General features: G+C 45.2%; 59 protein-coding genes and 1 tRNA gene (2 of these 60 only partly in view). 29 read left to right on the top strand and 31 right to left on the bottom strand.

The window, feature by feature from the left end; genetic code table 11:
- Nucleotides 1-248: the 3' portion of a hypothetical protein gene (locus NIES593_RS06490; RefSeq protein ID WP_073598800.1), read on the top strand. The gene continues 448 nt to the left of window position 1, outside the view; the window shows 248 of its 696 coding nt (coding positions 449-696); the start codon falls outside the window, past its left edge; its stop codon occupies nt 246-248.
- Nucleotides 249-490: 242 nt separating this feature from the next.
- Here the strand turns inward: NIES593_RS06490 and lipA are convergent, their stop codons facing one another.
- Nucleotides 491-1420, bottom strand: a complete 930-nt coding sequence (gene lipA, locus NIES593_RS06495) for a lipoyl synthase (protein WP_073598801.1) — start codon at nt 1418-1420, stop codon at nt 491-493.
- Nucleotides 1421-1766: 346 nt separating this feature from the next.
- Here lipA and NIES593_RS06500 point away from each other — a divergent pair, with 346 nt between their 5' ends.
- Nucleotides 1767-2327 carry a response regulator gene (locus tag NIES593_RS06500; RefSeq protein WP_073598802.1) on the top strand — a complete coding sequence of 187 codons (561 nt, stop codon included), beginning with the start codon at nt 1767-1769 and terminating at the stop codon, nt 2325-2327.
- 65 nt (nt 2328-2392) lie between these two features.
- On the opposite strand, the gene NIES593_RS06505 is transcribed toward NIES593_RS06500, so the two are convergent.
- On the bottom strand, nt 2393-2908 hold the full coding sequence (locus NIES593_RS06505) for a MogA/MoaB family molybdenum cofactor biosynthesis protein (protein WP_073598803.1): 516 nt from the start codon (nt 2906-2908) through the stop codon (nt 2393-2395).
- Between the two features lie 54 nt (nt 2909-2962).
- Complete coding sequence (psb28, locus tag NIES593_RS06510; RefSeq protein ID WP_073598804.1) at nt 2963-3298, bottom strand: photosystem II reaction center protein Psb28; 336 nt, start codon at nt 3296-3298, stop codon at nt 2963-2965.
- Between the two features lie 98 nt (nt 3299-3396).
- Between psb28 and NIES593_RS06515 the strand changes: the two genes are divergently transcribed.
- The 7 genes from NIES593_RS06515 (at nt 3397) to NIES593_RS06545 (ending at nt 9251) form a co-directional block, all read left to right on the top strand.
- Nucleotides 3397-3696 carry a DUF7734 family protein gene (locus NIES593_RS06515; protein ID WP_073598805.1) on the top strand — a complete coding sequence of 100 codons (300 nt, stop codon included), beginning with the start codon at nt 3397-3399 and terminating at the stop codon, nt 3694-3696.
- 205 nt (nt 3697-3901) lie between these two features.
- Nucleotides 3902-5371, top strand: a complete 1470-nt coding sequence (gene glmM / locus NIES593_RS06520; protein ID WP_073598806.1) for a phosphoglucosamine mutase — start codon at nt 3902-3904, stop codon at nt 5369-5371.
- 140 nt (nt 5372-5511) lie between these two features.
- A complete protein-coding gene (locus NIES593_RS23965; protein ID WP_175561053.1) occupies nt 5512-5682 on the top strand; it encodes a hypothetical protein in 171 nt (56 codons plus the stop codon).
- Between the two features lie 149 nt (nt 5683-5831).
- A complete protein-coding gene (locus NIES593_RS06530; RefSeq protein ID WP_073598808.1) occupies nt 5832-6119 on the top strand; it encodes a hypothetical protein in 288 nt (95 codons plus the stop codon).
- Nucleotides 6116-6550 carry a heavy metal-responsive transcriptional regulator gene (locus NIES593_RS06535; protein WP_073598809.1) on the top strand — a complete coding sequence of 145 codons (435 nt, stop codon included), beginning with the start codon at nt 6116-6118 and terminating at the stop codon, nt 6548-6550. The genes NIES593_RS06530 and NIES593_RS06535 overlap by 4 nt, the downstream gene beginning before the upstream one ends.
- Entirely contained in the window at nt 6547-7698 is a 1152-nt protein-coding gene (locus tag NIES593_RS06540) for a WD40 repeat domain-containing protein (RefSeq protein ID WP_073598810.1), read from the top strand. Before NIES593_RS06535 ends, NIES593_RS06540 begins: the two co-directional genes overlap by 4 nt.
- On the top strand, nt 7695-9251 hold the full coding sequence (locus tag NIES593_RS06545) for a bifunctional ADP-dependent NAD(P)H-hydrate dehydratase/NAD(P)H-hydrate epimerase (protein WP_073598811.1): 1557 nt from the start codon (nt 7695-7697) through the stop codon (nt 9249-9251). Before NIES593_RS06540 ends, NIES593_RS06545 begins: the two co-directional genes overlap by 4 nt.
- Nucleotides 9252-9403: 152 nt before the next feature.
- Here NIES593_RS06545 and NIES593_RS06550 read toward each other — a convergent pair whose 3' ends face one another.
- The 9 genes from NIES593_RS06550 to NIES593_RS06590 all read right to left on the bottom strand — a co-directional run bounded on the left by NIES593_RS06550 (nt 9404) and on the right by NIES593_RS06590 (nt 19310).
- Nucleotides 9404-10666, bottom strand: coding sequence for a hypothetical protein (locus tag NIES593_RS06550; protein ID WP_073598812.1), 1263 nt, complete (start codon nt 10664-10666; stop codon nt 9404-9406).
- Between the two features lie 89 nt (nt 10667-10755).
- Complete coding sequence (locus NIES593_RS06555) at nt 10756-12435, bottom strand: hypothetical protein (protein WP_217651837.1); 1680 nt, start codon at nt 12433-12435, stop codon at nt 10756-10758.
- 95 nt (nt 12436-12530) lie between these two features.
- Complete coding sequence (locus NIES593_RS06560; protein WP_073598814.1) at nt 12531-12722, bottom strand: hypothetical protein; 192 nt, start codon at nt 12720-12722, stop codon at nt 12531-12533.
- A gap of 53 nt (nt 12723-12775) precedes the next feature.
- The gene (locus NIES593_RS06565; RefSeq protein WP_073598815.1) at nt 12776-14356 is read right to left on the bottom strand and encodes an NAD(P)-binding protein; all 1581 of its coding nucleotides are present in this window, start codon (nt 14354-14356) and stop codon (nt 12776-12778) included.
- A gap of 15 nt (nt 14357-14371) precedes the next feature.
- The gene (locus NIES593_RS06570; protein WP_073598816.1) at nt 14372-15121 is read right to left on the bottom strand and encodes a class I SAM-dependent methyltransferase; all 750 of its coding nucleotides are present in this window, start codon (nt 15119-15121) and stop codon (nt 14372-14374) included.
- A gap of 38 nt (nt 15122-15159) precedes the next feature.
- Nucleotides 15160-16419 (bottom strand): DegT/DnrJ/EryC1/StrS family aminotransferase, encoded by a 1260-nt coding sequence (locus tag NIES593_RS06575; RefSeq protein WP_073598817.1) that lies wholly within the window; start codon nt 16417-16419, stop codon nt 15160-15162.
- 29 nt (nt 16420-16448) lie between these two features.
- Nucleotides 16449-17402, bottom strand: coding sequence for a lysylphosphatidylglycerol synthase transmembrane domain-containing protein (locus tag NIES593_RS06580; protein WP_073598818.1), 954 nt, complete (start codon nt 17400-17402; stop codon nt 16449-16451).
- Nucleotides 17399-18082, bottom strand: coding sequence for a class I SAM-dependent methyltransferase (locus tag NIES593_RS06585; protein WP_073598819.1), 684 nt, complete (start codon nt 18080-18082; stop codon nt 17399-17401). Before NIES593_RS06585 ends, NIES593_RS06580 begins: the two co-directional genes overlap by 4 nt.
- A 37-nt stretch (nt 18083-18119) precedes the next feature.
- Nucleotides 18120-19310 (bottom strand): glycosyltransferase family 2 protein, encoded by a 1191-nt coding sequence (locus NIES593_RS06590; protein WP_073598820.1) that lies wholly within the window; start codon nt 19308-19310, stop codon nt 18120-18122.
- A gap of 296 nt (nt 19311-19606) precedes the next feature.
- On the opposite strand from NIES593_RS06590, the gene NIES593_RS06595 reads away from it, so the two are divergent.
- Nucleotides 19607-20863: an MFS transporter gene (locus NIES593_RS06595; protein ID WP_073598821.1), complete on the top strand. Its 1257-nt coding sequence runs from the start codon at nt 19607-19609 to the stop codon at nt 20861-20863.
- Between the two features lie 12 nt (nt 20864-20875).
- Here the strand turns inward: NIES593_RS06595 and NIES593_RS06600 are convergent, their stop codons facing one another.
- The 4 genes from NIES593_RS06600 to btpA form a co-directional block, all read right to left on the bottom strand.
- Complete coding sequence (locus tag NIES593_RS06600) at nt 20876-21829, bottom strand: NAD-dependent epimerase/dehydratase family protein (RefSeq protein ID WP_073598822.1); 954 nt, start codon at nt 21827-21829, stop codon at nt 20876-20878.
- A gap of 351 nt (nt 21830-22180) precedes the next feature.
- Nucleotides 22181-23260: a uroporphyrinogen decarboxylase gene (hemE, locus tag NIES593_RS06605; RefSeq protein ID WP_073598823.1), complete on the bottom strand. Its 1080-nt coding sequence runs from the start codon at nt 23258-23260 to the stop codon at nt 22181-22183.
- Between the two features lie 167 nt (nt 23261-23427).
- Nucleotides 23428-24417, bottom strand: coding sequence for a vitamin K epoxide reductase family protein (locus tag NIES593_RS06610; protein ID WP_073598824.1), 990 nt, complete (start codon nt 24415-24417; stop codon nt 23428-23430).
- Between the two features lie 56 nt (nt 24418-24473).
- Complete coding sequence (btpA, locus tag NIES593_RS06615; protein ID WP_073598825.1) at nt 24474-25322, bottom strand: photosystem I biogenesis protein BtpA; 849 nt, start codon at nt 25320-25322, stop codon at nt 24474-24476.
- 193 nt (nt 25323-25515) lie between these two features.
- Between btpA and rimO the strand changes: the two genes are divergently transcribed.
- The 7 genes from rimO (at nt 25516) to NIES593_RS06645 (ending at nt 34443) form a co-directional block, all read left to right on the top strand.
- A complete protein-coding gene (gene rimO, locus NIES593_RS06620; RefSeq protein ID WP_073598878.1) occupies nt 25516-26856 on the top strand; it encodes a 30S ribosomal protein S12 methylthiotransferase RimO in 1341 nt (446 codons plus the stop codon).
- Nucleotides 26857-26951: 95 nt separating this feature from the next.
- Nucleotides 26952-28370: a DEAD/DEAH box helicase gene (locus NIES593_RS06625; RefSeq protein WP_073598826.1), complete on the top strand. Its 1419-nt coding sequence runs from the start codon at nt 26952-26954 to the stop codon at nt 28368-28370.
- Nucleotides 28371-28571: 201 nt separating this feature from the next.
- Nucleotides 28572-29534 carry a hydroxymethylbilane synthase gene (gene hemC / locus NIES593_RS06630; RefSeq protein ID WP_073598827.1) on the top strand — a complete coding sequence of 321 codons (963 nt, stop codon included), beginning with the start codon at nt 28572-28574 and terminating at the stop codon, nt 29532-29534.
- A 396-nt stretch (nt 29535-29930) separates the two neighbouring features.
- On the top strand, nt 29931-30548 hold the full coding sequence (locus tag NIES593_RS06635) for a Uma2 family endonuclease (RefSeq protein WP_073598828.1): 618 nt from the start codon (nt 29931-29933) through the stop codon (nt 30546-30548).
- A gap of 34 nt (nt 30549-30582) precedes the next feature.
- Nucleotides 30583-30756 carry a hypothetical protein gene (locus NIES593_RS23970; protein ID WP_175561054.1) on the top strand — a complete coding sequence of 58 codons (174 nt, stop codon included), beginning with the start codon at nt 30583-30585 and terminating at the stop codon, nt 30754-30756.
- Nucleotides 30757-30812: 56 nt separating this feature from the next.
- Entirely contained in the window at nt 30813-32882 is a 2070-nt protein-coding gene (locus NIES593_RS06640) for an AAA family ATPase (protein ID WP_073598829.1), read from the top strand.
- A 175-nt stretch (nt 32883-33057) separates the two neighbouring features.
- Entirely contained in the window at nt 33058-34443 is a 1386-nt protein-coding gene (locus tag NIES593_RS06645; protein WP_073598830.1) for a glycerol acyltransferase, read from the top strand.
- Between the two features lie 4 nt (nt 34444-34447).
- On the opposite strand, the gene NIES593_RS25115 is transcribed toward NIES593_RS06645, so the two are convergent.
- A complete protein-coding gene (locus NIES593_RS25115) occupies nt 34448-34576 on the bottom strand; it encodes a hypothetical protein (protein WP_281250704.1) in 129 nt (42 codons plus the stop codon).
- A gap of 152 nt (nt 34577-34728) precedes the next feature.
- Between NIES593_RS25115 and NIES593_RS24515 the strand changes: the two genes are divergently transcribed.
- Together NIES593_RS24515 and NIES593_RS24520 are read left to right on the top strand one after the other, a co-directional pair.
- Nucleotides 34729-35187, top strand: a complete 459-nt coding sequence (locus NIES593_RS24515) for a class I SAM-dependent methyltransferase (RefSeq protein WP_245817334.1) — start codon at nt 34729-34731, stop codon at nt 35185-35187.
- A 115-nt stretch (nt 35188-35302) separates the two neighbouring features.
- The gene (locus NIES593_RS24520) at nt 35303-35512 is read left to right on the top strand and encodes a hypothetical protein (RefSeq protein WP_217651838.1); all 210 of its coding nucleotides are present in this window, start codon (nt 35303-35305) and stop codon (nt 35510-35512) included.
- 30 nt (nt 35513-35542) lie between these two features.
- Here NIES593_RS24520 and NIES593_RS06655 read toward each other — a convergent pair whose 3' ends face one another.
- Both NIES593_RS06655 and csaB read right to left on the bottom strand, forming a co-directional pair.
- The gene (locus NIES593_RS06655) at nt 35543-36712 is read right to left on the bottom strand and encodes a hypothetical protein (protein ID WP_139253641.1); all 1170 of its coding nucleotides are present in this window, start codon (nt 36710-36712) and stop codon (nt 35543-35545) included.
- A gap of 488 nt (nt 36713-37200) precedes the next feature.
- On the bottom strand, nt 37201-38235 hold the full coding sequence (gene csaB / locus NIES593_RS06660; protein WP_073598832.1) for a polysaccharide pyruvyl transferase CsaB: 1035 nt from the start codon (nt 38233-38235) through the stop codon (nt 37201-37203).
- A 396-nt stretch (nt 38236-38631) separates the two neighbouring features.
- Here csaB and NIES593_RS06670 point away from each other — a divergent pair, with 396 nt between their 5' ends.
- Both NIES593_RS06670 and NIES593_RS06675 read left to right on the top strand, forming a co-directional pair.
- Nucleotides 38632-39972 carry a 16S rRNA (cytosine(967)-C(5))-methyltransferase gene (locus tag NIES593_RS06670; RefSeq protein ID WP_073598834.1) on the top strand — a complete coding sequence of 447 codons (1341 nt, stop codon included), beginning with the start codon at nt 38632-38634 and terminating at the stop codon, nt 39970-39972.
- Between the two features lie 55 nt (nt 39973-40027).
- A complete protein-coding gene (locus NIES593_RS06675) occupies nt 40028-40453 on the top strand; it encodes a tellurite resistance TerB family protein (protein ID WP_175561055.1) in 426 nt (141 codons plus the stop codon).
- Between the two features lie 321 nt (nt 40454-40774).
- On the opposite strand, the gene dps is transcribed toward NIES593_RS06675, so the two are convergent.
- Complete coding sequence (gene dps / locus NIES593_RS06680) at nt 40775-41320, bottom strand: DNA starvation/stationary phase protection protein Dps (protein ID WP_073598836.1); 546 nt, start codon at nt 41318-41320, stop codon at nt 40775-40777.
- Between the two features lie 53 nt (nt 41321-41373).
- Nucleotides 41374-42147, bottom strand: a complete 774-nt coding sequence (locus NIES593_RS06685) for a ZIP family metal transporter (RefSeq protein WP_073598837.1) — start codon at nt 42145-42147, stop codon at nt 41374-41376.
- A 258-nt stretch (nt 42148-42405) separates the two neighbouring features.
- On the opposite strand from NIES593_RS06685, the gene NIES593_RS06690 reads away from it, so the two are divergent.
- Nucleotides 42406-43602, top strand: a complete 1197-nt coding sequence (locus NIES593_RS06690; RefSeq protein WP_073598838.1) for a glycosyltransferase — start codon at nt 42406-42408, stop codon at nt 43600-43602.
- On the opposite strand, the gene NIES593_RS06695 is transcribed toward NIES593_RS06690, so the two are convergent.
- Complete coding sequence (locus tag NIES593_RS06695) at nt 43599-43781, bottom strand: hypothetical protein (RefSeq protein WP_073598839.1); 183 nt, start codon at nt 43779-43781, stop codon at nt 43599-43601. The genes NIES593_RS06690 and NIES593_RS06695 overlap by 4 nt on opposite strands.
- A gap of 237 nt (nt 43782-44018) precedes the next feature.
- On the opposite strand from NIES593_RS06695, the gene NIES593_RS06700 reads away from it, so the two are divergent.
- The 6 genes from NIES593_RS06700 (at nt 44019) to plsY (ending at nt 48563) form a co-directional block, all read left to right on the top strand.
- Nucleotides 44019-44666, top strand: coding sequence for a DUF6391 domain-containing protein (locus NIES593_RS06700; protein WP_073598840.1), 648 nt, complete (start codon nt 44019-44021; stop codon nt 44664-44666).
- A 145-nt stretch (nt 44667-44811) separates the two neighbouring features.
- A complete protein-coding gene (locus NIES593_RS06705) occupies nt 44812-45045 on the top strand; it encodes a photosystem I reaction center subunit IV (protein ID WP_015145772.1) in 234 nt (77 codons plus the stop codon).
- A gap of 124 nt (nt 45046-45169) precedes the next feature.
- Nucleotides 45170-46018 carry a DNA-formamidopyrimidine glycosylase gene (locus tag NIES593_RS06710; protein WP_073598879.1) on the top strand — a complete coding sequence of 283 codons (849 nt, stop codon included), beginning with the start codon at nt 45170-45172 and terminating at the stop codon, nt 46016-46018.
- A gap of 103 nt (nt 46019-46121) precedes the next feature.
- Entirely contained in the window at nt 46122-46520 is a 399-nt protein-coding gene (locus tag NIES593_RS06715; protein ID WP_073598841.1) for a DUF3119 family protein, read from the top strand.
- 52 nt (nt 46521-46572) lie between these two features.
- Nucleotides 46573-47769, top strand: a complete 1197-nt coding sequence (locus tag NIES593_RS06720; RefSeq protein ID WP_073598842.1) for a DUF3086 domain-containing protein — start codon at nt 46573-46575, stop codon at nt 47767-47769.
- Nucleotides 47770-47912: 143 nt separating this feature from the next.
- Nucleotides 47913-48563, top strand: coding sequence for a glycerol-3-phosphate 1-O-acyltransferase PlsY (gene plsY, locus NIES593_RS06725; protein WP_073598843.1), 651 nt, complete (start codon nt 47913-47915; stop codon nt 48561-48563).
- A gap of 12 nt (nt 48564-48575) precedes the next feature.
- Here plsY and NIES593_RS06730 read toward each other — a convergent pair whose 3' ends face one another.
- From NIES593_RS06730 to NIES593_RS06765, 9 genes are all read right to left on the bottom strand, one after another.
- Nucleotides 48576-50471 carry an alpha/beta hydrolase gene (locus tag NIES593_RS06730; RefSeq protein ID WP_083602360.1) on the bottom strand — a complete coding sequence of 632 codons (1896 nt, stop codon included), beginning with the start codon at nt 50469-50471 and terminating at the stop codon, nt 48576-48578.
- A gap of 147 nt (nt 50472-50618) precedes the next feature.
- A complete protein-coding gene (locus NIES593_RS06735) occupies nt 50619-50798 on the bottom strand; it encodes a hypothetical protein (protein ID WP_073598881.1) in 180 nt (59 codons plus the stop codon).
- 130 nt (nt 50799-50928) lie between these two features.
- Entirely contained in the window at nt 50929-51945 is a 1017-nt protein-coding gene (gene dusB / locus NIES593_RS06740) for a tRNA dihydrouridine synthase DusB (protein WP_073598844.1), read from the bottom strand.
- Nucleotides 51884-52153 (bottom strand): hypothetical protein, encoded by a 270-nt coding sequence (locus tag NIES593_RS23445; RefSeq protein ID WP_139253642.1) that lies wholly within the window; start codon nt 52151-52153, stop codon nt 51884-51886. The genes dusB and NIES593_RS23445 overlap by 62 nt, the downstream gene beginning before the upstream one ends.
- 130 nt (nt 52154-52283) lie before the next feature.
- The gene (ahr, locus tag NIES593_RS06745) at nt 52284-53285 is read right to left on the bottom strand and encodes an NADPH-dependent aldehyde reductase Ahr (protein ID WP_073598845.1); all 1002 of its coding nucleotides are present in this window, start codon (nt 53283-53285) and stop codon (nt 52284-52286) included.
- 139 nt (nt 53286-53424) lie between these two features.
- Nucleotides 53425-54210 (bottom strand): response regulator transcription factor, encoded by a 786-nt coding sequence (locus NIES593_RS06750; protein WP_073598846.1) that lies wholly within the window; start codon nt 54208-54210, stop codon nt 53425-53427.
- Nucleotides 54211-54342: 132 nt separating this feature from the next.
- Nucleotides 54343-55605, bottom strand: coding sequence for a glutamate-5-semialdehyde dehydrogenase (locus tag NIES593_RS06755; RefSeq protein WP_073598847.1), 1263 nt, complete (start codon nt 55603-55605; stop codon nt 54343-54345).
- Between the two features lie 10 nt (nt 55606-55615).
- Complete coding sequence (locus tag NIES593_RS06760; protein ID WP_073598848.1) at nt 55616-56017, bottom strand: hypothetical protein; 402 nt, start codon at nt 56015-56017, stop codon at nt 55616-55618.
- Between the two features lie 166 nt (nt 56018-56183).
- Nucleotides 56184-56255, bottom strand: a tRNA-Gly gene (locus tag NIES593_RS06765).
- Between the two features lie 121 nt (nt 56256-56376).
- Here NIES593_RS06765 and NIES593_RS06770 point away from each other — a divergent pair.
- Nucleotides 56377-56974, top strand: partial view of a Crp/Fnr family transcriptional regulator gene (locus tag NIES593_RS06770; RefSeq protein WP_073598849.1) — the 5' portion only. It continues 122 nt past the right edge of the window; the window shows 598 of its 720 coding nt (coding positions 1-598); the start codon lies at nt 56377-56379; its stop codon lies beyond the right edge, outside the window.

Here is a 56974-nt window from a genome sequence, read left to right on the forward strand (position 1 = left end):
CGGGAATAGGAATGCGTTCTCGCGCCTTCATCATCTCTGGCATCATTCACTCGCTGGGGATTGTCAGCTTATCCTATGTTGTGGGATGGCAGTTTCTGGTTACGGGGTTAATTATGGCAGCCAATCTATTTGTCTTGGCAGAAACTCAATGGGATATGCGCCTTCCCATTGAGAGTTATGGATTGTTAACAGAAAAGCAAAAACAATTCAATCGCGAACAGCAAAAGTTAAGACAAGCAACTTGTTAGAAAGAAAAAGTAAAAAGGAGAAAGGAAAAATTTTTATTTCCTTTTTGCCTTTTCTGAGATCTTGCACCATTCTCAACAACTGCTGTTGTCATGAATTTCCTGGGCGATCGAAAAAGTCTTCTAAAGAAGACCCGATAAGAATTTCAGTCGATTTTAATCCAGTTGGCATTAACGCCTAGAACTTGAGTTCTAGGCGTTAATGCCAAAGGTGCAAGATCTGAGTTTTCCTTTTTACCTTGCGACTAATCCTCCTCTCCAGCATGATAGGAGCTGCGAACCAAGGGACCGGAACGTACGTGAGAAAACCCCAGGGAGCGGGCAATTTCTCCGAGTCGGTCAAATTCTTCCGGTCGCCAATATTTTTGCACGGGTAAGTGTTCTAGGGAAGGACGCATGTATTGACCGAGGGTAAGGCGATCGCACTTTACCGCCCGTAAATCTTCCATCGTTTGGATAATTTCTGTTTCTGTCTCGCCGTGTCCCAGCATCAAACCGGACTTGGTAGGAATGCTCGGATCGAGTTCTTTCACCCAACGCAATACGTCAAGAGATCTTTCGTACTTTGCCCCCCGCCGTACGGGACCTTGCAGCCGCCGTACCGTTTCGATATTGTGGTTGTAACAAGCAGGTTTAGCTGCGACTACGGTTGCCACTCGTTCTTTTTGTGCTTTTTCTTTCCCCATACCGCCCCAAAAATCGGGAGTCAAGACTTCGATTTGAGTATCTCGATTCATTTGACGAATGGCAGTCATCGTCTTAACAAACCAACTTGCTCCACCATCGGGCAAATCGTCTCTCGCCACCGAAGTCAGCACCACATAGCTCAACCCCAGCAAATGGACGGATTCCGCTACCTTTTGCGGTTCGTCGGGGTCTAATTGCATCGGCGCATGTCCCTTATCCACTTGACAAAATGCACAGGCACGGGTACAGGTCGAACCCATCAATAAGAATGTCGCCGTTTTCTTGGAATAACATTCGCCTCGATTGGGACAGCGACCTTCTTCGCAGATAGTATGAATTTGTCGCTGCTTGATAATCCTTTGGACGGTCGAAAGTTCGCTGGCTTTGCCAAGAGAACGCTTCAACCAAGGCGGAAGTGCGGCTATTTCTTCGCGCCACTGAGAATGAGCCGATGGAGTTGGATGAGAGCGATCGATTTCTGTCGGCATCTATCTTGAAAAATACTGACAACTGTCACGGTATCTCAAATGTTACAACATTTCAGCTCGCGACTTGATTAGTCCCTTTTTCGTTCCTGCTGTTGATGAAAACCAAACTTCAGTATGAAAAATCCGAGTTTGATAAGCATCCCCCTACGGATGTAAATTTTGACAGATGAAATGTGTAGCTTTAAATTTATACTGTTAGTTTTAAGCGATTGGTAGGGAACATTAGTATGTGTAGAGCGAGCGGTATTTGGTCTATAGTCTTTTGTACGCACTAAACTAATGACAGATGACTAACGGCTCACTCGTCAGTGCAGTCAATCACCTCTTTGTATAAGGAGAGTTAATCGTGTCCACTCACAAAGTTCTCGTGATTGATGACAGTAAAGTCATCAGAATGCGTGTCAGAGATATGTTGCCTCCCAACACCTTTGAGGTCATAGAAGCCAAAGATGGATTAGAAGGTTATAATCTCATTCGCTCCGAAAACCCTAACTTGATCGTGTTAGATTTTCTCCTACCCAAAATGAGCGGCTGGGAAGTCTATCAAGAACTTCAGAAAGAATATCAACTAAAGACTATTCCCTTAGTCGTTATGTCGGGTCGCAAAGAAGAGGTGATGGAGAAAATTCCAGAACCTTTCGACTATTTTGCTTTTGTTGAAAAACCTTTCGATCAAAAACAATTAGTAGATGCTATCAGAGAAGCGATGGCAAAAGCGAAGAAGCATCCCAGACCCGTAGAGTTTGCTTCTACTAATAACGTTGGTACGGCAGCTTCTAGCTCATCGGATACGGCTGCTGAAATTCAGACACTCAATGCCAAAATCGCTCAGATGCAGGATGAAATTAATAGCTTGAAAAAACAGTTATCTCAACTTATCGTGTTTATTAAACAGAGAATTAAATAGGAAAGCGGGGAAACTTGCTAGCTTTTATTTTTCTTCAAATATCTCTTTTCTAGTTATTCGCTCGCTTATTGTTGCGATCGCAACAGTCGAACTAGATGCACCAGTTCCGGCAAAATGAGTTTTTCTAGGGCAAGTTTCACAGCATCAAAAGAACCGGGGAGAGAAAAGATGAGTTTCTGACGATAAATGCCAGCAGTTGCTCTTGAGGCGATCGCTCTCGAACCAATTTCTTGATAGCTTAAATAGCGAAAGATCTCGCCAAATCCCGGTAGCGTTTTTTCTAATAACTTTGAGAGGACATCGTAGGTCGTATCTCTAGGTGCAATTCCTGTCCCGCCGCTGAAAACGATCGCGTCAAGATCGGGAATCTCAGATAATTGCCTTAACTGTGTCTCGATTTGCGTCGGTTCGTCCTTAATAATGGCGTATGCACCAACCCCAACCCGATGACCCGCTTGTTGCAACAATTGCTTGATGAGTTGACCGCTGCGATCGGTTTCGGGCGTGCGAGTATCGCTAACTGTAATCACCGCACAATTGATAGAAATTAGATCGCGGTCGGGGTGAGGAACTGAAGTCATAGAGATTTTTCTTGCGATCGACGATCGCCGCTTGACGATCGCAATCGCTTTGAATTACGCTTTGGTAAACTGTAACCCCTTTTCCTGGGCATATCGCTCCATAAAGCGCATAAAGCGATCCCATTCTTGAGGAGAATTCATAACCACAACTGCTTCTACAGCTTCTGGTTTGCCATTAATAAACTTGCCTTTGACTTCCCGCGTAACGATTTCTCCTTCTTCATCGATTAAATACATTCCAGTAATTTCTTCTTGAGTGTCGTTGCTGAAAATGTTAGGCGAATCAAAATAAAACTTCGCCATCCCATTTTGCCCGTTGCGAGCGCGACTTAAACGAACTTCTGGAATCACTTCTTCCGTAACTCCTCTAGCAAATTGAATTTCAGCCATCTTTTGTTATCCTCATATTTAACTGGTAATTTTTTCATCATCGCACAATCAATAAGCGATCGGCTTAGAAAAATCAGAGGCAAATTCAGGGAAAACCAGTGGAAAAATCTATTGGGCAACGCTTAGAACAGTACACTATCAAGCGCCCTCAAGAAATTTTGTTAGTCGAGATTGAAATCGGGGGCGAACCCGACCAAATTGTTATCTTCAAAGGATTTTCTAGTTCTCTGATGCATCCGACGGCTTTCGATCCCGACGTGCCAATCCTTTCAGAAGACGCAAAAATTATCAAGATCGATCGCCTTGCCAGTCCCTACAATCCTGCCAAACCTCGCTACATCCAGCAAGGATTGACTCTCGAACAGATGGAGGCTCTTTTAGCCGAAGTCGGTTCTTAGAGAATTCAAATATAAATAAATTTAATCATTTACCTGAATCTCCAGGCGACTAGCTGCCGTCAAGATTAGCTAATCGTAGAATTTACTGTTTTAGCGATAGAGTAATATTTTAAAACTCAATTATTGTGTTATTGAAACTTAATCTATTGGCTTTTAAGTTTTATATCCTTCTATTGTGAGTGTGTCGTGTGAGGAAGCTCGAACTATGGTAACATCTCTATCCCGTAACGGAAATAGCCGTTTTAATCCGCTACAGCCACAACTATCCGTCTTGGCTCAGTCTTCTGCTCGCTTTCCCGAACTTCCCAAGTCTCCCCTATTTGGGACTGACGGCATCCGAGGGAAAGCAGGAGAGTTACTAACCGCGCCTTTTGCCTTACAATTGGGGTTTTGGGCAGGTCAAGTGTTGCGGGAAGTCGCTTCCGAACTCGGACCCGTCATTATCGGGCAAGATTCCAGAAACTCCAGCGACATGCTCTCTATGGCACTAGCAGCCGGATTGACCTCTGCCGGACTGGAAGTGTGGCAATTGGGATTATGTCCCACGCCTTGCGTTGCCTACCTGACGCGAATGAGCGAGGCGATCGGAGGAATTATGATTTCTGCCAGTCACAACCCGCCAGAAGATAACGGCATCAAGTTTTTTAGCAGCGAGGGAACCAAGCTATCGGATTCGCTAGCGCAGAGAATTGAGGAAGGATTGAGAAGCAATCTAGCTCCTACAACGACCGTCGAAGCTTCGACTTCCTGGGGGAAATCCTATCAGCACAAGGCTTTAGTGAAAAATTACGGTCAGTTTTTGCAGGAGTCGCTCCCAGCAGGTATCGATTTTCAGGGAATGCGAATCGTTCTGGATTTGGCTTGGGGAGCCTCCGTCAAAGTCGCACCCTCAGTATTTCGTGCTTTGGGGGCAGAAGTGATTAGCTTGCACGATCGCCCCGACGGGGATCGCATTAACGTTAGCTGCGGTTCCACCCATCTCAATTTATTGCAAACAGCAGTGAAAGAATCTGGCGCCGACATGGGATTTGCCTTCGATGGCGATGCCGATCGCGCCATGGCAGTCGATGCCAAAGGTCGAGCGATCGATGGCGATTATATTCTTTATTTTTGGGGTCAGATGCTCAAAAATCAGAATTTATTGCCCGATAATTCGATCGTCACGACGGTTATGGCAAATCTCGGCTTCGAGCGAGCTTGGCAAGCGATTGGCGGTCAAATGATTCGCACCGCAGTGGGCGATCGCTACGTTCAGGAAAAAATGTGGCAAACGGGAGCTATGCTGGGCGGCGAACAGTCGGGACATATTATCTGCCATCACCACAGCGTTTCTGGCGATGGCGTACAAACCGCCCTGCATCTAGCCGCTTTAGTGCGTCAATTGGGAATTTCCTTAGCCGAATTAGTCGATCGCAGCTTTCAACCCTACCCTCAGATTTTACGGAATATCCGCGTCGAAGACCGCGAACGCCGCGATCGCTGGCAAGAATGCGACCCCCTACAAGCGGCGATCGCTCGCGCCGAAAGCGAAATGGGCGATCGAGGACGAGTTTTGGTTCGGGCATCGGGTACGGAACCCTTAATCCGAGTTATGGTAGAGTCGGCTTGCGCCCAATCGGCTCAATATTGGTCCGAGCAATTGGTTAAAGCCGTCGAGCGATATTTAGTTGCCTGAAATTCGGCGATCGGTTATCAGTTATTAGTTATTTGGTCGGTTTCTTACCCAACATTGGTAACTTTTCACGGTTGAAGCTTATCCTCTTACAATAGAAAGTAAAGAAATGTAACTACCGAGATCGGGAAATGCAGAAAACGATGACAGAACCTCAACCAACCCAAACGCCCAAACTAGAGGAACCCAAGTTTGGATTCAACGACTACGCAGAACGGTTAAACGGTCGTGCAGCCATGATTGGCTTCGTTTTGACTCTTCTAATCGAGTACATTACAGGACAAGGTTTACTTGCCTGGTTGGGTTTGAAATAGTAAATAACACGTATTGCCCCTATGTCTTGCAGGAGGCTAGGGGAAAATACTTAATGATTATTGAACTTTACATTTGGTGCCTTTTTGAGGCAGGTAAGATAAGCTGAAGTTAGAGTCGCGAATATCCTTAGAGAATCTAGAGCCAAGTGATGAACGCTTTATTGCCTCGATTTTTAAAAGTCGCTTACCGCAAGGAACCGATTGCTAGCTTCATTTCGATCGTGGGAGCGGTGGATGCGGCGATCGGCGGTTTTGGCTCGCGCTGGAGCTTACTATCTTTTGGGCTAATGATGGTATTCTTGGCTGCCTTGCTGCGGTGGTGGCAAATGCAAAAAGCGCAAGCGGCGATAGCAGAAAACACTCCCAGACATTATTTGCCGCCTAGCTCGTCTCGAACCCCATTACCCATGTTGACTAACGAAAGACATCGGCGATGAATCCGACTGCTGCGATCGACCAATGGCTAAAAATTGGTGAAGTGGCGACCGAAAGCGGTTTGCCAGTCAAAACAATTCGTTATTACGAAGAACTCGGCTTGTTGACTCCTTCGGTAAAAAGAACGAAATCCGGCTATCGCCTCTTTGACAGATCGGTGTTCAATCGACTTGCATTCATCAAGCGATCGCAGTCTTTAGGTCTCACTCTCAACGACATCCGCAAAATTCTCTCGGTTCGCGATGCCGGAGAACTTCCCTGCGGAGTTGCCAAAGAAATGCTGTTGCACAAGCTAGAGCTAATCCAACAACAAATAAAAGCCCTAGAAATTTTGCAATCTGAGTTACGAGGAATACTATTGGGTTGGCAAGATATGCCATCTCGTGAGAAAATCGCCCAAACAATCTGTCCCAATATTCAATCAGAAATATGAAGTTTAGGGGCGAAGCTCGGAAAAATCGAATTAACTGGACGCTAATCCTAACAATCCTCGCAATTTTCCCAGGAGGGCAGGAACTAACCGCACAAGAGCCAAACCCTTCCGCTCCCTCCGAACCCGTGCCGGGAACCGAAAGAGTATTTTCAGCCAATCCCTGGAGAAAAGCGCTGAAAGTTCATACCCTCTCAGGTCACCTGACAGGCATCACTTCTCTCTCATTTACGAGAGACGGCCGAACGCTAATCAGCGGCGGTAGCGAAAATGATGGTTCCCTGCGCTTTTGGTCGGTTAGTTCGGGCGAAGAAGTCGCCGAGTTTCGCGCTCAACGAACCAACGTGCAGACGATGGCAATTACTCCCAATGGGGAAACGTTAGTGACTAGCGGACCGGATACTATCATTAACCTCTGGGATTTGGCAAGGGGAAAAGAATACAGAGAAAATAGAACATCCTTCTTAGAACACAGCACCCAAGTTCTATCCGTAGCCATTAGTCCCGACGGGAATATTTTGGTTAGCGGCGCTTTAGATGGGATTCGCGTCTGGACTCTCAAGCCGCGCCGCCCTCTTTATCGGTTAAGCTGGATAGGCAACCCCGTCTATGCTATTGCTTTCAACCCTAACGGGTATATCGTCGCCAGCGGCGATGGAGATGGCAGAGTTCAACTTTGGGACGTGAGAGAGGGAACTTTTATCTCTGAATTCTTCCCTCACCAAGAAGCTATTACCGCACTGAGGTTTACTCCCGATGGCAAGCTCCTCATCACAGCTAGCGACGATCGCACTATAAAAATTTGGGATCTGGAAACGGGAACGCTAGTCCATACACTGATCGGACATACCGGTCGAGTCCGCGCGATCGCTCTCAATCCCGACGGACGAACCCTAGCGACTGGTAGCAACGACGGCATTCGCATTTGGGATATCCTAACCGGAGATTTAGTAGGAAGATACTACGGTCACAGAGATTGGGTAACTGCCTTGGCTTTTAGTCCCAACGGACGCTATTTGGCTAGCGGAGGACTCGATTCGCTAGTTAATATTTGGGATAGTGCCTTAGCCAAGCAACCCAAAAAATCTGAGGAAGCAGAGGGAACTGAAAAACCAGAGAGATTAGAAGATTCAGAAGAATCGGAACGATGAATCCGCAACAACAACTCGAACAAGTCGTCGTCACCGCCGAACAAATGCGTCAAATCGAGGCGCGTATATTTGCGGCAGGAATGCCCGTAGCGGCGCTGATGGAAAAAGCGGCAGGACTGACGGCTTCTCGCATTCGACAACTCTACCCGCTTTCTCAAGTCTCGCGGGTAGGGATTTTAATTGGTCCCGGTCACAATGGGGGAGATGCCTTAGTTATTGCCCGCGAATTACATCTGGCAGGCTATCAGGTGTCTCTATATCGTCCTTTTGCCAAGCTAAAGGATTTGACGGCACAGCACGCTGAATATGCCGAGAATTTGGGAATTCCTTCCCATAAGGATCTTCAGTCTTTACAAAACTGCGAGTTGATTATTGATGGATTATTCGGCTTTGGACTGGAGCGATCGCTTTCTGGCGAAATCGCCGAGGCGATCGATCGCCTTAATGAATGGTCGCAACCTGTCGTCAGTATCGACATTCCCTCTGGGCTGCATACGGATACGGGAGAAGTTTTAGGCACCGCCGTTCGCGCCACTTATACCTTGTGTTTGGGGCTATGGAAACGGGGCTTTTTCCAGGATGCAGCGCTCGAATACATTGGCAAGGCAGAACGGATCGATTTTGGCGTTCCGCCACAAGAGGCATGGGCGATTCTCTCGCAAAGCGAACCGATACGACAGATAAATCTATCCAGTGCCAAGCAGTATTTGCCCGTCCCGCGTCCCCCAGTGACGCATAAATACAAGCAAGGACATTTATTGGTAATTTGCGGCTCTCGTCGCTATGCTGGGGGCGCAATTCTTACCGGACTGGGAGCGAGGGCGAGTGGAGTAGGAATGCTCTCGATCGCCGTGCCAGAATCGCTCAAACCCTTGTTGGTAACTCACCTAAGCGACGCTCTCATTATCGACTGTCCCGAAACGGAGACGGGCGCGATCGCCCAGTTGCCCCCGATTGCTTCAGATTTCAGCAAGTATCAAGTCATCGCTTGCGGACCCGGTTTAACTCAGCAAGCGCAATCGATCGTCCAAGCGGTTTTAAAAGCCGAATGTCCGCTCGTGTTAGATGCAGATGGATTAAATAATTTGGCGCAGTTGGGTACGATGGCAAGTTTATCGCTACGAAAAGCTCCAACCGTTCTTACTCCTCATTTGGGAGAATTTAAACGGTTATTTCCCGATATCGATCGCCCGGATCGCGATCGCATTCAAGCAGTACAAAAAGCGGCAGCGCAAAGCGGTGCAATTATCTTATTAAAAGGAGCCAGAACCGCGATCGCTCATCCTCAAGGTTCCGTTTGGTTAGTTCCCACAAGTACGCCTGCCCTGGCGCGAGGAGGCAGCGGAGATGTCTTGACAGGTTTAATTGGGGGCTTATTAGCGCAATCGGCTACTTCCGATGGATTGTTAGAAGCCCTCGTCGCTACGGCGGCTTGGTGGCACGCGCAGGCGGGAATTTTGGCGGCTCAAGAGCGTACTGAGTTAGGAGTCGATGCTTTTACCTTGTCGCAGTATCTCTTGCCATTTCTGAGTAATGCGATCGATAAAACCTAATTATCTTATACCTGAATCCTTACAAAAGTTTTTGTAATTTTCTAAGCGAATAATATCATTTTTCAATTGATTGGGAAGTTAGATAATCTGCCAATAATTTTTCTCCCTTAAAACAAGGCATGCCGAGGAGAGGACTAGCACCACAGGGCACATCAACAGGCACTAATTGTAAGCGCTACAGATGCAGCTCGCTCTTTCGACTCCGGTTTTCTCCAAAGTTGTAATCCAACATAGCTAATAATTAGTAAGAAAAGAGCAATATAATCAACATCAATTACAGTTTTAAACACCTCAAAGAGCATTTTGAATGAGAGAAGTTCGCTGTAAGGCAGTATGTATTTTTCGTCGTATACCGAGCCATGATAGCCTTTTCCTAACAGAGGATAGAGTAAGGTTCCCGACGATTGATACAGCGAAATCATCCAAGGAAGAAGAAAGACGAATGTGAATACTATGACTGCTAAAAACTCCAATATTACTTTTTGTTTATTTTCCGTTCTAGCGATATAAAAAAAGTAACTAGAAGACACGAAAATAACAGCGGCTGGAATTAAATTAGTTTTTGCAGCACAGAGCGCTGCGGTTATCGCAGCTATAATTACAGCATTGGCTATATATTTATTAGCTTTTAATTTCTCCCAATTGAGAGTACAAAAAAGGCTCAAAAATAGAGCCAGTCCAGTAACGTTACTGGTAGAATTTCTATACGCTGGAATTATCAACAGCCATGGGATCAAGATTAAAATTGTTATTCTTTTCGAGAGATTTTTTTCTTGAATCAACCCCAGGATAAGTCCGAAAACCGCGATCGAGGCAATTCCCGGATCGATAATACGAAGATTTTGTTCTGAAAGAACGCTCAGAACAAAAGTATGTAAAAATGATTGTCCTCCTAGAGAAGATACCAGCCTTCGTTCGCTGAAAGGATCTGCTCCCATCGATCCGATTTGCAACATCTTTTCGGGAAAGACAAAATAGGCGTGATAGTCGTCATGTCCGTGAAATGAAGCATTAGAAACCCAACCTGCATATTGAACGAAAATCAGCACGATTGCTAAAATAGAACCAACTAAAACAAATTTATCTTTCTGGCAATCGCGAAGATGCTGAAATAGACTATTTAAAATTAAGTTTCTATTCTGGTAAGAATCGATTGCCCAAACAATTACGCCTAAGCTAAAGAAAATCATAATTGTTGTCGGCGAAATTGTCCGAGTAAGATTGAGTACTCCTCCAAAAATAATACTAAAAGCAATTCCCCAAGCCGCTTTTTGACCCCAGCCAACTCGGTTTTTTGAAAAAAGAAAACGTGCGATCGCTCCTCCCCAACCGATGCAAGACAACAGAATAAAAATTCCCCAGAAAAAGGCAAATAAGTATGAGTTTACTGCTTTGTTAGGATCGATAATGCTCATGATTATTTAACCCCTATATTACTAAAAAATTATAATAATTTCAGCAACCAAGTTTATAATAATTGTTAACCTAGATGGTAAGAAAAAACTTATTTTTTACTTTGGATCTTTAAAAGGTCGAGAATAAAAATATCACCATCATCGTATATTTTTTTTCTAGTGTTGCTCAGTTTGATAAGATTATCTTGAAAATCTAAAGCATGCTTTGCAGTTGTTCGGAACCAGACATGTACGTTTGGCTTGAGCAACTCGATCGCTTTCTTGCGTGGAAAACCTGCTTCTTTCGCATAAGAATAAACAACATATTTTATAGATTTTGAAATTAGATAGTCAGCTAAAACTTCACTTCCTTGAAAGAAAGGCATTCCTGGCGGAGGACTAGCTCCGCCAGGCCAGTCAACTACAAAAATTTGATTCCGCTTAAAATTTAGGAGAAAAGGTTTTTCTAGTCTGGTTAAAATAGTTGCTGACTCTGGAATAGATTGCTGCATTTTGATATATTGTTCGATTTCTTGAGCGGAAACTAACGGTCTATTACTTAATCCCACTCTGATATTACCTATTAATAAGTTTGCATACCTCTGCCAGTTAACATGACCAATTGCACCGCTACCCCCAATGAGCATACCGATGGTCACCATGGCAATAAGCAAAAGACTGGAAGCTGAAACCTTGTTTTTATTTGTATCTTCTGGGTTAGCACAAGCATTGACTAGCAATATAAATATTGCCGCATAAAGAAAAGGAAATGGATAGCGATAGAAGCTACTAGATGAACCTCCAGCAGATAAAGTTACCGCGATCGCTCCTAACCCAACGCTAATTATTAACGAAGGAATTAAGCCCCGTTTATTAACAGCCTGCGGTAGGAATAAAAAGCACAACAAGCCAAGTACTATAAAAACAAAAAAATAAATCCAAAATATTAATTTAATAATAATTTGAATTGAGCTTAAAAATGTTAGTTCGCTTGAAGGCGATAGATAAGTACCGTATACAGATCCATGATAGCCTTTGCCTAAAAGTGGATATAATAAAGTTCCTGATGATTGGTACATCGATATCATCCAAGGCAAAAGAAATACAAACACTAATAGGAACGAGATAATAAATTCATAAATTGCAGTTTTGCATTGTCTTCCAGAACCAAGAATATAAAATAAATAACTAGAAAAAAATAAAAGAACACAGGTCGGAAGTAGACTAGCTTTTAACGAGCAAATTGCTGCTGCAATAATTGCTATAATCAAAGCCTTAGAAAAAAAAATATTTAATTTTAAGTTATCGTCATCAAGCAAAACAAAAAAACTCAAAAAAAGAGCAACAGGAGTTACAGTAATTGAAATATTCGGCTTGGGATAAGGAAGAATCAGAAAGACGATAAGTAGAAAAATAGAGAGATACTTAGATATATGTTTTTTTCTGAGATAACCTATCAGAATTCCTAGGGATATCACTAAAGCAATTCCCGGATCGATAAGATTCAAATTTTGGGTTTCAAGCACAGTAAGAACGAGAGTTTGTAAGAATGATTGTCCTCCTAACGCAACCATTCTTCTTTCGTTAAAAGGATCGGCTCCGATAGATCCTATCTGGATCATCTTCTGAGGAAAGACTAAATAGCCTTGGTAATCATCGCTGCGTTCAAATATATGAGTACGAACCCAGCCAGTACACTCTATTAAAATCAGTAAAAAAACGATAAAAACGCCAAGAATAAATAGCTTATCCTGGAAACAGTTGCGTCCCCGATCTAACAAATTTCTCAACGATCGCCTATTTTGGTAAAAATCGACTATACAATTCAGAAAACCAATTCCTAAGTAAATTAAAATTGTTGTTCGCGAAATAGTCCACGTAAGATTCAAAACTCCGCCAACACAAACAGTAAAAGCCATCCCCAGGCAGATCTTTGTCCCCAGTCAACTCGGTCTTTAGGAAAAAGAATGCGATTGATTAATCCTCCCCACCCGATGAAAGATAAAAGAATAAAAATTCCCCAGCCAAAGGCAAATAAGTATGAAGTTATTGCTAGAGCACGATTGAGAATACTCATTGTTATTTCAACTTAAATACAATTGTCAAAAAGTCTTCGTTCCTCTTTTCCTTTTAGCTATTAGATGCAATTCTGTGAGCATTCGCCATTACAGTTAGTGTAATCGTTGTTGCTGGAATGGAAGGAAAAACTGTAGCATCTACAATATGAACGTTTTGAAACCCTAATGGTCGTCCCAGAATATCGCTCTCAAAGTCCGAGGGATTCAATCTCATTGGAAAAACTCCACCGCTATGGAAACTTCTTCCGGCTTTAGCAATACGTAACAATTGTGGTATTGGGATTCCCTTCAGATATTTTTGCTGACTCAATAGCTTAGCGATAACTCCTCTGATAACTTTCCTAGTCAGATTATTTTGATTAACACTGAGAATTAATTTGCTCGTAGATTCGCTGCTATTTTTTTCTAATCGTACTGAAATAGTTGGTGAAAGATCCGAATGGAGATATCCCTGTATAACCATTAACCTACCGAGTAGTTCTTCGGTTGGAATCTTAAAAAGTGGATAGAGAGGACCCACTATTTTCTGAATGAATGATAAATATAGATCGTTATATGTATAAATCCCTAAATGAATAGTATGCTCGCTTAGACTTTTATCGAATAATTCAATGAAAACTTGTGCTAGAGTATGGAGTTTTTCATTGACTACACCCTTGATATTTCTATAGCGAAGAAATGGCAGGAGAAAATATTGACTATCCTTAATCGACAAAACGCGATCGTAAGCTTGCAAAGATTCAAGCATTATTTTAGTCGTGGACAAAACTCCACAGGCTAAATACACTTTTTCGGCTTCAAAATTCAACGATTCGTCAGTTATTCTAGAGCGAGCAACGATTCTTGCGCTCCCGTTTGACTCAACTATCTTTTCAACAACAACATCTTTAATGTAATTAAAGTTTTTAGCTTGTTTGAGTTGTTCTAGGGTCGATGAAGTATTGTAAATTAAACCATAAGGACAGCCATACATGCACAACCCGCAATAGACGCATCCGAAGTCATTGGCATTGGGTTGGGTACGAATGGCTAGGCGAGAATAGCCAAATTTAAACCCTTGCGCTTCGAGTCTATTTTGATTTAGTTTCAAATCTTCAATCAATGCTACAGCCTGTTTGCTCGGACATAATTTTTGGTAGTTACTACCGTACAAGGGAAAGAGCGATTCTAGGTCGTCTTTGATTGCCGAGAAAGGCATGAATGAGAGCACGGATTCGTAGTGTGGAGCTAAGTCAGCGATCGCAATCGGCCATTGGGCAATATCCGACTGTAAAAAGGGGAGGACTCCCGCTCCCCACACATTGCTTAAACCTGCTTTGGCTAATGAGGGATTGCTCTCTACTCCCGCTTGAACGATGGGAATGTATTTGTCGGTTTCGCGATAGGGAAAATCGGAACCATAAATAAGCTTGAGAGGAACGCCCTTGCTTTCAATCGCCATCCCTTTGCGGATAAAATTTAGGCGAGCCGCATCCCACTCTTGGGGTTGATTTCTACTTAATTGCTCGACAACTTCTCTTCGCTGCGGTTCTAGCTCTAAACCAGCGTCAATAATTGTCACATCCAAACCTTTTTGGACTAGCGCATAGGCACAAGCTACTCCGGCAGGACCAGAGCCAATGATATATCTCATATCTTTCCTACGTACTTATCTTTTTTGCCACTGACAAATGACAACACAAGAAAATAATTTTCCTTGGAACTTTTCTATTAGAGATTCAAGCCACAAAAGAAATGGTGAATAGATAGGCTTCCAACTCAGAGGGATCCGCAATATTAAGGAGCTTAGGACGAAGAGATAAGCTACGTTGCCTTTGTATTGTTCCTTAACAAAGGAAAATTTTGATGAAAACTCTTTTTTTAATTGGTCTAAATCAATGGCTTCCTCATTGTCTGCAAAATATTTGCGATCGCGCTTGTACCAAAAATTTCTAATTGCGTCGGGGAAAGATCCTTTATGGGGTTCCAAGAAACATAAATAACCGCCAGGTTTTAAGATGCGATAAATTTCTGCGATCGCATCTGAAACATAGGGATGGACGTGATGCAACCCGCCTACAATCGCCACAACATCGCAGGAGTTACTTTCTAGACCAGTTTCCAAGATTGAAGCGCAAATCGCCTCGCAATCCGTCCAACGTTCTCGGAAATGACTAATTTCCTGCTCCGATATATCGATTCCTATTACTCTAGCTCCATTCTCTAAAAGATAGCCCGTCGTCTCGCCGCTGCCACACATTGCCTCAACTACTTTCTTGTCAGCAAGGGCGATATTAGCAAACATGGGTTGGTTAAAAAATTTATAGCGATATTTTTGACTCCAAATATCTCCATAATGGGCTGTATATTCTGCGGCAATTGTGTCATAGTGAGTTTTCTGCAATTGTTGTGTATCCATAGATTTCTCTCGTTTGAAGTTGTTTGCTGAAACTTTCTCTAATTCAGACCAAAATATTTGCGTATAACTGCAATATTCTTCTCCACTTCAGAACGAGAATAACGGGGATAGGTTGGTAAGAAGATTAACTCCTCAGAGACGTGCCTTGCATTGGGGCAATCGCGATAAAATTCCTTAAAGGCTGGTAAATCGGCATTATTGTGATAATGTTGAGCCGCCACATCGCGACAATGCTTCATCATGAACTTGAGAAGCTCGTCTCTTTTGGCATATTGAATCGGGAAATAAGTATAAATATGGGAAAAATCGCGGCGATCGGGAGGGATAATTAATTCCTTAATATCTTTGAGTCCCTCATAATAAGTCAGACCATTTTCAATTCTCACCTTGCTATCGCGATCGATCTTGTCGAGCTGGGATAAGGCGAGACGAGCTTGAAAGGGAACAAACTGGGATTTGTAGGATTCGGGCAGCTTATCTTTTCGACTGGCATCGAGTTCGATGCGGACGATTTTATTGATAAATTCAATATCGTTGAGAAAGCCAAATCGGAAAATCCAGTAGGTAAATAATTTAAAGACAAGGGGATTGGTGGCAATGTCGGCAAATAAACCAGACTTGACTTTTTTTAATAAATATGGTAAAGGAGGATAGGCAAAACTCGCTAACTCGGTGCGGATTTTCTCAATGACATCTTGGCGATTGGAAATTACGGCTCCTCCCAGCCAGGTATTGATATTTTTGTACATTCCAAAGCTGAATACGCCAGCATCTCCGATCGCGCCGACTGGCTTGCCCTGCTCTTTGGTGCCAAATGCCTGAGCGCAATCCTCAATTAAGGGAACGTTAAAGCGATCGCAGATCTCCTTAATCCGGTGCGCCTCGGCAGCCAGTCCGTGTAGGTGAGTAATCAAAACTGCCCCCGTATTGGAATTGATAAGGCGTTCGACTTCGGCAACGGAGATATTACACGTCTGGCGGTCAACATCGGCAAATACCGGACGACCTCCCGCACTAATCACCATGTTGGTGATATCGACAATCGTGTAGGGAGACATGATGACTTCCTGACCCGGTTTGATCAGCGCCTTGACGGTGAGGTACACGCCTACCCGATTCTGAGGAACGCAGACCGCATACTCGGTGCCAAATCGGCTACAGAGTTCTTTTTCCAGAATTTCAATTTCTTTGCGGTCTTCGGGGGAGCGTTTTCTCAGTAGTAAATCTTCTAACAAGAAAAGATAGCTATTTCGATTAGTGTAAATTCGATATCGAGGATTGGGTGCAAAAGTTAACATCGTTAATATGCCTCGCGAGGTAAACGTGCTTAGGAGCGATCGGGTTTGACTAGATTTAGATACATATAGAGTCCCAGCCCTACTACTACCAAGCTCCCCATCAGAAAAACTTGGATAGCCGTTGCTGCGGCTATGCCCTGTGCAGGCTTGTAAGCCAATAAGCCCAACGTAAAAGCGAAAGCATACTGATAGGTGCCGACGAAGCCGGGAGCAGATGGAATGAGGGAACTCAAGCTGGTTACGCCCGTTACCAGCAGCATCTCCCATACACCCAGAGACACATTGACTGCCTTTAATACCGACCAAATAACGAGCGCCTCCAGCAGCCAAATAATGAGAGAGAGATTGACAACCCGCACCGCGCCAACTCCGCGCATCACGCTCAAGCCTTGGCGAAAACTTTCTACGCGGCTAGAAATGGCATTCGGAAAACGGTCAAGCCAATCCTTTCCAGAGCCAGACTTTTTACCCAAAAGCAAAAGGGCGATAAAAATGCTGATAAAAAGTAGGGCGCTGACTGCCGTAAGACTGCTTAGGAGTGGATGATCGGGAATAAATAACTGTCCTAGAACCAAGTAAAGTACGACGATCAGACCATCTAAGACTCGCTCTGCCAAAATAGAACCGACCATTGCAGAACGAGACAGACGATAGCGCCGCCCAGCAAAATCTGCTCGGACTAATTCGCCCAGGCGAGCAGGCAGAACGACGTTGGCTGCGTATCCCACTATCAGCGCAATGCCGACCGATTGAAACGAGAGAGTTTTGATATCGCAGAGCAAGATGCGCCAACGCGATACCCTCAGCCAAAGATCGGCAACGTAGAAACCAAGCGAAATAAACAGCCATCCCACATTAGATTGGAAGAGAATCGCGCTTACTTGCTCCCAACTGGTTTGACGTAGGGAGAGCCATAAAAAAGCTGCGCCGATCGCAATCCCGATCGCTCCACGGGCAAAATTACGCCAATGACTGATGGTCATGAGTTTTCAGTTTCAACGTAATATAACAGGTTTGAAATCGGACCAAAGAGCCGGAAATGTTTTTTAGTCACTTTAACATTCACTGGAAAAAAACCGAGCATGTCTTTTTCCGAGAGGATATTAAAATGCTCTTCCTTAGCCCAAAAATCTTGACCGACCCAGGTCAGAATTTGGCGAAACCAGGCGGGGGGAAGCCAGTGAATGAAGGGAAAACCCGTCACTAAATCTACAGGATACCAGCGGTTTGGCGTGGTAATGAAACAAGTCCGTCCGACGCGACAGAGTTCGCGAACGAAAGCTTTTTGTTTGTCGCGATTTCCTACATGGGCGATCGTGGCAAAACTGACGACCAGATCGAAGCTTTTATCGGCAAATGGCAAATTCAGCCCATCGGCTTGTACGAATTTTAGTCCTGGATATTCTTGTTCTAGAAATGATGCGTCCTCTATTCCCGAAGCCGTAAGGCTTTGAGGATAGGGATAGAGCCGCTCAAAAAAATTGCAATCTTCGCGGCGATCCGAAGTGACTCCCACATCTAATACTGTGGTCTCTGGCGTTACGCGGGCTACTTGCATCAGCGACTCAAACATTTTTTGACGAGCGTACCAAGAGAGTTTGGTAGCAAAACCGCCAATTTTAGGTCCGATGTAAGGGCTTTCTTTATAGGTCGAGGAAGTCATAAGCTAAGCCGTTCCAGTAGTCAGGTTTACTAAAAAATCAAACAATTTCTCGGTGCTTTAATCCCAGTACGCTCAAAAAGAAGCTCGATAGAACGATCTGAAAACCAAGCGACAGGGAAGTCACTGCCGGGATAACGATTCGCATCGTTTTGGTAGGGTCGAGTACGCCAAAATCTTGGGTTCCCCAAATGCCAAAAGCATAGATAGAACCCCCTATTCCAGCTAACAACAACAGGCTGCCGACAATCAGTCCTTTCTCTAAATCGATATAGCGAAATAACCTGTTCAATCGGGGATCTTCAGGCAGTAGTCCTTCGCTAATCGCAAAAATTTTGGTGAATACGGCGAAAAGAACGGCTTGAAAGCCCACCAGAATTGCCGTTGCTGCGAATAGGAGCGTGTGGATGTCGAAGAGTCCTCTCGGTCCCGGTAGAAGCCAAATTCCGACGATTAAACCCACAAGCATCAGCAGTGCGCCAGGATAGAGAAACAACCAGCGCGGACTGTAGAGCAGCAGGAAACGCAAATGCCGCCAACCATCTCGCCAGCTACGCAGGTGCGGAGGACGGCTGCGACCGTCGGGAGAGAGGGTCGTCGGGACTTCAGTAATTTTCATCTTATGCAGGGTGGCTTTAACCACCATTTCACTGGCAAATTCCATCCCAGAGGTGCGCAAATCGAGTGCTGCGATCGCGTCTTTTCTAAAACCTCGCAGTCCGCAGTGAAAATCTTTGCAGGGACTAGCAAAAAACAGCCGCCCTATCCATGTCAGCACGGGATTTCCTAGATATTTGTGCAAAGGCGGCATCGCCCCTGGTTTGATGCCGCCTTTAAAGCGATTTCCCATTACCAAGTCGTGACCTGCACGCAGTTGTTCGAGAAAGGGATCTAGCTGAGTAAAGTCGTAACTATCGTCGGCATCGCCCATGATGATATACTTCCCGTTGGCAGCAGCAATTCCACCCCGCAGGGCGCTACCATATCCTTTCTGCTCGACATGAACGACGCGGGCACCCATGCGAATAGCAATCTCCTGCGATCCATCCGTACTGCCGTTGTCAGCAACGACAATTTCACCCGCAATCTGGTGTTGGTCTAAGTATTGCCGAGCTTTCTTGATGCAGGTGGCTAGGGTTTCTGCTTCATTTAAGCAAGGCATGACAATAGAAAGTTCGGGAGAGAGGGCTTTAATGTCAGGCGATTGACTGAAATTTAAGGGATTTATCATGATTTCTTAAACCTGGCTCACTCTTACGAGCTAATGCGAAGTAAATCTTGTGCTATTGAAGAAGTTTAACTTTACTCGCTAAACCTCTGAATAAATCAAGATTGTCAAAATTGCAGATAAAGCTAGATAAATATCCAAAAAAACTAGAAAATTTGTTGCTTATGCTGGAGTAAAGTAGTCAACAAGTTCAGTATAGTGACAGATTTTATTGAGTCAAGAGTGGTTAAGATATTTGAAGATTTATTAAAATTATGTAAATTAAAGAATTTTTTAGCGTTCTCAACCCCCTCTAACCCGTGAAAGCTCTTAAAACTTTTAAGACACTAAAACCAGAACAACTGAGCAATCTGCTCGTTTTATTTGCGACTGGTCTGTTCTTTTGGACGAGTATTACTACCTTGCTGCCAACTTTACCCGCCTATGTTGAGGATCTTGGCGGAACGCCACAGCAGGTAGGAATAGTAATGGGCTGTTTTGCGATTGGTCTGTTGCTCTCCCGAACTTGGCTGGGGCAATTAGCCGACCAAAAAAGTCGTAAAATAGTCGTGCTAATTGGAACTGTGGTCGGTGGGATTGCACCATTGGGTTATCTGTTCGTGCAGTCTATTTATCCTTTGATGGCAATCCGGGCATTTCACGGGATTAGTATTGCTGCGTTTACAACGGGATATAGCGCTTTAGTAGTGGATATATCGCCCGTGAAGCAACGGGGAGAATTAATCGGTTACATGAGTTTAGCCGTTCCTATCGGCATGGCAATCGGTCCCGCTTTGGGGGGATATTTGCAAGCTTCTGTCGGTTATACGCCTCTATTTTGGGTTTCTGCCAGTTTGGGTTTTTTGGGTTTTGTCTTAGCCAGTCGAATAACACAAGACAGTCGGCAAACTATCTCTTCTCAACAACTAGAAGATGAAGTCACTCTATTTCAAAGTCGAAAGTTTTGGGAAATTTTTATTGCTCCTTCTTTTCTGGTGCTAACTCTAATTATGTTGCTCGTTGGCTTGTTATTTGGAACGCTAGCGTCATTCTTGCCTTTGTTTATTCGAGAGATCGATCTCGATTTAAATGCAGGATTATTTTATACGGCAGCCGCGATCGCTAGTTTTTCCGTCCGCATTTTTGTCGGTAGAGCGAGCGATCGCTACGGTCGAGGACTATTCATCACAGCTAGTTTAACCTGCTATAGCCTATCGATGCTACTATTAAGCTCCGCGACCACGCCGTCTTTGTTTATTCTTGCTGCAATTTTAGAAGGGGCGGGAGGCGGCGTGCTGATTCCCATGACGATTGCTTTACTTTCGGATCGTTCTTACGACGGCGAACGCGGAAAAGTTTATGCGGTTTGTATTGGCGGGTTTGATGTCGGGATCGCGCTTGCGGGTCCAATTCTAGGATCCTTAACAGCAATTATAGGCTATCGAGGCTTATTTTCTGTAGGGATTAGTTTAGCCTCGATCTCCTTAGCATTATTTATTACCCTATGCAATAAAAACTTGAGCGATTCCCTTCGCTTTGCTTTCGGTAAAGGAAAGGATCTTTATGCTTTAGATTAATTCAAATTCTTCCTATATTTCTGTTTGAGAAATTCCACGAGTTTTTAAAATATCTGTCACCGTAGAACAATAATTCGTTAAGCCAAAGCTTTCAGGGCTAGTGATATTTTGATAAGTAGAATGCCGATTATTAAGAAGAAACCTATCCCAAGCAGCCATTTGAACCCGAAATACAGCTATAAAAAAATTAGCTAACCAAACATATAAAGGAATGCGAAAATAAATTCTTTTATTAAAATAAGCACAAATTTCTTCTATAGCTTCATTAACGGTTGTCGGTTGATATCCTAAGATAAATTGCCTGCTAGATGTCTCAGATGGAGGACGATCGACTAAATATTTAATGACTTGAGCGATATCTCGTGCGTGGATGAAGTGAAAGCTGCCGTCTGCTTTAAACCAACGAATTAAGTCTATCCACTTAACAACATCGGGCAAACCAGCGGCAATATGAGAATAGGGTTTATTTTCATCGCCTCCGAATACTAAAGTAGGAAATACTTTGGTAATTTTAGATGCTAATGCAAGTTTAGATAATCGAGAATAACATTCATATTTGGTGCGAATATAATCGGTTCCAATTTCGCCTGCTTCTTTGAGCAAATTATTATTACTATCCAAAATACTAGCTGTAGAAAAGTAAATGACTTGCTCGCATATCTTTGGATCGAGCAACTCGATTAAGCAGATCGTTTTGAGAACGTTAATTTCAAATGATTCAACGGCTCCACCCCAACTGGTAGCTGCTAAAATAGCAACTTCTATCGTTTTAAGTAACTCGCTATATTTTTCGATCTCTTGCAGATTTCCCTGTAAAATCGTTATTCCAGGACGTGCCTTATAATCAAATTTCAGCTTATTTGGATTTCTAACTAATAAAAATAGTTCGTGTTTGGTTTCTTGAATTAGTGCCTCCGCCAAATAGTGACCGATACAGCCACTCGCACCTGTTAAAAAAATTCGCATATTAAAGATTAATTTTGCCGTTTAAATTTTAATATTTTCTCCTGTAGCATCGATCTCGATTTGGACTAGAGACAACAGCTCTCTAACCATTGTTCCCAGGCCGGGTTGACCGATAAATCTTGGTTCCCTCATCCCTAAATCCCTTCTCCCAGAAGGAGCGAAGGGACTTCAGACAAAAGTCTTAAGTTGAGGTCCCCTCTCCCTCTCTGGGAGAGGGGTTGGGGTGAGGTCGTGTCAGTTAACTATTCCCAGGCTCAGCCTGGGAACGAGAAGCTTGAGGTTCTATCTCAAGAAACTAATGTACAAATGGCTTGTCCCAGAAGACCTTAATCTAAAATCCAAAATCCCTCGTCAACTGATACTTCCGACTGCATATTTCGCTTCTTTGTATCTCACTTGTTTTGCCGTCTCAAAGAAGTAAGCCACATTTTCTTCTGGCGTGTTTGGGAGAACGCCATGACCGAGATTGAGAATGTGTCCCCAGTTACCAGCCTTTTTAACGGTGTCAAAAATGCGATCGCGAATAAATTCCTTAGAGCCAAATAGCACGCCAGGGTCGAGATTTCCCTGGACTTTCACCTGCTTGCCCAATCTTGTCCGTGCCTCTGCCATATCCACCGTCCAGTCTACGGTGACAACATCTGCGCCTGAGAGAGCCATTCGCTCTAGCACGCCTGCACTGCCACTGACAAGAAGAATCAAGGGCGTATCTGGATGGGTTTGCTTCACCTGCTCGAATACCCGCTTTTGATAGGGAAGGGCAAAAGTGTCATAGTCTTGGGGACTCAGTTGACCTGCCCACGAATCAAACATTTGTACTACCTGAGCGCCACAGTCAATTTGGTAGCGGACATAGGTTGCGATCGCATCTGCAAGTTTTCCGAGCAACCGATGCAATATCGTTGAGTCTGAGAATGCCATGCTTTTGATGATGGAGTAGGTTTTGGAACCTTTTCCTTCCACTGCATAAGCTGCTAGCGTCCAAGGCGCACCCACAAAGCCTAAAACTGTAGATCGATCGCCAACTTCGGAGCGCAGAGCCTGTAAGATGGTTTTGATAAACGGTAGAGACTCTTCTGGTTCGAGGGAACGTAGGTTATCGACTTGTTCGGATGTGCGGATGGGAGCGTGAATAATTGGTCCTTTCCCTTCGGCAATATCCATATCGATGCCCAAACCAGGCAAAGGCGTGACGATATCGGAAAACAAAATTACGCCGTCTGGCTGGAAGGCTTTCCAAGGTTGCAGAGAAATTTCAATCGCCACTTCTGGGATTTCCGAGCGATCGCGAAAAGAAGGATACTTCTCTCTTAAATCTCGATAGGCTTTCATATAGCGCCCCGCCTGCCGCATCATCCACACGGGAGGACGGTCTACTGCTTCGCCACGCGCCGCTCTTAAAAGATAGGGTATCTCCATTGACCCAGCCATATAATCTCCTAACCAAAAAAATTTTGTGTTATCGGGGCATTTTATGTGTCTGTATAGCACATTCGTTTAGCTTATCATTGTTAATTCCCGTCTCGAAAAAATCTTCCCAAGAATAGAATAGCCCGCCTAAGCGGGCTGAGTCCGTTTTGTCTAAAGATCGGTGTTGTTTACCGTCCCGGCATTGTATATTTAAAGTTCGTTGGACCTTGATAGCCCGAAAGCTTGGCTAATTCTTCCGGTAATTTAACGCCTTGATGTATCTTCCCGTTAATCTCCCAAGTTGGGAAAGACTGAATCTTGGCATCGGCGCAGGCTTGAGGTTGTGGATTATTGCCTTGGGGATCGCACTCGATATAGTTAATTTCTTGGAAGGCTTCTTGTCCGAGTAGCTGTTTTTGTTCGTAGCAGTGAGGACACCAAAATGCCCCGTATTCTTTCGCACCGATAGCTTTTAAATGTTTTGCCAGGGCAATTTCTGCTTCTCCAGAAGTTGTGGTGATTTTCCAACCATAGGGGGGTTGAGGATTGGTTTTCGCTTCGGGAATGGGAATGCGTCCTCCTTGTGCGGTTGGAAGGGTATCGACATTAGCATATACGGCTAAAGTTCCCACAATCGTTATAGTTCCAACGATCATTGCGGTGAAAACAATTTGCCCTAACTCTTCCCATTCGCGCCCGACAATGGTTAGCACCAACAAACTGAGGGAAAATATGGCGGAACCGATACAATACGGACAAGGCGTTTTGAGTTCGGTGGCTAGAATAAACATTAAATAGCCGCTGAAAACTGTCATTGCCGTTGCGCCGATCAGTAAGAGCAGCCAAGTCCAGTCTTCTAGTTGTTTCCTCAGTCCTTTGTTGGTTTCTGGGCTAACAAACAACGGACTCAAAGCAAAGGTCGCCATACCGATATAGGCGAGGCTACCAAAGAGGGACAGAGGTGATCCAGAACGACCGAACGGATAGGCATAAGCGCTGTCTAGCACGTCTTTACAGCCCCCTGCCGCTTGGGCAGCCTCAGCAGTGCAGGCAACGTCTCCGCCTGTTAATTTTGTGATGGTTAAATAGGCGGTGAGGATCGCTCCAACAATAGCGATCGCGCCAATGATTGGACGCGACCAACGATGAATCCAGGGAAGAGTACGTCGGCGACTCATAGTCAGTTACCAGTTATCGGTAGTGGCTTTTCACTATCAGCGATTGTAACAATGTCTCACTGAGTTAGCTTAACAGAAGTTACAGATTTAAATTTTTCTTTGGCAGCCGCGACTTGGCGTGCCGCTTCGACAAACTGAGCAACTCGAATCGGATCGACGGGTTCGGTAATTTTTCCGTTCCGTTTGAGGGAACTAGCAACGATCGCGCCGTCGGCAGCTTTCATCAGTTGACCGATATTTTCCCAGGTTGCGCCGCTGCCGATGAGAACGGGGGTTCCCTTTGCCGCCGCAGTTGCCAGTTCTAAGTCCTCGAAACTCGGAGGACTTCCCGTTGCCCAACCGGAGAGAATGACTGCATCGGCTAAACCGCGTTCGATGGTTTCTTGGACGGCTGTCGTCAGATTGGGCATTCCCAGAGGACGGGCATGCTTGACGAGTACGTCTGCTAGGATCGCTACGTCAGCGCCCAGTTCTCGACGGTAGCGCATCAGTTGATGGGCTTGTCCTTCGATGAGTCCTTGATCGGTTGCCATTACTCCGGTAAGTACGTTGACGCGGATAAATTGAGCGTTGACGCAAGACGCGATCGCGAGGGCACTTTTGGCATCGTTGCGCAATAGATTGATCCCTACTGGTACGACTACCAAATTCATAATGCGATCGACAATCAACGTCGTCGCGCTCACCACCGCCGGATCGACGCAATCTTTCGCAAAGGGAGCGTCAAAGAAATTTTCGACTATAATTCCGTCTACGCCTCCGGCCGCTAACGCGGTTGCTTCCTGTTCTGCTCGCTCGATAACCGCTTTCAGGCTGCCCCCCCAACGCGCCGAGGTGGGCAACGGCAACAGATGAACAACGCCGATAATCGGATTGGGTGTGTTGAAAATTTGAGTTAAGTTCACTGAAATCTACCTAATGCACCGCCTGTTTGTCTGCCATCTGCTTTATGTCCAATAAAAAATTGTATCGAGAATAGGTCTCGGATGGCGAGCAAAATTTTTACTTCGAGATCTGCGCTCGTTTCCAAAATCAGTTAAAATATCTTAATAAATTGTGAAAAAATTATTGCCAACCCTTTCTAAAATTTTCAATCGAATGGGCAACAAGCCAACCATTGCCATTTCCCATTTAGGCTGCGAGAAAAATCGAATCGACTCCGAACACATGTTGGGCTTGCTGGCTAAAGCTGGCTATCGAGTAGATGCCAACGAAGATTTAGCTGATTACGTTATCGTTAATACCTGTAGTTTTATTCAAGCCGCTAGAGAAGAGTCCGTTCGGACCTTAGTCGAATTAGCAGAAGCCGACAAAAAAATTATTATTTCTGGCTGCATGGCGCAGCATTTCCGCGAACAACTACTCGAAGAGTTACCGGAAGCGGTTGCCATAGTCGGAACTGGGGATTATCACAAAATCGTTGAAGTTATCGAACGAGCAGAGGTAGGCGAACGAGTCAAAGAAGTTTCTGACCAACCGACGTACATCGCCGACGAAACGACCCCTCGCTACCGCACGACAAACGAAGGAGTCGCTTACCTGCGAGTTGCTGAGGGATGCGACTATCGCTGTGCTTTTTGTATCATTCCCCACTTGCGAGGCAACCAGCGATCGCGCTCCATCGAATCGATCGTCGCAGAAGCCCAACAACTGGCCGATCAGGGCGTACAAGAAATCATCTTAATTTCCCAAATTACAACCAATTATGGGTTAGACTTGTATGGAGAGCCAAAGCTAGCCGAACTCTTGCGGGCGCTGGGAAAAGTTGACGTTCCTTGGATTCGGATGCACTATGCTTATCCGACCGGACTGACTCCAAAAGTTATCGACGCTATTCGAGAGGTACCCAACGTTCTGCCCTATCTAGATTTACCCTTACAACACTCCCATCAAGATATTCTCAAAGCAATGAATCGCCCCTGGCAAGGGCGCGTTAACGATGCTATTATCGAACGCATTAAAGCTTCGATTCCAGAAGCTGTCTTGCGAACGACCTTTATCGTCGGCTTTCCCGGAGAAACCGACGAGCATTTTGCCCATTTAGTCGATTTTGTCAAGCGCCACGAATTCGACCACGTAGGCGTTTTTACTTTCTCGCCGGAAGAAGAAACGCCAGCCTACACCATGCCCAATCAAATTCCTCAGGAGGTGATGGAGGAGAGGCGAGATCTTTTAATGCAAGTGCAACAACCCATTTCCGAAAAGAAAAATCGCGCTTGCGTCGGGCAAACCGTTGAAGTCCTCATCGAGCAAGAAAATCCCGAAACGCTGGAATTTATTGGACGTTCGGCGCGCTTTTCTCCAGAAGTGGACGGAGTGGTTTACGTTCGAGGAGAAGGGGCATTAAATGAAGAAGGGGCATTAAATGAAATCGTGCCAGTCAAAATTACCGATTTCGATATCTACGACCTCTATGGCGAAGTTGCTTGGGAAGAATAAAACGGCTCAAACTGGCATAAATTCGCTAAAAATAGAAAGTTTAGGGTCAATTTTTCAGATTTTAACGCATAACTAACACCTAATCACGCTCAATTATGACTATTTCCTTCAAAAGCTTAGGATTATCAGACACTAGAGTCAAACAGTTAGAAAATTTAGGTTTTATCAATCCTACAAATATTCAAGCCCAGGCAATTCCCCTGCTACTAGAAGGTCGCGATGTTGTCGGTCAATCGCAAACCGGAACGGGAAAAACCGCAGCCTACTCGCTGCCAATTCTCGATGCGATCGACGGACGAAATTCCGCCGTGCAAGCACTAATTTTAACGCCGACGAGAGAATTAGCCCAACAAGTTGCCGAAGCGATTAAAGATTTTACAGGCGATCGCCGACTCTTCGTTCTTACAGTCTATGGCGGTCAATCGATCGAACGTCAAATCCGCAGTCTGGAACGAGGCGTTCAGATCGTCGTAGGCACTCCCGGACGTGTCATCGACCTGCTCGATCGCAAAAAACTCATCTTAGACCAACTTCGTTTTGTCGTACTCGACGAAGCCGATGAAATGTTGAGCATGGGTTTCATCGACGACGTGAAAAAGATCCTCAAACAGACGCCAGCAACTCGTCAGACGGCTTGTTTCTCGGCAACTATGCCGCGAGAAATTCGCGAGTTGGTCAATCAATTCTTACAATCTCCCGTTACCGTAACCGTAGAACAGCCACAAGCGGCTCCCGCTAAAATCGAGCAGCATGTTTATATGGTTCCTCGCGGCTGGACGAAACTTAAAGCCTTGCAACCGATTTTAGAAATAGAATCCCCAGAATCGGCAATTATTTTCGTGCGCACCAAGCAAACGGCAGCCGAACTGACAAGCAAGCTGCAAGAAGCCGGTCAATCCGTCGATGAGTATCATGGCGATCTCAGCCAAGTGCAACGAGAACGACTAGTGCAGCGCTTCCGGGAAGGAAAAATTCGCTTAGTGGTAGCAACTGATATTGCGGCGCGAGGTCTGGACGTGGAGAATTTGTCCCACGTAATTAACTACGACCTGCCAGATAATGCCGAAACCTACATTCACCGCATCGGTCGCACCGGACGAGCAGGCAAGACAGGAACGGCAATTGCTTTGGTAGAACCGATCGATCGCCGAGCGCTCAAGCAAATCGAACGCCGTCTCCGCCAAAACATAGAAGTCAGCCGCATTCCAACTCGCTCTCAAGTAGAAGCCAAGCGCTTAGAAAAACTGCAAGCGCAGATTAAGGAATCTTTGGCAGGAGAACGGATGGCTTCTTTCTTGCCCCTCGTGCGGGAATTAAGTGCCGAATACGACCCGCAGGCGATCGCAGCAGCAGCTTTGCAAATGATGTACGACCAAAACTGTCCCAACTGGATGAAAACCGATTGGGAAGTCCCTGCGGCAGCTCCCTTACCCAAACCCAATCTCAAGCGCAAATACAACAAAAACAATCGCTCGTCAGACAGAAAGCCTGTCTCTCAGAATCAAGTGCGCTGACGCATCGACTAAAGGGAAAACAGTTGAGAGCCAGGAACTTAAGTTCCTGGCAAATTATTTAGGTTATGTATGTCGCCGCTTCTAAAATATTAAAAGTTGTAACTATTTGGTGAAAGAACGGGAACGAGCTATTAACTCCGGTCAAGCACTGCGATACTCTAGATCGAGTCCCTTATTGATGCTTCGCTAACAATACATTTTATGACCGTTTCTAGTCCTAGCCGCACCATTCGCATTGGTTCTCGCAAAAGCCAATTAGCCCTGGTTCAGACTTACTGGGTGCAGGAACAACTTCAGAAACACTATCCCGACAGGCAGTTTGAAGTTGAAACCATGAGTACCCAAGGCGACAAAATTCTCGATGTCGCTCTTGCCAAAATTGGAGATAAGGGACTATTTACCAAAGAACTCGAAGTGGGAATGATCGACAAGCAAATCGATCTAGCCGTCCATTCTCTCAAAGATTTGCCTACTAAGTTACCTGAAGGCTTAATTTTAGGTTGCGTCACCGAACGAGTTAACCCCGCCGATGCTTTAGTGGTCAACGAAAAGCATAAAGACAAGCAGTTGGAGACTCTACCAGAAGGCGCTGTAGTTGGAACCTCTTCTCTGCGACGGTTAGCCCAATTACGCCATCATTTCCCTCACCTGACTTTTAAGGACGTGCGCGGAAACGTCAATACCAGACTCTCTAAACTCGACGCGGGAGAGTACGACGCAATTATTCTAGCAGTTGCAGGATTGCAGCGATTGGGAATGGGCGATCGCATTCATCAAGTTATTCCCTCTGATATTTCGCTTCATGCCGTCGGACAAGGCGCGTTAGGAATCGAATGTCGCGCTGACGACGGGGAAGTTCTGGAAGTTCTCAAAGTATTGGAACATACCCAAACCCGCGATCGCTGTTATGCAGAACGGGCTTTCTTACGAGAATTAGAAGGCGGATGTCAAGTTCCTATCGGAGTCAATACCAAAATCGAAGGCGATACCCTCACCTTGACTGGAATGGTAGCGAGTTTGGATGGCAAAAAGCTGGTCAAGGATACGATTAGCGGTAAATCCAGCGATGCCGAACAATTGGGACGGGAATTAGCTATCCGCGTGCGTAACGCTGGCGCAGGGGAAATCTTGGCAGAAATTTTCGCGCAAATTGAGAGGGGTTAGTTATTAGTCTTTGGTCATTGGTCATTCGTTCTTGAGAAAGGACAAATAATGTTGTTTTCGTTAATATCGGAATAATAATTGTTACAAAGGCACAAACAAGAGTACCCGATGCCGGAAGAATTTTCGGCACTCAAGCGGTGCGTCCACAAAGAGAGAAAAGAAAGAAATAAAACTGGTTGACAGACAAATCTTTGTCCTCTCATTTCTAAATCTCTTCTCTCACAAGGAGCGAAGGGACTTCAGGCAAAAGTCTTAAGTTGAGACCCCCTCTCCCAAATAGGGAGAGGGGTTGGGGTGAGGGAGATTTGAGTTTTGTCAGTCAACTAGGAAATAAAATTCTAATGCTGACGAATTGATATAACAAAAAACCAATAACTAATGACTAAGGACAAAACAATGACTTCAATTTTACTCAAAGATATTGTAGATGAATTTGAGTCTCAAATAGACGATCCAGAGGAAAAATTTATTACTACAGGAGTCAGCTGGGAACAGTATGAAAAGCTACTTGACCAACTCGGCGACAGCCTTCGATATCGGGTAACTTATTTAGAAGGCATTTTAGAAATTATGTCTCCCAGTCGCCGCCACGAAAGAAGTAAATCAGTAATCGGTTCTCTTCTAGAAGCCTACTTTCAAGAAAGACGCATTCAATATTTTCCTCTTGGTTCGACGACGTTAAGTAAAGAAGAGAAAAAAGGGGGTACGGAACCAGATGAATCTTATTGTATCGGTACGGATAAAGAAATTCCAGATTTAGCTGTTGAAGTAGTAGTAACCAGTGGCGGCATAGATAAGTTAGCAGTATACAAAAAGCTAGGGGTTAGAGAAGTCTGGTTTTGGCAAAACGATCGGTTTTCAGTTTACTGTCTGCGAGGAAACGAATACGAAAAAATTCCAGCTAGTGAATTGTTACCAAATCTAGATTTGGAACTATTATCGCAGTATGTAACCCGTACCGATACCCTAGAATCAATCTTAGAATTTCGTGCCCAAATTCGTCAAAATAAATAGATAAAGATTAACGAGCAAGACACTCACATTACTAATGACTAACGACTCTAATATCAATCGCGTTCAAGAACCTATCGTAACGGCTCCACCAGAAGTTCGACAAATTATCGAAAAAGTTTTACAACTGGAGAAGGATAAACTTTATTTAAAAGCTCCTCGAAATATTAATGACGATGTTCTCAAAATTGTGAAAGAGGTTATTCAATAATTAGTGTCCCAAACGCGCGATCGCATGCCTTTAAAACATAAATTTATTAGATTGCTATGAAGCTTCTCTCGATTAAACTATGTAATTTTCGACAATTTTATGGAAAAACTCCTGAAATAATCCTGGCTTCTGGGAAACAAAATACAACGATTATTCATGGGAATAATGGTGCGGGTAAAACCACTCTCCTCAATGCATTTACCTGGGCACTTTATGAGAAATTTACGGCTGCTTTTGCCTCTCCTCATTTGTTGATTAATAAACGAGCAATTAATGAAGCGAATATCGGCGTATCGGTTGATTGTTGGGTAGAAGTTCAATTCGAGCATGAAAATAAACGCTATCAAGTCAAGCGTAAATGTTATGCTTGCCGCGATAAAGATAACAAGATTCAATATAGCCAAAGTAAATTTTTTATGTTAATAGCGGGAGATGACGGACGTTGGTATCCTCCGCTGCAACAGCCAGACGATATTATTAATAGAATTTTGCCAGAAAGTTTGCATCAATATTTTTTCTTTGATGGAGAGCATATCGACCACATTTTTCGAGCGAGTGAAAAGAGTAATATTGCTGAAGATACAAAAGAACTGTTAGGCGTTAAAGTCTTAGATCGCGCGATCGAGCATTTGAAAAAAGCCAAAAAAAATTTACAAGAAGAATTAAAAGAGATTGGCGATCCAGATACAAAAAAGCTTTTGCAAGTGCAATCAAAATTAGAAAAAGAGAAAGAGCAATTACAGCAAAGCCAGCAACTCATTATTCAAACATTAACTCAACAGGAAGGGTTAAAAAAAAGCCTTTCTCATCGTTTGTTAGAGTTGAGCGGTGCAGAAGAATTAAAACAACTTAAAGAAAAACTAGAAAAGCAAGAAAATATCTTGCGAAAAAATCTATTAGAAGCAAAAAATAAAATTCAGCGATCGCTCTCAAATCGAGGCTATAGTATCTTTCTTCCTGAAATTATCTCACAATTTAATTCTTTAATTGACGAACTGCGGAAAAGAGGGGAGTTACCCAGTGGTATTAAACAACAATTCGTTCAACAATTATTAGATAGAAAACGCTGTATTTGTGGAATCGAACTTGTTGAAGACAGCGATCCTTATAACCAAGTTCAAGAATGGATGAATCGAGCCGGAATGGCTGATGTAGAAGAGTCAGCAATTCGTTTAGAATTTCAGGTTATAGAGATTGAAAAACAAGCTTTAGAATTTTGGCAAGAAGTCGATACAGAACAAGCAAAAATTAATCAATGGAGAACAGAATTAGCACAAGTTGAAAATGAATTAGATGAGATCGGTAATAAATTTAGACATTATCCTGATGAAGAGATTAAAGCTATTCAAAAACAAGTAGATGAAATAGAAGATGCTATTAAAGAATTTATTTTAGAGCAGGGAGCTAATCAACATCAAATAGAAGTCATTGAAAAGGAAATTGAGGAAATTGTTAAGCAGGTTTCTAAGCAGAAAATCAAGGAAGAAAAACAAGGACTAGCACGGAGACGAATGCAAGCGACTGAGGACGCGATCGCACGGTTAATAGAGGTCAAAAATCGTCTAGAAAAACAATTTCGTCTTTCTTTAGAAAAGCGAGTTCAAGAAATCTTTAGTTCGATTTCTTTTACCCCTTATATTCCTAGAATTAGTGATAGTTATGAACTCAATCTTATAGAAAATACATCGGGAATCGCCGTTCCCGTTGCTGCCTCTACAGGAGAAAATCAGATTTTGAGCTTATCATTTATCGGAGGAATTATCGATAGAGTAAGAGAATGGAGTCAAAAAAATACTCTTATGGGACCCGATAGCAGTACTTTTCCAATTGTCATGGATTCTCCCTTTGGAAGTTTAGATGAAATCTATCGACGGCAGGTGGCAAAAACTATTCCTCAATTAGCCAATCAATTGCTCGTTTTAGTGACAAAAACGCAGTGGCGAGGAGAATTAGAAGAAGAAATCAGCAATTATATCGGTAAAGAATACGTTTTAGTTTATAACTCTCCCAAACCAGATTGCGAAGAAGATGCGATCGCGCGAGGTGGAAAGCTTTATCCTTTAGTTAAGCGAAGTTCTAATTCGTTTGAATATACCGAAATAATTGAGATCGAGAAAGATGGTTAATTCCAGGGAAATTTCCTTGTGACTTGATTTCACCAAGAAATCAATTAAGACGGACTTTAGCATCTTAGACAGGGAATTTATTCTCTGGCTACTTTGAGGCGCAGTCAGAAAGAAGATGACGGGCAAATTAATCGCTAGTTGTTACAAAAATTTAATTAAAATTTATTAAGCCTAAATGATGAACGGTCGCGAGATCCGCGCTCAACCACCGCTAGAATTCATTCCTCCTTCTCTCAATCCTATAGTTTTGCGAAGTTCTCAAATCATTTTGCCGCTGTGGTTGCGGTGGAAAACGAATATTGCTAGCATTCAAGCCGATCGCGTTGAAATTTTAGCCGATCTTTACCATCAGTTTCAGCAAGGGAAAATTCGTTTTTTGATGGCATTTCGTCATCCCAATACCGAAGATCCCTACGCCATGGTTTATCTTCTCTGGAAATTACTTCCCCAGGTGGCTAGAGAGCAAGGCATCTCGCTACAAATTCCTACTCACGCCCATTTTATCTACGATCGCGGTATTCCTCTCTGGGCGGGCGAGGGGATAGGATGGCTTTACTCTCAGTTGGGCGGCACTCCCATCGTGCGTGGCAAAATGGACTTGATGGGATTGCGATCGGCGCGTCAGTTGTTTGCAGAGGGTCGTTTTCCTATGATGGCAGCACCAGAGGGAGCAACCAACGGTCATAACGAAATTGTCAGTCCTATAGAACCAGGAATTTCACAACTCGGCTTTTGGTGCGTTGAAGATCTACAAAAAGCCCAACGTTCCCAACAAGTTCTCATTGTCCCCGTCGGCATACAGTACCGCTACGTTACTCCTCCCTGGAAAGAAATAGAAACACTCTTAACGCAATTAGAAATCGAAACTGGTTTAACCACTCTTCAAACATCAGAAGCATCGGATGAAAAGATTCTCTATCAGAGACTTTATCGATTGGGAGAGCATCTTCTATCGCTGATGGAGGAATTTTATCGAGAGTTTTATCATCAAACCTTACCACAACCGAAGGCAGAAACAAGCCAGTTAGATACAGAGGCAGTCTTATCAATTCGATTGCAGAATTTACTAGACGTTGCTCTCAAGGTTGCAGAAGAGTTTTTCGTCTTACCGCCAAAAGGTAACTTTATCGATCGCTGTCGTCGTCTAGAACAAGCGGGATGGGATTATATTTATCGCGAAGAACTCAAACCCACCCATAATCTTTCGCCAGTAGAACGGGGATTAGCCGATCGCATTGCCGAAGAAGCCAACTTGCGGATGTGGCATATGCGACTGGTAGAAACTTTTGTTGCCGTTACGTGGTACTACGTGCAAGAAAAACCGACGGCAGAACGATTTGCAGAAACAACCTTGCTATTGTGGGATCTAGTGACTCGTATCAAAGGCGGAAATCCTTTCTTTCGCCCTAGCCTGGGAAAACAGCGAGTTCAAATGACGATTGGCGAACCGATTTCTGTTTCAGATCGTTGGCATGACTATAGACAAAATCGCCGTCAAGCCGTTGCCACGTTAACGAAAGACTTACAGATGGCATTGGAGAATACGATCGCGACAAATTGAGCTGTTACCTTCTGTTGTTCCATTGCTCTAACTCTATGAGAACCCGAACTTTCTCATCATTATCCCTTCCAGGAGGCACTGAAGGATCGAAGAAGGGATCGCGATCGCCAATATTTTCTCCTACATCTTTCAACCAAAAAATGTTTTTTAGGTTGAAAAAACGTACATTTCCCAGTCCTCGCCCACCAATCGCCAGTTACATCGCTCGCACTTGCTCGGTAATGGCTCGACTAAATCTAAAGAAAATATAAAATTTAGATTAGTGAAGTCAAACCGATCGACGAGATGTATAAAACTCAATCCCAGACCGTTCTACCCCACAAAATGAATCCTTTAGCTCGATTTTCCGGTCGAGCAGCCGATTATGCGAACTATCGACCCAGCTATCCCAAAGAAGCGATCGAGAAAATCCTAGAAGGGTTGGATAGCTCCTCGCAACTGCTTGCTGCTGATGTTGGTGCGGGGACGGGGATTGCCTCGCGTTTGTTAGCCGACCAAGGAGTACGAGTGTTTGCGATCGAGCCAAATGACGAGATGAGACAAGCTGCTTCACCTCATCCGTTAGTTGAGTTCCGCAAAGGCACGGCAGAAAATACGACCTTACCCAAGGCATCAGTCGATCTGGTTGCTAGCTTTCAAGCATTCCATTGGTTTGACCCAGCATTAACCCTTCTAGAATTTCGTCGCATTCTCAAACCAACTGGACGATTAGCCCTAGTATGGAACGATATTAGATCGCGATGACAAGCTGACCGCAAGTTACAGCCGTCTGGTCGATACAGTAACCACCCAAAAGCGCCTCAAACCCCTCAGTAAATCGGCAAACTCGCTTAGAGAAAGTCCTTACTTCGATAATGTTGTGAGCTACGAGTTCGCTTACAGGCATGAGTTAGATTGGTTGCAATTTCTCGGTCATGCCAGGAGCATTTCGTTTATTCCCTATGAAGAATTCGCGCAGCAGAAATTTCTCGATGGATTGCAAGAGGTGTGCGATCGCTTTTGCGACGAAAATGGCAAGGTTTGCATGGTGTACCGCACGAGCGTTTACATAGCCAAGGCATCTGCCTAATTCTGCTAAGAGGGGGATAATCCCCCTTTTTTATTCATCAGAACGACGGTTACGCAAGAAAGACGGTAGATCGACCGAAACCTGAGCTGGCGGTTTTTGGTTAGAAGAAATTATCGGTGAGGGCCAATTTGGGCGAGGCGGGGTAGTAATTTGAGAATTGGGATTCAAATTGAGGGGTTCAGCATCAGACTCGGCTATTTCCAAAACCTCAGAAGCATCGATCTCCATAATGAATGCTTCTTCTAGCGGCTTGTCGAGACTAGAATCGATAGCATTGGCATCTTTTGGTGACGAGGAGGAAAAGCGATCGCTTTGGCTCGACCAAGGTTCGATCGCGGTAACTTTAGAAGTCACAGGGGGAGTTAGAGAAAAATTAGACGACTCACCGAGTATAACGCGAGCGTCTGAGGCGCCTAAATACTGCTCTAATGCCGCTTTGTACTCCAAGGCATAGCGCTGCTGGCGATGGAGTCGAGACCATAATTCCCGAATATGTTTTTCCATCGCGAGGAGTTTTTGGTCTTTGTCGTTGCAGTCTTCTTGGAGTACGGCGTATTCTCGTTCTAAGCGAGCAATTTGTTGTTGGGCGAACTCAAGCTGTTGCGAGAGAGTGGCAATCTTCAGTTGCTGGCGTTCGACCTGCTGCTGGGAGGCATCTAATCGAGCCACTAAACGGGCAATATGGTCTTGGGCTTGCTGAAGTTGTTCTGCCTGTTGCGCGAGCGCTGCCTCTGCGCTTTGCGATCGCTCCTGTAACTGTTGCTGCGACTCGTTGAGCGCTTGTCTGAGTTGAAGGATGGTTTTATCGAGTTCTTGGTTTTGTTCTTCGAGTTGATGGGCGATCTCAAACCAATCAGTGTCTCCCTCCAACCGTTCGCTATACCAGTTACTGCCAGCATCGACTAAAGAAGCCTCTAGTTCGACTGCGTTTGATTCAATTGCAGAAAATGGCGGCTCCGAGGAATCAATCGTTTCCAGAAGAGAAAAGAGTTGCTCCTCAAGCGTCTGCGGGCGTTCGGAAGTGTCCGAATTTGCCAGCGACTCGTCATCTGTAGAATTTGCCAACTCTGTGAAGGATAAAAATTGTTCTTCTAGATTCTCATCTGGTATAGGAACGCTCCGGTTTTCCGGCAAGTCGCCGTCGGCAGAAGAAAAATTGGATTGTGAAGGAGGCATGTTTGAGGGATTAGCGTCACTCATCACAGGTCAATTCATTAACGCGATCGCGCTTTAGTTACGCGCCGTTAGCATTAGCTACGAGTGTCAATGACCGGAGAATTTGCGCTTTTGTTCCCCCGATTGAGAAAGACAGGGAGACTGGGGGATAAGGGGGACAAGGGGCTGGTTGAGTGACCAAACTCCAATCGCTCTGACTCCAACCCCTCTCCCGCTCTGGGAGAGGGACTTTCCACTTAAGACTTTTGCCTGAAGTCCCTTCGCCCCTTGTGGGAGAAGGGATTTTTAATTACTAACTACTAACCACTAACCAATCTCCAATCCAAAATCTGCCGTTCTCCTTGAAGAGGTTCAAGAAGCGTGCGGCGGCTTCGCCAAAATCGGGAGACAAGGGAGACAATTAACAACTAACCCCTGTACGGGCGGTTTTTTTTTCTACTAAATGTTAAATGTAGGTAAATCTCTAGGTTTTTTAGATAAACTCGCTTCTACTAACCAATGACCAATAGCTCCTAACAAACCTTTGCTAAAATTTCCCGATGCATTAGAGCGCGATCGACTAGAGACTGAATTTGAGTGGGTGCCAAAGATTCCCCATTGACATAGTGTTCCAACCAGGCGGTGCTAATGACGTTGGGATCGTCGGGAAGGTCTTCTAATTCCCATCCGGGCAGATTAATTTCTTCCATCAATCGACTTACTTTGGGGTCGTAACTAAGGGCAAAACAGCGACATTCTTCGGCAGCTGCCATGATGAGGCTATGGTAGCGCATCCCGATCGCCATTTCTACGCCTCGGAATAATCCCTTTAATTCTCTGGGATCTTCTAGGGAAACGACATGACGCTCTCCGGGAAGTTGCTCGGCAATAGAACGCGCGATCGCCAAATCCTGCGACGCTTGGAAAGGAACGAGTAAAATACAAGTTTTCGTCGCTTTCTGAAAATCGATTAATGCCTGAGTCAGATTGGCAAGGCGTTGGGGAGTCAGTTGCGGATGGGAACGCAAATTGACGGCGACTCTGGGGGCGGGCAAATCCCACAACCCTCGAACGGGTTTTGCTTCCATCGCCCAAACCGGATCGGGGGCGAGAATGGACGAAAGGTTCCAGTCGGCTACTAGGGCAGCCGAGACGCGATCGCGAACGCTGATAGCCGCGCATCCTTGCAAAACCCGTTTCGTCATCGATCGCGTTATCGAACGCTTGAGAGGACCGATTCCCTGCGCCCAAGCGATCGTTTTTAAGCCTCGCTGCTGCGCCAGTGCCATCAATCCAATATAATAAAAAGGACTAGCGAAACTGGTAACGTCTTGGATCAAGCTGCCGCCGCCCCAAATAAACAATTCTGACGCTTTGAGCGCCCGCAAAACCGAAAAAGCCGAACGGCGATCGCAACTTTCTACCCCATAGCGCTTGCTAGTCTGGGCTGGATTGCCGGAAAGAACGATAGGAGTTATCCGTTTGGGCAACATTTGTACTAAAGACACTAATAAGGCTTCATCCCCTGCATTTCCTTTACCGTAATATCCACAAATGACTGCCCGCATTACTTTTTGTCCTTGCTTGTCGGAAGATTTTTGCTCGATCGTTTATATTTTCTCAACGATTGGCTCAGTGTCATCCCAATTCGCCATTCACAATTGGATCTATTAGACCTTTTATGAAAATCAATTCTCATCTTCGATTGTGAGCGCGATCGCTATCATGCTCGTCTCTTGCCAAAATATTTAGATGTCATGTTGAGCAATCGCTCAACATTTCCCAGATTCTTCCTCTTTAATTGCGAATTGTCAACCGCCCCGGACGGAACGAAGATCTGGGGATCGCCTCTCCAACAATTGTTTCGATCGAAAACTGACTGCAAGCGCGATCGGATAAGGTGGATAAAGACTTCCCCGATCTTGGCGAGAATATAGACCCCATCTAAAAAAAGAATTACTATCATGCCAACTCCGCGTCAATTGGCTTTTGATGCTCTCCATGCTATTTATCGACGGGGAGCTTATACAGATGTTGCTCTAGATCGCGTCTTGCGCCAAACTAACCCTAGCGGTGCCGATCGCGCTTTGGTTACAGAATTAGTTTATGGCATCGTCCGCCGACAGCGATCGCTCGATGCTTTAATCGATCGACTCGGCAAAAAGAAAGCCTCTCAACAACCGCCAGATTTACGCATTATTCTCCAGATCGGTTTATACCAGTTACGCTACCTCAGTCACATTCCCGCTTCTGCCGCTGTCGATACCAGCGTAGAATTAGCAAAAAAAAACGGATTAAAATCGTTGTCCGGCGTAGTTAACGGACTGTTGCGCCAATACGAACGTCTAGCCGCCCAAGGTAGCGATCCTCTAGAATTGCCTACAGATCCCATTCAACGACTGGGAATCGCCTACAGCTTTCCTGACTGGATTATTCAACTTTGGCTAGCGCAATTCGGAGTTGCAGAAACGGAAAAGTTATGCGAGTGGTTTAATCGACCTCCCGCGATCGACTTGCGGGTCAATATTCTCAAAACGACTATCGATGAAGTCGCAACTGCCTTTTCTGATGCTGGCATCGCTGTCTCTCGCGTTCCTTACTTACCGCAGGCGTTAAGATTAGTAGGAGGAGCGCGATCGATTCAACAATTACCCGGTTTTCAGGAGGGATGGTGGACGGTGCAAGATAGTAGCGCCCAGCTAGTCGCCCATTTGCTCGATCCCCAACCCGGAGAAGTCGTCATCGATGCCTGTGCCGCACCGGGAGGCAAGACAACCCATATTGCCGAACTGATGGGCGATCGCGGTACGATCTGGGCATGCGATCGCGTTTTATCTCGCCTGCGCAAACTTCAAGAAAATATCCAACGCTTGCAACTCCATTCGATTCAAATTTGCACGGGCGACAGTCGTCAGTTTCCTCAATTTAGGCAAATAGCAGATCGTGTCTTGCTAGATGCCCCTTGTTCTGGACTGGGAACGCTGCACAGGCGACCTGACATTCGTTGGCGACAAACGCCAGAAAAGATCGCTCAACTGTCTCGCCTACAAGAAGAACTGTTAACGCAAACAGCCACCTGGGTAAAATCTGGAGGTACATTAGTGTATGCAACTTGTACGCTCAATTCCCTAGAAAACGAAACAGCGGTACAAGCTTTTTGCGATCGCCATCCCGATTGGCAAATTCAACCGCCATCTCCCGACTCTCCCGCTGCCCCCTTTACAACTAGCGAAGGATGGATTAAAGTTTTACCTCACCTACATCAGATGGATGGTTTTTTCATGGTGAAGTTGAAGAAAAAATAAAAGATATCGGAAGAAACTTTTCTTGTAGGACAAGTTAGATACGTAACATTTTTTAATGATGAAAAAAGAAGTGGACGCAAAACAACTCCTAAAAATTTTGGTTGGTGTTGCTTGGCTAGACGGCATCATTCAACCAGAAGAACGAAACTATTTACGCCGCATGGCAGCCAACACTGGAATAGCTGATGACCCAGAAATTCAATCGCTTTTATCCGAACTCAAACCCGTAAAACCAGCAGAATGTTACCAGTGGCTAGAGGACTATGTAGGCAAAAATCCTTCTCAAGAGGATTATTACGGATTATTAGAAGCAATTAGCGCTCTAATTTACAGCGATGGTGATATTCCAACGCAAGAAGCTAAATTGCTAACTAAAGTACAGCTTCTCGATCCGTCTAGCGAATCTCCCAAATCGACTGGTGACAAAGTTCTCAAAACCATTCAAAAGCTATATCGAAAAGCTATTAGCGAGCATGTTTGAGCAAATGCGCGATCTGGTTCGTTCATAACTCACTCATCATCGATTTTGCTTTCTTTCACTCTATTTTCTATAGAAATGCAGAGTATTCAGCTTTGACAGAAGTAGCCAAATTTGTAAAGCACAGTGACCGGAAGAAAACACTGGTTTGTGGAGCGAGGGATAGAAAGGAAAGTCGCGATCGCTTATAGATAATGAATTCATCGGAGTAGAGAATCTTTAAGATTTTATCAATTGGACGCGATCGCAAGTGCAAAGAAGTAGAACTTTAAGCATCAAAAGCCTGCCCCATGGCAGGCTTTGTTTGTTGAAATCTAAAACCGATTAGCTGACTACATCTCCTTTTTTAACTAAGTGAGCTTCTAGGAACCACAAGCGCTTGTCAATGTCGCGGGAAATTTCAGTGTAGAGATCCGCAGTATCTGCATCTCCCAGCTCGTCAGTTTTATCGATCGCTCCCCGAAGGTGAGCGGCATATTGGGCGTACCGTTCTGCTAAGGCTGTTACATGCTCTGCGCCATCTACGATATCATAAGGGTATTCTGGTAGGATGGATTGTTCTGCGGCAATGCGAGCCGTTCCCATCGCCGTAGCGCCAAGCGCAGTAACTCGTTCGGCAACCAGATCTACATACCCTTCTAACTCGGTAGCTAATTCATCGAATAACTCGTGCAATTGGTAGAAGTGCATGCCCTTAACATTCCAGTGAGCTTGTTTGACTTGGGTTTTAAGATCCAACGTCGCAGCTAGGGTTTGATTGAGAATTTCTACTACTGACTTGCGAATGTCAGCCGATAAATCGATGCGAGTCGGATAGAAACGTGTAGACAATGCAGATTTGCCCGTTTGAGTGACTTGTGTTGTCGCCATGATTATTTCTCCTTTCTCTTATTAAGCTTTGCAAGATCTGCGATCGAATGTCATCAGCCAAACGCTGTATCCATAAACATCATCGCTACGAATCCGGTCATCACTCCAAAGGTTCCCTCTTGAGCCAAACCCTTACAATTAATTTCCGGAATAATCTCATCCACGATAACGAATAACATTGCGCCCGCAGCAAACGCCATTGCCCAAGGCAATATCGGTTGAGCTAGACTGACTACACTCGCTCCAACAATCCCGCCAATTGGCTCGATTAAGCCTGTTAAGAAGGAAACGCTTAAAGAGTAACTGACTGAATATCTTAAGTTTCTCAAGGCAAGCGCCACAACTAATCCTTCTGGCATATTTTGCAAGCCAATTCCAGTCGCTAAGGCTAGTCCGCCGCTAGGATTTTCGCCGCCGAAACCAACGCCAACTGCTAATCCTTCTGGAAAGTTGTGTAGGGTGATAGCCAGGATAAACAGCCAAATTCGTTCAAAATTTTGTCGCGTAGATCCTTCCCGTCCTTTGAAAAAGTGTTCGTGCGGAAAGTTTTCGTGAGCTAACCAAATTAATGCCGCTCCTAACAAAATCCCTACACTGAGAAGAAAAGCTGCCTTGGGTTTAGAATAACCCTGTGCGATTGCGGCCTCTACTCCCGGAACAATGAGAGAGAAGGAAGTCGCTCCTAGCATCACCCCACCCCCCAATCCTAACAAAATCCCCTGAAACCGTTCGGTTATGTTAACGGTTAACAAGATAGGCAGGGCACCGACACCAGTTGCTAATCCTGCGATTAAACTGGCAACGAAACCAATAGCAACTGTTTCCATCCTTTCTTTGTGTATTTTAAAACAAAAACGGGTTTTGGAGTAGTAAAGATTGCTCGCCGACACAATTCGTATTCGTTACGAGTTTGTTCTACTTTCTAGAGTGTACTCATAACGAGTATGACTTGTCAAGAGAGTTTTTAAAAGAATTGGCTTGAAAATTGCGATCGCCTTTTCTCGTAGCTGCTCTCAGTTCAATGCGGTAAGATCGAAGAATTTTGGATGAAAAGATAGTTTTTCTTCTGCCTTCTGCCTTTTAATATGTCCAAACATTATATTTTTTTTACTAGAAATGTTTTGCCCCAACCCGAAGCCCATATCATTCATGATGTTAATACGGCTAATGCAGCAGCCAATTTGGGGTATTCGGCAATTTTAGTCTATATTCAGCAGGGGAAAAAAGCTCTCAATCCTCTCGATTGGTTTTATCCATTTCGACCGAAAAAACCGTCAGAAGAATTGATTAACTTTTACAATATTCAAGAAAAACTAAAGGTTATTCCCCTCTCAATGCCATTGCCGATTAGCGAAAAGGGAGGAAAATGGACTCATCCAAGCACCTACGTTTGCAAGTACTATTTTCCCGTTCATATCTTTCCCCATACTAAAATATTGCATACTTTAGACTGGAATTTAGTAAAAACAGCGATTAGATCTGGCATTCCCGTTATTTACGAGCGAGAACACGATCGCAACGGCAAATACGAACCGGAAATTGTTAATAGTCCTCTTTTTCAGGTAGCAATTACCGTTGCCGATTCAGTCAGAGAAAACATGATTAAAAATGGCATGCCGCCAGAGAAAATCGTCAAACTTCATCTGAGCTACAATCAATCCTTTTTAGTCAGACAACCAGAAGCGGCGGCAGAATGGCGAAAAAAATTGCTGGTTGACGCAACAGAGCATTTAGTCGTTTACTCTGGGGGATTATACAAATTTAAAGGAGTCGATTTGTTGTTGGACGTTGCTAAAGAATTACCCCGCGTTCAGTTTGCCTTTGCTGGAGGGAATGAAACTCAACTGAAAGCCTATCGTCAGTTAGTGCAAGAAAAGCAAATTAAAAACGCTATCTTTTTAGGCTACATACAACACGAACGACTGCCCAGTTTGCTCCAAGCGGCGGATATCCTAGCTCACCCCCATCTTTCCGGGCAAGCAGCGACTTTTACCTCTCCCCTCAAATTCTTTGAATATTTGGCTTCTGGGACGCCAATCGTTGCCTCTGAGATTCCCCCGCTAATAGAATTCAAAACGGCAAACATCGTGGCTGGTTGGTGCGAGACTGATAGCGTTGTTGCTTATACCCGCGCTCTGCAGCAGGCGTTAGAAACGCATCCCAGAAAAGTTGAGGGATATTCCGAACAAATCGAGTTCGCACGCCAGTTTTCCTGGGAAAGCAGATTGGCGAAAATTATGAGCTATGTAGACGAGTCGCTGCAACCGTCGATTGTTTATTAATTTGTCGTATCTTGGGGAAAGGTTGCCTTGTATTCTTCTAGCAACTCGTCCAATTCTTCCAAAGCTTGGGAAACATCAAGACGCAAGGTTCCCAAATTGGGTTTCTCCAAAAGTTGGACTAGGAACTCTCGCTTTTTGGCAACGCGATCGACTTTCTCTTGAAGGGCGGCTTTATCCATGCTGCTATTTCCTATGGGTAACTCTAGCTTTTTATTTAACACATTTTTTATGGCGATTGCTTGTTGATTTCGGCTAGTAGTTCTTTAACCGTATTACTGCAAGGGGTTTCTCTTATCTTTCCCCTATTCGATGTTAGGATAATGACCCGTTTCACGCCTTTATTTGTAAAGTAGAAATTAGGGCAGCGATTTTGCTACGCATCGATTGCTTAATTATCTATTGGTCGTTAACTGACTATGACGAATTCTGCTTATGTTAATACTGGCAACGCCTGGGACTTGGATCTTTTCAAGCCCCAACCGACACAGGATAGCGAGTTTCTCAAACTGCTAGGTTTTCTTCCCGGACTTAAAGAAATCCTGATGTTACGTCAAGTGCATGCCCTAGAACATGCTACCGTTTGGGTTTTAAGCGAGACAAGTCAGCTTGAGAAGGAACAAGACTCAGAAAATTCTCGTCCGCAGGATAACGAAACCTTGGGCGGCTTGTCTACTGACCGGGGATTTTATCTCTACGGTCAAGTCAGCCAGCTAGATTTACAGCGAGCCGTCCGCACTGCTCTTCAAAGACTTCAAGGGGGCGAATGGGATTTAGCCGTACACCCTCGCTGTGGGACTAATCTTTCAGTCTCAATGCTTTTAACGGCAGGATTAGCGTTGGGCGCTCACTTCCTTTTGCCGAGAGGTCCAATCGAACAACTAATCGGGTTAGGTCTAGCCGCTACTGTAGCGACTCAACTAGCTCCCGATTTAGGACTCACCGTTCAGAAGTATCTGACTACCGCGATTCCCTTTAATCTGACGCTAACCGATATATCAGCAACTAAAGACCTCTGGGGACGTTCTGCCTATTTTGTTGCCGTACAATGGCAAGAGCCGCAATAAAACTTAAACTTTTGAGTTGCTAGGGAGTTCAGATCCAGTAGTACGCTTTTATAGAAGAAAAGAAAAATCTAGGTGCCTGTCCTTCTCAAGGATACGGTACTAGCAATCTTGAATTGGATACCGATATATCAAGGAAAACAAACTTATGGCAATCGAACGTGGAGCAAAAGTTAGAATTCTTCGCAAAGAATCCTATTGGTACGGAGATGTAGGCACTGTCGCCAGCGTTGAAAAAGGCGGCATTATTTATCCTTACATCGTTCGCTTTGATAAGGTCAACTACACTGGGTTTAGCGGCAACGCTAGCGGGGTAAATACGAATAACTTTGCCGAACACGAACTTGAAGTAGTTGCAGCTCCTGCGAAGAAGGCAAAATAAAGTGACTATGGTCGAGGTTGGGAGCCAGATTTCTTTGACCTCAACCAACCGCTATAGTAGTAGGGGGTATTTATTGCAATACCCCCTTATTTTTTCCTTCGTTAGTGAGCGAACGGACTTAATCGTGCCAGAACTGCCCGAAGTAGAAACCGTCTGTCGGGGTCTCAATCAACTGACCCAAAAGCAAGTTATTCGCGGTGGGGAAGTGTTACTCAAGCGTACTCTTGCTTACCCTCTTTGTGCGTCGGAATTTTGCCAAAACATTGTAGGAACCAAGATCGCTTGCTGGCAGCGACGCGGTAAATATTTGTTAGCTCAACTGACGAACGCTTCATCAGAAAATGCGGGTTGGTTAGGCATTCACCTGCGCATGACCGGTCAAATATTGTGGTTAGAGCGCGATCGCCCTTTGCAAAAACACGTGCGCATTCGCCTATTTATGGAAGGCGATCGCGAGTTGCGTTTTGTCGATACGCGGACGTTTGGCAAGGTTTGGTGGGTGCCGCCAAAAGAGTCGCCAGAAAGGATTATTACGGGTTTGAAAAAATTGGGTATCGAACCGCTGTCTCCCGATTTTTCTTGGCAATACCTCCAACACAAGCTGCAAAATAGCCGTCGTCCGATTAAAACCTTTTTGCTCGATCAGGAAATCGTCGCAGGCATTGGCAATATTTATGCCGACGAAGCTTTGTTTAAAAGTCAGATTAGACCAACTGCGATCGCACGAGATCTAACCCCAGAACAAATCGAACGCTTGCGACTGGCGATTATTGAAGTTTTGCAAACAGCTATTGACAAAGGCGGCACGACCTTTAGCGATTTTCGAGATGTCAAGGGAATTAATGGTAACTATGGCGGCGTTGCTTGGGTTTATGGTCGTGGCAACCAACCTTGTCGTCTCTGCGCAACTGCGATCGCGCGAGTGAAATTAGGCGGTCGTTCTACTCATTTTTGTCCTCAATGTCAGAGGTAGTTTGATAGCGATCGCCAATGCCACTCCATGCCTTACTCAAGGACTTCCCCTAAGGAACTGTTAAAATAGACTGTGTTCTAGAGTAGGGTCAACTTTTCTAACCGTGACTTCAGTTCAACCTTCTCCGGCAACCGGACAAACTGTCGAACTGGCACCGAGCTACAAAATCCCCTTGGTGCTAATCATAGCTGCAATTCCGATCGCTTGGATACAAATTTGGGTAGGTTTAGTTATCTCTCTGTTTGGGCTGTTTTTAATGCTTCAGACGGCAACTATTCGACTACAATTTACGGAAACGGCGCTAGATGTCTACCGCTCTGGAAAATTAATTCGGAATTTTCCCTATGCTGAATGGCAAAATTGGAAAATTTTTTGGGAGCGGGTGCCAATATTATTCTATTTTAGGGAAATTAAAAGTATTCATTTTTTGCCAATTCTATTCGATCCAAAAACTCTAAAAGCTTGTCTAGAAAACTACTACCCGCTGGAAAAATCGAATTAGGAATACAGCAAAGCATTTATAGGTCGCAGAATTTTAAGAGATTATTCGATTAATGAATTCAGACGAATTACCCACCCAAAAATCAGATTTAACTTCTAATATACCGGATAACTCAAAAGAGTCTTTAGCGAAAGAAGTGGAAGCTGAAAAAATTGAATCGCAACCCGAAGCTTCAGATTTTTCTGAAGTAGAGTTTGTCGAACAAATCATAGAAGAAATCTCGCACGAATCAGCTTCGCCAGTTTTAGCAGAATCGAGTCAACCCAAGGTAGAACAAATAACTCAACAAGTTGCCAACCTAGAACGCCAAAAACAAACCCTCGAAGCAGAAATTAAAGAATTACAACAGAGAAAAGCTCAAATGCTTTCCGAACAGATCGCCGAAACCCAAGAAACCTTGAGACGCATGGTTCAGGAAGCGATGAAAGAACTCGAGGGACGCAAACAAGCTTTAGAAATCTCGATCGAGCAACTCGAACGCCGCAGAGATCGCATTCGCGAAGAAATGCGTACCAGTTTTGCCGGAGTATCCCAAGATCTAGCGATTCGAGTACAAGGATTTAAAGATTACTTAGTCGGTAGCTTACAAGATTTAGCGGCGGCAGCAGAACAGTTAGAATTACCTGCCTTTGAGAAATGGGAAAAACCAACAGAGACAGCAGCAAAACCCGAACCTCCCGCTGAAGAATCCTTCGCACCGCAATTTGCCCAACAAAGATTTCAAGATCGAACCAGAGAAATTCAAAGAATTTTAGAACAATATCGCACTCGTCCCGACTATTATGGTCCTCCTTGGCAACTGCGACGTACCTTTGAACCAATTCACGCCGAACGAGTACAAAACTGGTTTTTCTCTCAAGGCGGACGGGGAGCAATTCGCACTATGGGCAGCCGCCTGCAAAATATCCTAATTGCTTCGGCAATAATTTCAGTATTGCACAGGATTTATGGCGATCGCTCTCGAACGCTGGTACTGGCAAATACTCCCGAACGATTGGGAGAATGGCGGCGGGGACTGCAAGACTGCTTGGGAATCTCTCGCAGCGATTTTGGACCAGAACGCGGCGTGACCCTGTTTGAATCCGCAGAAGCGTTAGTCCAAAAAGCCGAACGTCTGGTCGAGAAGAAACAACTTCCCCTGGTTATTATTGACGAAACCGAAAATGAAGTGAATCTTTCTCTTTTACAGTTTCCTTTGTGGCTTGCTTTTGCTGCCGATCCCCAACAAATGTCTAGCTACACATATTAGGTAGGGTTAGTGGTGAGTCGTTAGTGGCGAAAGACTCTAGACTCTCGATCGATTAAAAGACTTTCAAGCCCACGTACTTTAGTCGTGGGATAATCTAAAATCATAAATCCTTTCATCAGTTGACTAACCACTAACGACTCACCATGCTTGTCTCTATACTTATTAGCGGACTACTCACAATCGTTGCTTATTTGTTCGGTTCGATTCCGACTGGATATCTAGCCGGACGCTATCTCAAAGGAATCGATATTAGAGAGCATGGTTCTGGTTCGACTGGGGCAACTAATGTTCTGAGAACGCTAGGAAAAGGTGCTGGAATCGCGGTTTTATTAATCGATCTCCTCAAAGGAGCGATCGCAGTTGCATTGGTCGATCTTTTTTATGCGGTTTATCCTACAGAAATTCTTCCTGCCAATTGGCAACCTTGGCTGATTGTTGCCACGGGTTTAGCGGCGATCTTCGGTCACAGTAAATCGATTTTTCTCAACTTTAGCGGAGGGAAATCTGTAGCCACTGGCTTAGGCATTTTATTAGTCATGAACCCTGTTGTGGCTTTGGGAGCGTTAGCAAGTTTTTTAATCGTTTTGGCACTGTCGAGAATCGTTTCTCTCAGTTCGATTGGCAGCGCGATCGCGGTTAATATATTAATGATTTTTCTCAAACAACCCCTTCCTTATATTCTATTTGCAGCCATAGCGGGGATATATGTAATCGTTCGTCACCGAAGCAATATCAGTCGTCTTCTTGCCGGAACCGAACCTCGGATCGGACAAAAATTACAAGAAGAAGCTTGATGCTAATCGTCATTAAGCCAAACTATCCCAATAATAGCGATCGCTATCGTAGGTGTTCAAGAGTCCGGTAAATAAGCGGTCTAATTGTCCGCTACAGTAAGCGGGCGGAGATATCATCTCTGTGGCATTAATAAAATACCCTCGAATTGCCTTGAGAATGGAAGGCTTGCCCTCAGATTCGTCGGAATCGGCGTATCGATTGCCTAAATTAAGAACGCTCAGCCAAGCATCTACGGTGGGAGGAAGTTCTCTAGCCAAACGAAAAGTTATTTTCTCGTCAGAAAGCGATTGGACGTAAGCAGGTGATAAAAACGGTCGATAGGTTGGGGCCGCAGGCGTTAGCTGTTCGACAAAGGCTAAAGCGATCGCCTTTGCCATTTGTCGCATCGATTCGGCATCTTTTCCCATCACCTCTTGCACTAAAGTACTCTGTCCGACAGTACTATTTAAATTACTGATATCCGTCAAGCTCATATGAGTTGCGCCGATCGCAACTAGAAGGTATTTTTCTCCCGACAATTGCTTAAACGGTTGCAGTTGGTGAGAGATAGTTGGCGTGATCCCATCCGCCGATGAAGACACAATTAATGTCGGCACCTTGACCCCAGACAAATCATTGCCGAAGAGATTGCCGATAATGGGATTGAAGGCAATGACTTGGGCGACTCTGGGATCTCTAAACTGTCGTCTTCCGTAAGGCAATTCGGAAGCCGCACATTGCAACCAGTCGGCAGGCGAACGCTGTAGAATAGACACGGCTTGGCAAAAGCCGCGCAGCGCTTTCGGATTGAGTTCTGCTCCAGCGACGGCTAAAGCCGTATAACCGCCATAGGAGTGACCGATAACCGTTACTTGCCGCACGTTTAATTTACCTTTCAGGACACCTTTGCGTCGGTTGAGGATCTCTAGTTTATCGAGTAAGAAACTAATGTCTTGAGGGCGATCGATAAACTCGGAGGCAGGCAATAGCTGACTGACTCGCATGCCCAGGGCTTTTTTCACTAGCACGGCAATATTGCTACCGGGATGGTCTAGGGCAGCAACTGTCATGCCGTAGGACGCTAGATGTCGGGCAAGATAGCGCAGAAATTTGCGATCGGCTGCAAATCCATGAGAGATGACGACCAAAGGACCGCGAGTATTGCTGCTGTAGTAAATGTCTACGGGAATATTGCGCTGTCTCGTTCCATCTTTCAACCTTAACGTCACCATCGAAACGGCTTCGTTGCCCGATACAGTTGGATCTATACCGAGAGGAACATTTTCATTTGCCTCTACTCGAAGGTCGCGTTCTAGTCGAGGACTCATCATTTGATTTTGCCAAGCGGAAGCATTGAGTTGCACGGCGATCTTAGCCACCTCGGCAAGATCGACGGTAAGAGTTGCGTCGGGATAGGCGCGTACAAAACTCAGAAAATTCAGAGCATCTCTTCCGTGCAAAGCAAGGCTGAAGGTATCTTTAATCCGTTGTGCGTCGGTTCCCGGTAGCGCTTTGCTGAGTTGGTCGAGTAATTTTTCCCCATCGGGAGAGCTAAATAAATCTGCTAGAAGTGGCTCGACTAGAGCCGAATCGACGTACAGGCTTTTAGTAAACGCCTGCTTGATAGTGGGGGTTAACAAAAACTTATAGGATTTTAGCGAGGATGGCACTTCTCCCGTCTTGGCTAAATGTTCTAGGGACTTTACCTCGACTGAGTGCTCAAAAAGTCCCGCGCGAACGCTTAAGCGTTCGGCTGCCCAAGCAGAAGGAGCAATCCAATAACCGAGGGAAAATAGAAGGGCGGCAATGCTGCCGAATAAGGGAATGGAAGAGTGGAAGAGCTTTTGAGGTTCTGTGCGATCGCCCGCGATCGCGCCTTCAGGAAATTCAGATTCATTATCATTACGCCAACCGAGCCAAGATTTCATAAGTCCGGTCTAATTGATAAGAGGAAAAAATTGTTAGTCTTAGCCCCTCTGCGATCCCGATGGTGGCGCGATCGATCCGAGCTAGCAAACTTCTTTTTATAGATTGCCCCGAAAACCTATCTTTGTATCGATTTACCGTTCAAATTTTTATAAATGTAATCCAGCAATTTCTCCCGTTAAAATTGCCCCCATTAACTGCTCTAAATAAACGCGATCTTCAGCCGACAAAATTGTATCGGGATGGCAGATTCTCATCACTTCTGCTTTGAGCGTCGGATCGAGATAACCATCTCTTAAACCCTGTTTGAAGATCTCCTTAAGACTCATAGTTTTTCGAGGCTTTCTATAAAATCTATTATCGCTCTCAAACTCAAGCATGGCTTCTATCGTTTGACCTAAATTTCAGCGTAAGCTCCTAATTTCGGCATGTCAGTCCCATTTAAAAGGGAAAAAAATACTACTTTTCCAAACCAACCAGACGAGCGATGGCGCGATCGAGCAACTCGCATCCTTCCTCGACGGTTTCGATCCGAGATACTTTATCTCGTAACTCAGATGCGCCAGCAAATTCCGTACAATACCAAGCCAGATGCTTTCTAGCCTGAAAAATGCCTCGTTTGCCTTTATATTCCCACAGAAGGCACAAATGCTCTTTGGCACATTCGAGACGTTCGACGGCTGTCGGCGATGGTATTGGGTTCCCCGTCTTCAAAAAATAATCGATCTCTCCAACTAAAAAAGGATACCCTAGGGTTCCCCGCGAACACATGACTCCATCCGCGCTCGTCTCTTCTAAACAGCGCACGGCGGATTCGACAGAAATGATATCTCCGTTGGCAATGACAGGAATTGAGAGTACTTCCTTGACTCGTGCGATCCAGTCCCACCGTGCCGAACCGTTGTATCCTTGAGCGCGGGTGCGTCCGTGCAAAGTCAGCATTGCTGCGCCTGCGTCTTCCATTCGTTTGGCGAAGTCGAGAATGTTGATTTCGCGATCGTCCCAGCCAAGGCGAGTTTTGACGGTTACGGGAACATCGATCGCTCCGGCGACTTCTTTGACGATCGCTGCGGCAATTTCTGGCTGGCGCAGTAAAGAAGAACCGCCCCCTTTTTTAGTAATTTTATTAACCGGACAGCCCATGTTGATATCGATTGTTTGAGCGCCCTCTGCTACTGCTTTCTGGGCGGCATCAGCCATAAAATCGGGGCGACAGTCGAACAGTTGAATGCTAATCGGCTGTTCGTCGGGGTCGATTTCCATGATTCTCGGCAGTTCCTTGAGGTGATGGATTTCGGTCGCGCTTACCATTTCCGTGTACATCATCGATTTTGGTGCATAACGCCTCACCAAGCGTCGAAATACCAAATCGGTCACCCCAGAGAGAGGAGACTGCAAAACGCGGCTATTAACCTCAAGCGAACCGATCTTTAGAGGTGTGGAGAGTTTGGTTTGTAGGCTGGGAGATAGGGTCATTTAAGGGTGAAAGACAGAAGTCGGAAGTCGGAATTCGGAAGTCGGAATTCGGGGCGGGGCAGCTAATACTATTGCTAAAAAAGAACGCTACAGATGTTCTCTGAGGGAGTCTTATACCAATTTTCAGGTTTTCGCGATCGACATTCTTCTCCCCTCTCCCAATTTGGTAGAGGGGTTGGGGGTGAGGGCGATCGACTATCTGTGTCATTAATGAATGAAAAANTGGTATTATACGCAGAGCTACTGACTAATTACTCCCCGCCGCGCACGCTATGAGCGAGCGGTAACAAAGCGCCCCCGAGCAGCGATGCCTTGCGAATTGTCAATTAGTTTGGCTCCTAATGTTTTAAGACTATCCGATATCGTGCTTTGCCGCTGCGGAGCCTTTCCATTGCCTCATTGACTCGATCGAAGGTGAATGTCTCGGTAATCGGTTCAAGCTGATGGCGCTCAGCAAAATCGAGCATGCGAGCGACAGTAGTAGGGCTGCCAAGCGGGCTGCCAGAAATTGACTTCTGACCCTCTATAAGCGGAAAAACATGGGTCGATATGGGGTGGGGAACGACTCCGACGAAATGTAACCGACCTTTGGGACGTAGAGTAGCAATGTAGGTGCCCCAGTCTAGATCGGCATTAACGGTAGAAAGAATCATGTCAAAGGAGTTGGCTACTGTTTTTAACGCTTCGGGATCGCGGGAGTTGACGAAATGATTTGCCCCCATTTCTCGCGCTTCGGCTTCTTTGTCGGAACTCGTGGAGAAGGCAGTCACATCGCATCCCCAAGCGCGAAGAAAACGCAGCGCCATGTGTCCGAGTCCGCCAATGCCTATCACGCCGACGCGATCGGTCGGTTTGAGATCGAATTGGACGAGTGGGTTAAAAACGGTTATCCCGCCACAAAATAATGGACCTGATGTAGCGGGATTGAGGTTTTTGGGCAGGGGAAGTACCCAGCCTTGGTGGGCGCGAACTTTGTCGGCAAAACCGCCGTAGCGACCGACAATTGTTCCCTCTGCTGTCTGACAGAGGTTGTGGTTTCCCCCCATGCACCATTCGCACGTCATACAGGAACGGGAATACCAGCCTAGCCCAACCCGTTGTCCGAGTTTCAGTTGTTTAACTGTGTCTCCTAAAGCCGCGATCGTACCGATAATTTCATGACCGGGCACGAATGGGTAGCGAGTCATTCCCCAGTCATTATTAAGCATGCTCAAGTCGCTGTGGCAGATGCCGCAGTATTCGACTTGGATTTCTACCTCTTCTTCTCCCAGAAGACCTGGTTCGTACTCGAATGGCTCTAGTTTTGCACCGGGTTCGCGGGCTGCGTAGGCTCGAATCATGATTTTCCCTCTCCTCTAGTCAATCTCCTCTTTAGGATAGATGACTCGACCGACTTTGGAGATTGGATTGAAAAAAATCTTTCTCAAGATACATTTGTCAGGAAAATCCACAATCCTGGAAGCATGGATGGGGTAAGTTTTAAGAATGATTGGCGGCAATTCTCGATAGATTGTGTCCGTTGCCGTTATTACGATCGCGCGCGATCGCGGCTGGCGGCATTGCAGGCATCGGCGCGTCCTCAAGGGCATCTGGATTAAACCGATAGCCGACGTTGCGAACGGTTTGAATTAAACTGGGTTGTCGGGGATCGATTTCGACTTTTTTGCGCAGCGAGAGCACGTGAGTATCGATAGTACGGGGATTGTCGATCGCTTCGGGCCAAGCTCGACGCAGCAATTCAGACCGACTCAGTGCCATTCCCTCTGCCTGGGCAAGAACGTAGAGCAGGCTAAATTCTTGCGGCGTTAGTTCGATAAATTCTTCCTTGAATTGTACCCGACGCTGCACTAAATCGATTTTCAGGTCGCCATATTCCAGATACAAGGGCGCAGAAGCTACTCTCATGCGGCGGGTTAGGGCTTCTATACGCGCCATAAACTCCTGCATGCCGAAGGGCTTGGTTAAATAATCATCCGCACCCGCTTTCAGTCCTTTAACAATCTCTTTTTCGCTATTGCGTGCCGAGAGAATTAAGATCAGCGTCTGTCGCTGTTGATAAAGCCAATGGCATAATTCGATCCCGTCTCCGTCGGGCAGATCGGAATCCACAATAGCTAATGTTGGTTGGCGATGGAGAAACGCCGTTCTAGCTTGCCCAATCGTAGCGATTTGTTGCGTTCGATAGCCTGCTTGCTGTAGATGCCAGCCTAGCAGCGATCGCAGATGCGGATTTCCCTCAACAATAGCAACGTAGATCGAACCCACCTTTGCTTTTTTCCTTCACAACATTTGTTTTATAAGCTAACAGAGTCAATGTCATGATTTTGTAACATTGGCTACGAAGACAAGCCCCAAAAACTCAGAAAAAAATAAAAAAAGTAGCAATATTCAGCATTTTTAATGCTTCCCGTTCCCCTGCACTACTTGTTTGAGAGTCGTAAAGGTTTCTAAGCTAATCAGTCCCCGACGATGACCTTTCTGGTTGGATATTCCTAAAAATACGGATTCTCCCTGTTTGGGATTGCGCGAGAAGCGAGGCGATGAATTAATAAAAACTAGGGCGCTATCGATTTCCATCGCAAATTGGCGGCTCTCTTGATAAGATTCTGTCACCAGGCAATCGGCATGACCGCTGCTGTAGCGATTAATCCAGGCGATCGCTTCCGAAAGATCCCCAACGACTTTAAAAGCGACGATCTTATCGAGATAGGGTTTGCCCCATTCTATCTCGGTGGCTGGCGCTAAATAGTCGGAGAAGTCTGCTAATAATTCTCGATCGCCTCTCAACTCAAATCCCTTTTCTTGAAGGCTATTAAACAGACGCACTAACAACGAAGGATTGTGATTGGGACCGAGCAAAACTTTCTCGATCGCGTTGACCGGATCGGGTTCGCTCTCATGGCTGTCGATAACAATCCAGCGCACGAGATCGAGATCGCCACTAAGCGACCAATAGAGATAGCAATTTCCCATGGCTGATTTGAGAACGGGGGCAGTTGCCAGTTGCGTCACTTGTTCGACTAAACTGGGACGACCGTAGGGAATCACCAAGTTAATATACTGGTCTTGGGTTACTAGCTCTTGAATCGAAGTTCCCGAATCCGAGGGAATTGCTTCTATACATCCCGCCGGCAATCCAGCGTCTTCTAGGGCATTTTGTAGCGCTTTGGCAATAACCGCGTTAGCATAGCTCGAAGCGCTACATCCGCGCAGGATAAGGCTATTCCCCGTTTTCAGACACAACCCGGCAGCGATCGCGCCTAATTCGGGAAACGCTTCGTGAATCAAAGCGATCGTGCCTAGGGGCATGCGCTGACAGTAGGTTTGGAAAGGAGTCAGTTGATAGGAGGCAACGATTACCTGTTGCAGGGGATCGGGTAACTCTGCCAACCGTTGCAAAATCTCAACCGTTGTTTGCAACCGTTTTGGCGTAAGCTTTAACCACTCTAAGATCATTTCCGGGACTGCCATTTCTCGGCTCATTTCCAGATCGAGGGTGTTAGCTTCCAGAATATCGTTAAAGGCATCCTGAAGCCCTCGAACCATCGCTCTAACCCCCCGATTGCGCTCCAAGCCACTGCTTTTTCCCAATTCGACAAAAGCGTTCTGGGCGCGCTTGGCTTGGGCAAGCAGAGGGGTGGAGGAGCTTTCTTGCGTCATATTTTGACCTTTAATGCCGATTGGCTAGCCATGACATCAGTACTACTATACTAAAAATCAATCCTACTACGATCGCTGCCCAAATCATACCGATACTCGGCAGCGATCGCAATGCCAGGGCAAGCACGATGACGATCGTCGCCAGGAGCATGACCAACATAAAAGGCAGCCCACTGTCTCCGAAGCCAGCAGCAATCCAACGATATCCCGTCCAGCGCCAAGCGCGTTTGCCGGGATAGTTAGAAGATAATTGTTCTATTATCTGATTTTTTTCATCAACGACAAAAATTTGCTGGCAGCGATCGCAGCCAAATGCGTCTGTCAGCAGAATCGGTAACAGACGACCGCGCCGCCGACAGGGACAAGGATACTCTTTACTTAAATCTATTTTCAGAGACTTCTGAGGTCGCACAAGCGTTAACGATCGTTAGAGCATTGGCACTATATAGTATAGTCTCAGCACTCGAATCAAGATATCAAGCGAATTTAATGTCTCATTAACGAAACGAGTCAGACTATCAATTTTAGCACCTTTCTCTGGCTGGGCTTTAACTGGTTATACTTTATTTTATCTTAAAAGCGGGTAACGCGATTCGAACGCGCGACGTTCACCTTGGCAAGGTGACGCTCTACCACTGAGCTATACCCGCATAATCTTAGCACCTTTTCTAGTATCTCAGAAGGATTTTCATCTGTCAAGGGCTTAGCCCAATCCAAGAAATTAAAGTTACCATTTGACATGGAGATCGGGTTGTAATTACTCTCCCTATTGTGTCTGAAGCTTTGCGCGTTCCCGTCAATCAACTACTGGCAGCTTTGCCAGACTCAGAGTATCAGCGTCTCGTTCCTCACCTAGAGCCTGTCTCGCTTTTCCTCGGACAGGCACTCTACGAGCCTGGCGAACCGATTAGGGAGGTTTATTTTCCCGCTCGCGCCATGATTTCTCTCGTTTCTGCGCTCGCAGACAACTCAACAACTGAAATCGGCTTGGTGGGCAATGAAGGCATCGTGGGACTCCCCGCATTTTTGGGAGGCGATTTTACCGTCAACCGCGCTATCGTGCAGATTGCCGGAAATGCCATGAAGCTGGATGCTAGCGTGCTTAAAAGAGAGTTTGACAGAGGGGGAGAACTACAAAAACGGTTGCTACTCTATACCCAAGTGCTATTGACTCAAATCTCCCAAATTTCTGCGTGCAAATCCCGTCATCGACTAGAGCAGCAGTTAGCTCGCTGGCTGCTGTTAGTTCGAGACTGCGTAGGGCAAGACGAGTTCCGGCTGACTCAGCAATTCATCGCTGAGATGCTGGGAGTGCGCCGCGCTAGCGTCACCCAATTGGCTGGCACCTTTCAGAGAGCAGGACTCATCC

The organism is Hydrococcus rivularis NIES-593 (genome assembly GCF_001904635.1).
Lineage (GTDB): Bacteria > Cyanobacteriota > Cyanobacteriia > Cyanobacteriales > Microcystaceae > Hydrococcus > Hydrococcus rivularis.

Excerpts from the sequence above, each read along its gene's own strand:
- NIES593_RS06635 (WP_073598828.1), top strand. The coding sequence starts at position 29,931 with ATGACTTCAATTTTACTCAAAGATATTGTAGATGAATTTGAGTCTCAA.
- NIES593_RS06610 (WP_073598824.1), bottom strand. The coding sequence starts at position 24,417 with ATGAGTCGCCGACGTACTCTTCCCTGGATTCATCGTTGGTCGCGTCCA.
- NIES593_RS06530 (WP_073598808.1), top strand. The coding sequence starts at position 5,832 with ATGAACGCTTTATTGCCTCGATTTTTAAAAGTCGCTTACCGCAAGGAA.
- NIES593_RS06550 (WP_073598812.1), bottom strand. The coding sequence starts at position 10,666 with ATGAGCATTATCGATCCTAACAAAGCAGTAAACTCATACTTATTTGCC.
- hemC (WP_073598827.1), top strand. The coding sequence starts at position 28,572 with ATGACCGTTTCTAGTCCTAGCCGCACCATTCGCATTGGTTCTCGCAAA.
- NIES593_RS06565 (WP_073598815.1), bottom strand. The coding sequence starts at position 14,356 with ATGAGATATATCATTGGCTCTGGTCCTGCCGGAGTAGCTTGTGCCTAT.
- NIES593_RS06670 (WP_073598834.1), top strand. The coding sequence starts at position 38,632 with ATGCCAACTCCGCGTCAATTGGCTTTTGATGCTCTCCATGCTATTTAT.
- NIES593_RS06540 (WP_073598810.1), top strand. The coding sequence starts at position 6,547 with ATGAAGTTTAGGGGCGAAGCTCGGAAAAATCGAATTAACTGGACGCTA.
- NIES593_RS23445 (WP_139253642.1), bottom strand. The coding sequence starts at position 52,153 with ATGACACAGATAGTCGATCGCCCTCACCCCCAACCCCTCTACCAAATT.
- NIES593_RS06755 (WP_073598847.1), bottom strand. The coding sequence starts at position 55,605 with ATGACGCAAGAAAGCTCCTCCACCCCTCTGCTTGCCCAAGCCAAGCGC.
- ahr (WP_073598845.1), bottom strand. The coding sequence starts at position 53,285 with ATGATTCGAGCCTACGCAGCCCGCGAACCCGGTGCAAAACTAGAGCCA.
- plsY (WP_073598843.1), top strand. The coding sequence starts at position 47,913 with ATGCTTGTCTCTATACTTATTAGCGGACTACTCACAATCGTTGCTTAT.
- NIES593_RS06695 (WP_073598839.1), bottom strand. The coding sequence starts at position 43,781 with ATGGATAAAGCCGCCCTTCAAGAGAAAGTCGATCGCGTTGCCAAAAAG.
- NIES593_RS06640 (WP_073598829.1), top strand. The coding sequence starts at position 30,813 with ATGAAGCTTCTCTCGATTAAACTATGTAATTTTCGACAATTTTATGGA.
- NIES593_RS06560 (WP_073598814.1), bottom strand. The coding sequence starts at position 12,722 with ATGAGTATTCTCAATCGTGCTCTAGCAATAACTTCATACTTATTTGCC.
- dps (WP_073598836.1), bottom strand. The coding sequence starts at position 41,320 with ATGGCGACAACACAAGTCACTCAAACGGGCAAATCTGCATTGTCTACA.
- NIES593_RS06730 (WP_083602360.1), bottom strand. The coding sequence starts at position 50,471 with ATGAAATCTTGGCTCGGTTGGCGTAATGATAATGAATCTGAATTTCCT.
- NIES593_RS06735 (WP_073598881.1), bottom strand. The coding sequence starts at position 50,798 with ATGAGTCTTAAGGAGATCTTCAAACAGGGTTTAAGAGATGGTTATCTC.
- rimO (WP_073598878.1), top strand. The coding sequence starts at position 25,516 with ATGGGCAACAAGCCAACCATTGCCATTTCCCATTTAGGCTGCGAGAAA.
- lipA (WP_073598801.1), bottom strand. The coding sequence starts at position 1,420 with ATGCCGACAGAAATCGATCGCTCTCATCCAACTCCATCGGCTCATTCT.
- NIES593_RS06545 (WP_073598811.1), top strand. The coding sequence starts at position 7,695 with ATGAATCCGCAACAACAACTCGAACAAGTCGTCGTCACCGCCGAACAA.
- NIES593_RS06575 (WP_073598817.1), bottom strand. The coding sequence starts at position 16,419 with ATGTTAACTTTTGCACCCAATCCTCGATATCGAATTTACACTAATCGA.
- NIES593_RS06505 (WP_073598803.1), bottom strand. The coding sequence starts at position 2,908 with ATGACTTCAGTTCCTCACCCCGACCGCGATCTAATTTCTATCAATTGT.
- NIES593_RS06590 (WP_073598820.1), bottom strand. The coding sequence starts at position 19,310 with ATGATAAATCCCTTAAATTTCAGTCAATCGCCTGACATTAAAGCCCTC.
- NIES593_RS06705 (WP_015145772.1), top strand. The coding sequence starts at position 44,812 with ATGGCAATCGAACGTGGAGCAAAAGTTAGAATTCTTCGCAAAGAATCC.
- NIES593_RS06690 (WP_073598838.1), top strand. The coding sequence starts at position 42,406 with ATGTCCAAACATTATATTTTTTTTACTAGAAATGTTTTGCCCCAACCC.
- dusB (WP_073598844.1), bottom strand. The coding sequence starts at position 51,945 with ATGACCCTATCTCCCAGCCTACAAACCAAACTCTCCACACCTCTAAAG.
- NIES593_RS06585 (WP_073598819.1), bottom strand. The coding sequence starts at position 18,082 with ATGACTTCCTCGACCTATAAAGAAAGCCCTTACATCGGACCTAAAATT.
- NIES593_RS06700 (WP_073598840.1), top strand. The coding sequence starts at position 44,019 with ATGACGAATTCTGCTTATGTTAATACTGGCAACGCCTGGGACTTGGAT.
- NIES593_RS23965 (WP_175561053.1), top strand. The coding sequence starts at position 5,512 with ATGACAGAACCTCAACCAACCCAAACGCCCAAACTAGAGGAACCCAAG.
- NIES593_RS06625 (WP_073598826.1), top strand. The coding sequence starts at position 26,952 with ATGACTATTTCCTTCAAAAGCTTAGGATTATCAGACACTAGAGTCAAA.
- hemE (WP_073598823.1), bottom strand. The coding sequence starts at position 23,260 with ATGGCTGGGTCAATGGAGATACCCTATCTTTTAAGAGCGGCGCGTGGC.
- NIES593_RS06720 (WP_073598842.1), top strand. The coding sequence starts at position 46,573 with ATGAATTCAGACGAATTACCCACCCAAAAATCAGATTTAACTTCTAAT.
- csaB (WP_073598832.1), bottom strand. The coding sequence starts at position 38,235 with ATGCGGGCAGTCATTTGTGGATATTACGGTAAAGGAAATGCAGGGGAT.
- NIES593_RS06685 (WP_073598837.1), bottom strand. The coding sequence starts at position 42,147 with ATGGAAACAGTTGCTATTGGTTTCGTTGCCAGTTTAATCGCAGGATTA.
- NIES593_RS24515 (WP_245817334.1), top strand. The coding sequence starts at position 34,729 with ATGTATAAAACTCAATCCCAGACCGTTCTACCCCACAAAATGAATCCT.
- NIES593_RS06535 (WP_073598809.1), top strand. The coding sequence starts at position 6,116 with ATGAATCCGACTGCTGCGATCGACCAATGGCTAAAAATTGGTGAAGTG.
- NIES593_RS23970 (WP_175561054.1), top strand. The coding sequence starts at position 30,583 with ATGACTAACGACTCTAATATCAATCGCGTTCAAGAACCTATCGTAACG.
- glmM (WP_073598806.1), top strand. The coding sequence starts at position 3,902 with ATGGTAACATCTCTATCCCGTAACGGAAATAGCCGTTTTAATCCGCTA.
- NIES593_RS06600 (WP_073598822.1), bottom strand. The coding sequence starts at position 21,829 with ATGCGAATTTTTTTAACAGGTGCGAGTGGCTGTATCGGTCACTATTTG.
- psb28 (WP_073598804.1), bottom strand. The coding sequence starts at position 3,298 with ATGGCTGAAATTCAATTTGCTAGAGGAGTTACGGAAGAAGTGATTCCA.
- NIES593_RS06570 (WP_073598816.1), bottom strand. The coding sequence starts at position 15,121 with ATGGATACACAACAATTGCAGAAAACTCACTATGACACAATTGCCGCA.
- NIES593_RS06655 (WP_139253641.1), bottom strand. The coding sequence starts at position 36,712 with ATGAGTGACGCTAATCCCTCAAACATGCCTCCTTCACAATCCAATTTT.
- NIES593_RS06580 (WP_073598818.1), bottom strand. The coding sequence starts at position 17,402 with ATGACCATCAGTCATTGGCGTAATTTTGCCCGTGGAGCGATCGGGATT.
- NIES593_RS06675 (WP_175561055.1), top strand. The coding sequence starts at position 40,028 with ATGATGAAAAAAGAAGTGGACGCAAAACAACTCCTAAAAATTTTGGTT.
- NIES593_RS06645 (WP_073598830.1), top strand. The coding sequence starts at position 33,058 with ATGATGAACGGTCGCGAGATCCGCGCTCAACCACCGCTAGAATTCATT.